The organism is Nitrosomonas sp. (assembly GCF_021731985.1).
Lineage (GTDB): Bacteria > Pseudomonadota > Gammaproteobacteria > Burkholderiales > Nitrosomonadaceae > Nitrosomonas.
Genome location: NZ_JAKFWH010000082.1, coordinates 1 through 57030, shown reverse-complemented (window position 1 = coordinate 57030; position 57030 = coordinate 1). Strand labels below are relative to the sequence as shown.

Annotated in this window: 64 protein-coding genes (1 of these 64 only partly in view); 37 read left to right on the top strand and 27 right to left on the bottom strand. The window is 44.1% G+C overall.

The window, feature by feature from the left end:
• The 5 genes from sufD to iscR all read right to left on the bottom strand — a co-directional run.
• Positions 1-344 carry the beginning of a Fe-S cluster assembly protein SufD gene (gene sufD / locus QZ942_RS12475; RefSeq protein ID WP_292996069.1) on the bottom strand. The gene continues 958 nt to the left of window position 1, outside the view, so only the first 344 of its 1302 coding nucleotides appear in the window; its start codon is at positions 342-344; the stop codon falls past the left edge of the window.
• Positions 341-1132: a Fe-S cluster assembly ATPase SufC gene (sufC, locus tag QZ942_RS12470; protein ID WP_292996067.1), complete on the bottom strand. Its 792-nt coding sequence runs from the start codon at positions 1130-1132 to the stop codon at positions 341-343. The genes sufD and sufC overlap by 4 nt, the downstream gene beginning before the upstream one ends.
• Complete coding sequence (sufB, locus tag QZ942_RS12465; RefSeq protein WP_292996065.1) at positions 1129-2565, bottom strand: Fe-S cluster assembly protein SufB; 1437 nt, start codon at positions 2563-2565, stop codon at positions 1129-1131. The genes sufC and sufB overlap by 4 nt, the downstream gene beginning before the upstream one ends.
• 115 nt (positions 2566-2680) lie before the next feature.
• A complete protein-coding gene (locus QZ942_RS12460) occupies positions 2681-3022 on the bottom strand; it encodes an iron-sulfur cluster assembly accessory protein (protein WP_292996063.1) in 342 nt (113 codons plus the stop codon).
• 208 nt (positions 3023-3230) lie between these two features.
• Complete coding sequence (gene iscR, locus QZ942_RS12455; protein ID WP_013966067.1) at positions 3231-3692, bottom strand: Fe-S cluster assembly transcriptional regulator IscR; 462 nt, start codon at positions 3690-3692, stop codon at positions 3231-3233.
• Positions 3693-4232: 540 nt separating this feature from the next.
• On the opposite strand from iscR, the gene QZ942_RS12450 reads away from it, so the two are divergent.
• The 12 genes from QZ942_RS12450 to QZ942_RS14150 all read left to right on the top strand — a co-directional run bounded on the left by QZ942_RS12450 (position 4233) and on the right by QZ942_RS14150 (position 15045).
• Positions 4233-6428, top strand: coding sequence for an LPS-assembly protein LptD (locus QZ942_RS12450; RefSeq protein ID WP_292996060.1), 2196 nt, complete (start codon positions 4233-4235; stop codon positions 6426-6428).
• Between the two features lie 46 nt (positions 6429-6474).
• A complete protein-coding gene (locus QZ942_RS12445; protein ID WP_292996058.1) occupies positions 6475-7797 on the top strand; it encodes a peptidylprolyl isomerase in 1323 nt (440 codons plus the stop codon).
• 2 nt (positions 7798-7799) lie between these two features.
• On the top strand, positions 7800-8807 hold the full coding sequence (gene pdxA, locus QZ942_RS12440; protein ID WP_292996056.1) for a 4-hydroxythreonine-4-phosphate dehydrogenase PdxA: 1008 nt from the start codon (positions 7800-7802) through the stop codon (positions 8805-8807).
• Positions 8797-9561, top strand: a complete 765-nt coding sequence (gene rsmA, locus QZ942_RS12435; protein WP_292996107.1) for a 16S rRNA (adenine(1518)-N(6)/adenine(1519)-N(6))-dimethyltransferase RsmA — start codon at positions 8797-8799, stop codon at positions 9559-9561. Before pdxA ends, rsmA begins: the two co-directional genes overlap by 11 nt.
• A gap of 134 nt (positions 9562-9695) precedes the next feature.
• A complete protein-coding gene (locus tag QZ942_RS12430; RefSeq protein WP_292996055.1) occupies positions 9696-10958 on the top strand; it encodes a hypothetical protein in 1263 nt (420 codons plus the stop codon).
• 135 nt (positions 10959-11093) lie between these two features.
• Positions 11094-11738, top strand: coding sequence for a YkgJ family cysteine cluster protein (locus QZ942_RS12425; RefSeq protein WP_292996053.1), 645 nt, complete (start codon positions 11094-11096; stop codon positions 11736-11738).
• A 65-nt stretch (positions 11739-11803) separates the two neighbouring features.
• Positions 11804-12733 carry a hypothetical protein gene (locus tag QZ942_RS12420; protein ID WP_292996051.1) on the top strand — a complete coding sequence of 310 codons (930 nt, stop codon included), beginning with the start codon at positions 11804-11806 and terminating at the stop codon, positions 12731-12733.
• A gap of 210 nt (positions 12734-12943) precedes the next feature.
• Positions 12944-13141, top strand: coding sequence for a type II toxin-antitoxin system HicA family toxin (locus QZ942_RS12415; protein ID WP_292996049.1), 198 nt, complete (start codon positions 12944-12946; stop codon positions 13139-13141).
• Complete coding sequence (locus QZ942_RS12410; protein ID WP_292996047.1) at positions 13138-13377, top strand: hypothetical protein; 240 nt, start codon at positions 13138-13140, stop codon at positions 13375-13377. Before QZ942_RS12415 ends, QZ942_RS12410 begins: the two co-directional genes overlap by 4 nt.
• Positions 13378-13801: 424 nt before the next feature.
• Positions 13802-14344, top strand: coding sequence for a hypothetical protein (locus QZ942_RS12405; protein ID WP_292996045.1), 543 nt, complete (start codon positions 13802-13804; stop codon positions 14342-14344).
• A 347-nt stretch (positions 14345-14691) separates the two neighbouring features.
• Positions 14692-14868: a hypothetical protein gene (locus QZ942_RS12400; RefSeq protein ID WP_292996043.1), complete on the top strand. Its 177-nt coding sequence runs from the start codon at positions 14692-14694 to the stop codon at positions 14866-14868.
• 3 nt (positions 14869-14871) lie between these two features.
• Positions 14872-15045, top strand: coding sequence for a PEP-CTERM sorting domain-containing protein (locus QZ942_RS14150; RefSeq protein WP_366836496.1), 174 nt, complete (start codon positions 14872-14874; stop codon positions 15043-15045).
• Between the two features lie 758 nt (positions 15046-15803).
• Here QZ942_RS14150 and lgt read toward each other — a convergent pair.
• On the bottom strand, positions 15804-16625 hold the full coding sequence (gene lgt, locus QZ942_RS12395) for a prolipoprotein diacylglyceryl transferase (RefSeq protein WP_292996041.1): 822 nt from the start codon (positions 16623-16625) through the stop codon (positions 15804-15806).
• Between the two features lie 106 nt (positions 16626-16731).
• Here lgt and ilvD point away from each other — a divergent pair, with 106 nt between their 5' ends.
• From ilvD to QZ942_RS12380, 4 genes are all read left to right on the top strand, one after another.
• On the top strand, positions 16732-18405 hold the full coding sequence (gene ilvD, locus QZ942_RS12390; protein ID WP_292996039.1) for a dihydroxy-acid dehydratase: 1674 nt from the start codon (positions 16732-16734) through the stop codon (positions 18403-18405).
• Between the two features lie 296 nt (positions 18406-18701).
• On the top strand, positions 18702-19013 hold the full coding sequence (locus QZ942_RS12385) for a c-type cytochrome (RefSeq protein ID WP_292996037.1): 312 nt from the start codon (positions 18702-18704) through the stop codon (positions 19011-19013).
• A gap of 66 nt (positions 19014-19079) precedes the next feature.
• The gene (locus QZ942_RS14145) at positions 19080-19163 is read left to right on the top strand and encodes a hypothetical protein (protein WP_366836494.1); all 84 of its coding nucleotides are present in this window, start codon (positions 19080-19082) and stop codon (positions 19161-19163) included.
• The gene (locus QZ942_RS12380; protein WP_366836492.1) at positions 19129-19533 is read left to right on the top strand and encodes an OsmC family protein; all 405 of its coding nucleotides are present in this window, start codon (positions 19129-19131) and stop codon (positions 19531-19533) included. The genes QZ942_RS14145 and QZ942_RS12380 overlap by 35 nt, the downstream gene beginning before the upstream one ends.
• A gap of 215 nt (positions 19534-19748) precedes the next feature.
• Here the strand turns inward: QZ942_RS12380 and QZ942_RS12375 are convergent, their stop codons facing one another.
• The 8 genes from QZ942_RS12375 to QZ942_RS12340 form a co-directional block, all read right to left on the bottom strand.
• Entirely contained in the window at positions 19749-20120 is a 372-nt protein-coding gene (locus tag QZ942_RS12375; RefSeq protein WP_292996033.1) for a hypothetical protein, read from the bottom strand.
• Between the two features lie 290 nt (positions 20121-20410).
• Positions 20411-21355 carry a lipoyl synthase gene (gene lipA, locus QZ942_RS12370; RefSeq protein ID WP_292996031.1) on the bottom strand — a complete coding sequence of 315 codons (945 nt, stop codon included), beginning with the start codon at positions 21353-21355 and terminating at the stop codon, positions 20411-20413.
• Entirely contained in the window at positions 21345-22025 is a 681-nt protein-coding gene (gene lipB / locus QZ942_RS12365; RefSeq protein ID WP_292996029.1) for a lipoyl(octanoyl) transferase LipB, read from the bottom strand. Before lipB ends, lipA begins: the two co-directional genes overlap by 11 nt.
• A complete protein-coding gene (locus QZ942_RS12360) occupies positions 22022-22288 on the bottom strand; it encodes a DUF493 domain-containing protein (RefSeq protein WP_292996027.1) in 267 nt (88 codons plus the stop codon). Before QZ942_RS12360 ends, lipB begins: the two co-directional genes overlap by 4 nt.
• Positions 22289-22336: 48 nt before the next feature.
• Entirely contained in the window at positions 22337-23197 is an 861-nt protein-coding gene (locus QZ942_RS12355; RefSeq protein ID WP_292996025.1) for a D-amino acid aminotransferase, read from the bottom strand.
• A gap of 30 nt (positions 23198-23227) precedes the next feature.
• Complete coding sequence (locus QZ942_RS12350; protein WP_292996023.1) at positions 23228-24349, bottom strand: D-alanyl-D-alanine carboxypeptidase family protein; 1122 nt, start codon at positions 24347-24349, stop codon at positions 23228-23230.
• Positions 24350-24434: 85 nt separating this feature from the next.
• Entirely contained in the window at positions 24435-24980 is a 546-nt protein-coding gene (locus tag QZ942_RS12345; protein ID WP_292996021.1) for an NUDIX hydrolase, read from the bottom strand.
• Positions 24981-25020: 40 nt separating this feature from the next.
• Positions 25021-25857, bottom strand: coding sequence for a DUF2914 domain-containing protein (locus QZ942_RS12340; RefSeq protein ID WP_292996019.1), 837 nt, complete (start codon positions 25855-25857; stop codon positions 25021-25023).
• Between the two features lie 122 nt (positions 25858-25979).
• Here QZ942_RS12340 and ligA point away from each other — a divergent pair, with 122 nt between their 5' ends.
• A complete protein-coding gene (gene ligA, locus QZ942_RS12335; protein ID WP_292996105.1) occupies positions 25980-28007 on the top strand; it encodes an NAD-dependent DNA ligase LigA in 2028 nt (675 codons plus the stop codon).
• A gap of 22 nt (positions 28008-28029) precedes the next feature.
• On the opposite strand, the gene QZ942_RS12330 is transcribed toward ligA, so the two are convergent.
• Positions 28030-28587, bottom strand: a complete 558-nt coding sequence (locus tag QZ942_RS12330; protein ID WP_292996017.1) for a hypothetical protein — start codon at positions 28585-28587, stop codon at positions 28030-28032.
• A gap of 115 nt (positions 28588-28702) precedes the next feature.
• Between QZ942_RS12330 and QZ942_RS12325 the strand changes: the two genes are divergently transcribed.
• The 6 genes from QZ942_RS12325 to QZ942_RS12300 all read left to right on the top strand — a co-directional run bounded on the left by QZ942_RS12325 (position 28703) and on the right by QZ942_RS12300 (position 31919).
• Complete coding sequence (locus QZ942_RS12325; protein ID WP_292996015.1) at positions 28703-29248, top strand: hypoxanthine-guanine phosphoribosyltransferase; 546 nt, start codon at positions 28703-28705, stop codon at positions 29246-29248.
• A gap of 12 nt (positions 29249-29260) precedes the next feature.
• Positions 29261-30007, top strand: coding sequence for an S-methyl-5'-thioinosine phosphorylase (locus QZ942_RS12320; RefSeq protein ID WP_292996013.1), 747 nt, complete (start codon positions 29261-29263; stop codon positions 30005-30007).
• A complete protein-coding gene (gene def / locus QZ942_RS12315) occupies positions 29997-30530 on the top strand; it encodes a peptide deformylase (RefSeq protein ID WP_292996011.1) in 534 nt (177 codons plus the stop codon). Before QZ942_RS12320 ends, def begins: the two co-directional genes overlap by 11 nt.
• A 132-nt stretch (positions 30531-30662) precedes the next feature.
• Entirely contained in the window at positions 30663-31157 is a 495-nt protein-coding gene (locus QZ942_RS12310) for a toll/interleukin-1 receptor domain-containing protein (RefSeq protein WP_292996009.1), read from the top strand.
• A gap of 127 nt (positions 31158-31284) precedes the next feature.
• A complete protein-coding gene (locus QZ942_RS12305; protein ID WP_292996007.1) occupies positions 31285-31638 on the top strand; it encodes a type II toxin-antitoxin system RelE/ParE family toxin in 354 nt (117 codons plus the stop codon).
• Entirely contained in the window at positions 31635-31919 is a 285-nt protein-coding gene (locus QZ942_RS12300) for a helix-turn-helix transcriptional regulator (protein WP_292996005.1), read from the top strand. The genes QZ942_RS12305 and QZ942_RS12300 overlap by 4 nt, the downstream gene beginning before the upstream one ends.
• A 69-nt stretch (positions 31920-31988) precedes the next feature.
• On the opposite strand, the gene hemJ is transcribed toward QZ942_RS12300, so the two are convergent.
• On the bottom strand, positions 31989-32426 hold the full coding sequence (gene hemJ, locus QZ942_RS12295) for a protoporphyrinogen oxidase HemJ (protein WP_292996003.1): 438 nt from the start codon (positions 32424-32426) through the stop codon (positions 31989-31991).
• 121 nt (positions 32427-32547) lie between these two features.
• Here hemJ and QZ942_RS12290 point away from each other — a divergent pair, with 121 nt between their 5' ends.
• Positions 32548-34053, top strand: a complete 1506-nt coding sequence (locus QZ942_RS12290; RefSeq protein WP_292996001.1) for a carboxypeptidase M32 — start codon at positions 32548-32550, stop codon at positions 34051-34053.
• A 12-nt stretch (positions 34054-34065) separates the two neighbouring features.
• On the opposite strand, the gene pbpG is transcribed toward QZ942_RS12290, so the two are convergent.
• The 5 genes from pbpG to flgA form a co-directional block, all read right to left on the bottom strand.
• Complete coding sequence (pbpG, locus tag QZ942_RS12285) at positions 34066-34893, bottom strand: D-alanyl-D-alanine endopeptidase (protein ID WP_292995999.1); 828 nt, start codon at positions 34891-34893, stop codon at positions 34066-34068.
• 715 nt (positions 34894-35608) lie between these two features.
• A complete protein-coding gene (locus QZ942_RS12280; protein WP_292995997.1) occupies positions 35609-35836 on the bottom strand; it encodes a hypothetical protein in 228 nt (75 codons plus the stop codon).
• 212 nt (positions 35837-36048) lie between these two features.
• The gene (locus QZ942_RS12275) at positions 36049-36417 is read right to left on the bottom strand and encodes an Mth938-like domain-containing protein (protein WP_292995995.1); all 369 of its coding nucleotides are present in this window, start codon (positions 36415-36417) and stop codon (positions 36049-36051) included.
• Positions 36418-36515: 98 nt separating this feature from the next.
• Positions 36516-36794: an acyl carrier protein gene (locus QZ942_RS12270; protein WP_292995993.1), complete on the bottom strand. Its 279-nt coding sequence runs from the start codon at positions 36792-36794 to the stop codon at positions 36516-36518.
• Positions 36795-36922: 128 nt separating this feature from the next.
• Positions 36923-37639, bottom strand: a complete 717-nt coding sequence (gene flgA, locus QZ942_RS12265; protein ID WP_292995991.1) for a flagellar basal body P-ring formation chaperone FlgA — start codon at positions 37637-37639, stop codon at positions 36923-36925.
• Between the two features lie 218 nt (positions 37640-37857).
• Here flgA and flgB point away from each other — a divergent pair, with 218 nt between their 5' ends.
• The 11 genes from flgB to flgL all read left to right on the top strand — a co-directional run bounded on the left by flgB (position 37858) and on the right by flgL (position 48388).
• Positions 37858-38268: a flagellar basal body rod protein FlgB gene (gene flgB, locus QZ942_RS12260; protein ID WP_292995989.1), complete on the top strand. Its 411-nt coding sequence runs from the start codon at positions 37858-37860 to the stop codon at positions 38266-38268.
• A 2-nt stretch (positions 38269-38270) separates the two neighbouring features.
• Positions 38271-38675, top strand: coding sequence for a flagellar basal body rod protein FlgC (gene flgC / locus QZ942_RS12255; RefSeq protein WP_292995987.1), 405 nt, complete (start codon positions 38271-38273; stop codon positions 38673-38675).
• Positions 38676-38686: 11 nt separating this feature from the next.
• On the top strand, positions 38687-39349 hold the full coding sequence (locus QZ942_RS12250; RefSeq protein WP_292995985.1) for a flagellar hook assembly protein FlgD: 663 nt from the start codon (positions 38687-38689) through the stop codon (positions 39347-39349).
• Between the two features lie 13 nt (positions 39350-39362).
• Positions 39363-40631: a flagellar hook protein FlgE gene (gene flgE, locus QZ942_RS12245; protein WP_292995983.1), complete on the top strand. Its 1269-nt coding sequence runs from the start codon at positions 39363-39365 to the stop codon at positions 40629-40631.
• A gap of 28 nt (positions 40632-40659) precedes the next feature.
• A complete protein-coding gene (gene flgF / locus QZ942_RS12240) occupies positions 40660-41403 on the top strand; it encodes a flagellar basal-body rod protein FlgF (RefSeq protein WP_292995981.1) in 744 nt (247 codons plus the stop codon).
• Positions 41404-41440: 37 nt separating this feature from the next.
• Positions 41441-42223, top strand: a complete 783-nt coding sequence (gene flgG / locus QZ942_RS12235) for a flagellar basal-body rod protein FlgG (protein ID WP_292995979.1) — start codon at positions 41441-41443, stop codon at positions 42221-42223.
• A gap of 26 nt (positions 42224-42249) precedes the next feature.
• Positions 42250-42966, top strand: a complete 717-nt coding sequence (locus tag QZ942_RS12230; RefSeq protein WP_292995977.1) for a flagellar basal body L-ring protein FlgH — start codon at positions 42250-42252, stop codon at positions 42964-42966.
• 50 nt (positions 42967-43016) lie between these two features.
• Positions 43017-44126, top strand: coding sequence for a flagellar basal body P-ring protein FlgI (locus tag QZ942_RS12225; RefSeq protein WP_292995975.1), 1110 nt, complete (start codon positions 43017-43019; stop codon positions 44124-44126).
• A 17-nt stretch (positions 44127-44143) separates the two neighbouring features.
• Complete coding sequence (flgJ, locus tag QZ942_RS12220) at positions 44144-45151, top strand: flagellar assembly peptidoglycan hydrolase FlgJ (protein WP_292995973.1); 1008 nt, start codon at positions 44144-44146, stop codon at positions 45149-45151.
• 84 nt (positions 45152-45235) lie between these two features.
• Positions 45236-47152, top strand: a complete 1917-nt coding sequence (flgK, locus tag QZ942_RS12215) for a flagellar hook-associated protein FlgK (RefSeq protein WP_292995971.1) — start codon at positions 45236-45238, stop codon at positions 47150-47152.
• A gap of 27 nt (positions 47153-47179) precedes the next feature.
• Positions 47180-48388, top strand: coding sequence for a flagellar hook-associated protein FlgL (flgL, locus tag QZ942_RS12210; protein ID WP_292995969.1), 1209 nt, complete (start codon positions 47180-47182; stop codon positions 48386-48388).
• Positions 48389-48410: 22 nt separating this feature from the next.
• On the opposite strand, the gene purD is transcribed toward flgL, so the two are convergent.
• The 5 genes from purD to QZ942_RS12185 form a co-directional block, all read right to left on the bottom strand.
• On the bottom strand, positions 48411-49718 hold the full coding sequence (gene purD / locus QZ942_RS12205; RefSeq protein WP_292995967.1) for a phosphoribosylamine--glycine ligase: 1308 nt from the start codon (positions 49716-49718) through the stop codon (positions 48411-48413).
• Between the two features lie 16 nt (positions 49719-49734).
• A complete protein-coding gene (gene purH, locus QZ942_RS12200) occupies positions 49735-51294 on the bottom strand; it encodes a bifunctional phosphoribosylaminoimidazolecarboxamide formyltransferase/IMP cyclohydrolase (protein WP_292995965.1) in 1560 nt (519 codons plus the stop codon).
• Positions 51291-51533, bottom strand: a complete 243-nt coding sequence (locus QZ942_RS12195; RefSeq protein ID WP_292995963.1) for a helix-turn-helix domain-containing protein — start codon at positions 51531-51533, stop codon at positions 51291-51293. The genes purH and QZ942_RS12195 overlap by 4 nt, the downstream gene beginning before the upstream one ends.
• A 3-nt stretch (positions 51534-51536) precedes the next feature.
• A complete protein-coding gene (gene dusB, locus QZ942_RS12190) occupies positions 51537-52544 on the bottom strand; it encodes a tRNA dihydrouridine synthase DusB (protein ID WP_292995961.1) in 1008 nt (335 codons plus the stop codon).
• Positions 52545-52721: 177 nt separating this feature from the next.
• Entirely contained in the window at positions 52722-53894 is a 1173-nt protein-coding gene (locus tag QZ942_RS12185; RefSeq protein ID WP_292995959.1) for an FAD-dependent monooxygenase, read from the bottom strand.
• Positions 53895-54218: 324 nt separating this feature from the next.
• Between QZ942_RS12185 and QZ942_RS12180 the strand changes: the two genes are divergently transcribed.
• Together QZ942_RS12180 and QZ942_RS12175 are read left to right on the top strand one after the other, a co-directional pair.
• Positions 54219-54968, top strand: coding sequence for an ankyrin repeat domain-containing protein (locus tag QZ942_RS12180; protein ID WP_292995957.1), 750 nt, complete (start codon positions 54219-54221; stop codon positions 54966-54968).
• Between the two features lie 85 nt (positions 54969-55053).
• On the top strand, positions 55054-55728 hold the full coding sequence (locus QZ942_RS12175) for a tetratricopeptide repeat protein (protein WP_292995955.1): 675 nt from the start codon (positions 55054-55056) through the stop codon (positions 55726-55728).
• 118 nt (positions 55729-55846) lie between these two features.
• Here the strand turns inward: QZ942_RS12175 and QZ942_RS12170 are convergent, their stop codons facing one another.
• Complete coding sequence (locus QZ942_RS12170; protein WP_292995953.1) at positions 55847-56896, bottom strand: class I fructose-bisphosphate aldolase; 1050 nt, start codon at positions 56894-56896, stop codon at positions 55847-55849.
• Between the last annotated feature and the right edge of the window lie 134 nt (positions 56897-57030).

Sequence of the window (57030 nt, the reverse complement as noted above, 5' to 3'; positions counted from 1 at the left end):
TTGCCAATTACAAGTGCCGCAGGGTCAATAATGGTCGATAAGTTTGGGGAATAATGACCATCTACAAACACCAAACGGTGTTTTGCTTCCTTCAAGGTCAAGTGTTCAATGTTATGCGCTTGTAGGTTACATTCCGGTTGTGACGGTTGATAGGGTAGGCGGGATAACGGTGAAATGTCTGTAAAGCGCCATTCTTCATCACGCCGGGTCGGCAATTTCTGTGTGCCGACACGATCAATTGCTTGGGTGCGTAATTGATTTAACCACGATAGCGATTCAGTTGGTTTTATCGGCCAAGATTTAAGCAGACATTCGAGATAATCGGTGTTGGCTAGATCATTCATGCGATTACTCCGGTAACCGATTTGTTTGCATTAACCCAATCATAACCACGTGTCTCCAGCTCCAACGCCAGTTCCTTCCCGCCTGTCATGACGATGCGGCCTGCTTGCATGACATGTACAAAATCAGGCACGATATAATCCAGCAAGCGTTGGTAATGCGTAACCAGAATCATTGCATTGTTTTTATTGGCGATTTGATTGACACCACTGGCCACTGTTTTAAGTGCGTCGATGTCAAGTCCGGAATCTGTTTCATCCAGAATGCTCAGTGTGGGTTCTAATAATGCCATTTGTAGAATTTCGTTGCGCTTCTTCTCGCCACCTGAGAAACCTTCATTTACGCTGCGATCTAAGAAATCAGGATTCATTTCTAGCAGCTTCATTTTTTCACGTACAAAATCATCAAATTCAAGAGGATCCAGCTCTTCTTTACCACGTTTTGTTTGTACAGTATTGTAAGCGAGGCGAAGAAATTGCGTGTTAGCAACACCCGGAATTTCGATCGGATATTGAAATGCCAAAAATAATCCGGAACGAGCGCGTTCTTCAGGTGGCAGCTCTAATAAGTTATTGCCTTCAAACTGAACTGACCCGCCGGTGATTTCATATGCTGAATGACCAGCTAACACTTTTGCAAAGGTACTTTTGCCTGATCCATTTAAACCCATAATGGCATGTATTTCCCCGCTTTTAACAGTAAGATCAATGCCTTTTAGAATCTCAGTGCCATTGATACTCGCGCGTAATCCTTGAACAGAAAGAATGGCTCTGCTGTTTTTATCAATCATCCGACACTTCCCTCCAGCTTGAAGCTCAGAAGTTTTGTGGCCTCAACGGCAAATTCCATCGGCAGTTGCTGAAACACATCCTTACAGAACCCGTTGATAATCATTGAAACCGCTTCTTCGGCATCAATGCCGCGTTGTGAGAAGTAAAAAAGCTGATCTTCGCCAATTTTAGAAGTAGAAGCCTCATGCTCAACGATTGCGCTGTTGTTGTGTACTTGTATGTAGGGAAAAGTATGTGCACCCGATTGATCGCCAATCAGCATGGAGTCACATTGCGAATAGTTGCGTGCGCCCTCTGCAGTTGGCGTAATGCGTACCAGGCCGCGATAGCTGCTGTTTGAATGACCCGCTGAGATACCTTTGCTGACAATTGTGCTACGTGTATTTTTTCCGAGATGAATCATCTTGGTGCCGGTATCAGCTTGTTGATAATTATTAGTGACTGCAACCGAATAAAATTCACCGACAGAATTATCCCCGCGCAAAATACAAGAGGGATATTTCCAGGTAATTGCAGAGCCGGTTTCTACCTGTGTCCAGGAAATTCTTGAATTGATGCCTTTTGCCAAGCCACGTTTGGTTACAAAATTGTATATCCCGCCCACGCCATTTTCATCACCGGCATACCAGTTTTGAACTGTTGAATACTTAATATCCGCATTATCTAGTGCGATTAATTCAACAACTGCTGCATGCAATTGGTTTGTATCAAACCGGGGTGCGGTGCAACCCTCAAGATAGCAAACAGACGCGCCTTCTTCAGCAATGATCAAGGTTCGTTCAAATTGTCCGGATCCTTCCGTATTAATGCGGAAATAGGTGGATAAATCCATTGGACATTTGACGCCTTTGGGTATGAAACAGAAAGATCCATCGGTAAATACTGCAGAATTTAAAGCCGCAAAGTAGTTATCACCTACTGGAACTACAGATCCTAGATATTTTTGGATGAGCTCCGGATGATTTTGTACTGCCTCCGAGATGGAACAGAAAATAATACCTACCTCAGCAAGTTTTTCCTTATAGGTAGTGGCCACTGAAACGCTATCAAAGATGACGTCGACAGCGACACCTGCAAGTGCTGCGCGTTCGTGCATGGGTACACCGAGCTTCTCAAATGTGCGCAGTAATTCAGGATCAACTTCATCCATACTGGCTAGTTTTTGTTTTAGTTTGGGTGCTGAATAGTAGCTGATTGATTGAAAATCAATTTTTGGATAATGAACATTTTGCCATTCTGGTTCAGTCATTGCTAGCCATTTCTGATAGGCTTTTAGGCGAAATGACAAGAGCCATTCGGGCTCATTCTTTTTAGTCGAAATTAATCGGATGATATCTTCGTTCAGTCCTTTGGGTGCGATATCGGATTCAATTTCAGTAACGAAGCCATGTTTATACGGTTGATTAACCAGATTTTGCAGTACTGCGCTCATTTGGTTTGTTCCTTTATTTTAGTATCTTTAGTTTTGAAACAGATATTTTAAATTGCTTAACAGTCAGGTCAGGTTATTTGTAAACAGAAAAAACTGCATTTGAAACTACAATGGGTCAAATCTTGGCAGATTCTTTCACGTTAAAACTATCACCACAGCCACATGTGTTATCGATATTAGGATTGATAAACTTGAAAGAGCTATTGAGGCCTTCCTTGGTAAAATCAATTCGAGATCCATCTACATAAGGTAAGCTACTTGTATCAACAACTACTTTTGTTTTATGGGATTCAAATAATTGATCATCTGATTTGATCTCATCCGCATAGTCGAATATGTAAGAAAATCCTGAACAGCCGGATTTTTTAATCCCAATTCGTAACGCAAGCCCTTTGCCTCGTTTTGCAAGTTGCTGTTGGATATGCTTTGCGGCATTTTCAGTTAAGGTAATTGACATAACATTAATTCAATACAGTATTCTCAATTTGATTAAAATTATCAATGTACTTATATATCGTCTGATCCATATGATCAGACGTACTCTTTACATCGACTATCACAAAACGATTGGACACAAGCCTGATTAAATTGTTCAGTATAAAAACTTGTAAAGTCATTATGATGATATCTCCAGAAATCGAGATTTTTAACCGGCGACACTTCATTTATGCAGCGTTTGTTTCGCGCATATCAAGAAGCGGGATAATGGCGTCGTTTTGTTGATTTATCTGATTGTCAACAAGTTCCTTGAGTGTTACAGCGCCAAGGTATTCAAAAATAAGGTCGTTTAATTTCGCCCATAAGTCGTGAGTCATGCACTTTCCATCGTTATGGCAATTCTCTTTACCGCCACACTGTGTTGCATCAATAGGTTCATCAACAGCAAGAATAATGTCAGCTACCGATACTTTATCTAAATCTTTTGCAAGGCAATAGCCACCTCCCGGTCCACGCACACTATCTACAAGTTCAGATTGACGCAATTTTGCGAACAATTGCTCCAAATAGGATAGTGATATTTTTTGCCGCTGACTAATATCTGCCAACGTCACGGGATGGTTGCTTTGTTGTAGAGCAAGATCTAATAATGCTGTTACCGCAAATCTGCCTTTTGTTGTTAATCTCATGATGGACTCCTTTTAAAAATCGGGTGGGTTGATTGTTAAAAATAAGTGCTTGCATGGATAATACCCGATTGATTTAGTCAACTATACAATACCCGATTGATTTAGTCAACTATGCATGTATGAGTAAATAAGCTGCTGGGATGCTAAGAAACAGTAGATAATCCTCTATTTTCATCTAAGGTATAGGGTGGATGCGGGTTACCTTATGTTTCATGCGAGAAAGCTGAATAATCTGGTCATCTTCGCAATCTAAATTCTGTTCTTCGATAGATAAGCTGCTGGAAGAAATAGTACAATGTCATCTTCGCTGATGTGAATAAATATATTCATCAATTATTGGTCTGATTTTAAAGTAGACAGAAAAAGGAAAAAGGGAGTATGGATGATTGAACCGGCTAGACAGACATTATTGTACTGTGCGAATTTATTCCATTCGAGATTCGATTAGCTTTGTACGATGAAGCGACTTGATCGATTTGAAATAGTGATAGCAGAGATAAGTTGTATCAGTTTGCTGTATCCCGCAAAAATAGTCTTGTGATGAATATGCGATTTTTTCAGAATATATTCATTTTGGCTCTGTCGTCCATGTTGCCGCTAACCAGCTTGGCGAATGAGTTATCCGTTAAACCCGAGAACGGACAAAAGCCAATAATCAAACCGCAAAAGAAGCCAGTGCAGATCGAAGCCGATCGTATCACAGGCTATTACAAGCAGGAAATTGAAGCAACCGGTGACGCTGTATTACATCATGGCGATAATGTACTCACCGCGGACCGCATGAAATACTATCAGCAGACTGAAGATACCGAGGTTGAAGGAAATGTACGTCTGGAAAGACCTAAAGATACCTTGAAAGGTGAGCATCTTCAACTTAATCTGAAAACTGAAGAAGGCTATCTAACAGAGCCGCGTTATTTAATGAAAGAAGGGAAAGGGCGTGGTGCTGGCGACATGCTGTTATTTGAAGGTAAAGATAATTACCGGTTAAAGGAAACCAATTACACGACATGTCCGGAAGGTGACAATGGTTGGCATATTCGTGCCAAAGAGCTGGAGATTGATAACAAAAATGAAGTAGGCACCGCACGTCATGTCAGTGTTGTATTTAAAGATACGCCCATACTGTATTCGCCTTGGATAGATTTCTCCTATAGTGGCAAACGCAAATCAGGAATGCTGGCACCTGTTGCGGGATATAATGTAAAAACCGGCTTTGATGTCGCGCTTCCGTTTTATTTAAATATTGCGCCCAACATTGATGCCACCATAGCGCCACGCATTATGACTGAGCGTGGTTTCTTGCTGAGTAACGAAGTGCGGTATATCGGCAATAAGAACATGAATGGCCACCTGCAGTTCGACATTCTTCCGCATGATATCCACACCAATCAGACCCGCTGGGGTGTTTTATTCACACATACACAAAATATTGGGAAAGGCTGGCAAGGATTTCTTAATTACAACCAAGTTTCGGACGATCGTTATTTTCGTGAACTTACGCCCAATCTTGCTCAAACCAGCTTGACCAACTTGTCGCAACAAGGCGGAGTCTCTTATAACAGTAGATTGGGAACAAACGGTGCAGTGAGTTTCACCGGATTTGCGCAGCGCTTTCAAACAATCCAGGATCCGCTGGCGCTGTTTGTTTCTCCTTATGAACGTTTGCCGCATTTTTCCATGAATGCCATTAAACGTGATGTAGGGAAAATGGATTTTGAGCTCAACAGTAGCTGGACAAACTTTTATCATCCTACCCTCGTCGATGGAAAACGCTTTGTATTTTATCCCAGTGTCAGTGTTCCATTACGCAATGAATATGGCTACATTACGCCTAAGGTCGGCTTGCATTATACTCAATATAGTTTGAGTACACCGGTAGAAAATAAAGGGGAAAGTATCGATCGTGCTATCCCAATTTTCAGCGTAGACAGCGGTATCGCATTTGACCGGAAGCTGCAATTAGGCGACAGGAATTTTGTCCAAACTCTGGAGCCGCGCATATTTTATACCTATGTGCCATACCGGAATCAAAATTATCTGCCGAATTTTGATTCGGCGGTTAATGATTTTAGTTTTGCGCAAATGCTCACTGAAAATCGATTCAGCGGCAGTGACCGCATTAATGATGCCAACCGTGTTACAGTCGCATTGACATCGCGTTTCGTTGAACAGGATACAGGAATTGAGCGTTTGCGGCTTGCGGTAGGGCAACAAGTCAATTTTACCGATCCCAGAGTATTGCTCCTTCCTCCCCAAGTTACCAGCGGAAAGTCTGATTTTATTGCGGCTATTTCAGGACGTTTGACACCCCACGTCAGTACCGATTCCAGCATTCAGATGGATGAATCCAAATTTTGGATTGAGAAGGTGCGTAGTGGTATCAGCTATCAACCGGAACCGGGTAAGGTACTTAATTTTGGCTACCGGTTTACACGTAATGTTCTGGAACAGGTGGATACTTCATTTCAATGGCCAATTTCCGGGAATTGGCACGGCGTTGCCCGGGCAAATTATTCGCTGAAAGATGACAAAATCATCGCAGGATTGGCGGGTTTTGAGTACAACGCATGTTGCTGGGCTTTACGGTTTGTCGTGCAGCGGCTGACAACGGCAACGCAAACTACAACCACGGCAGTTTTTGTGCAACTGGAATTAAAGGGTCTAATGGGAATCGGCAATAATCCATTGCAGGCGCTGCAACAAAGTATTCCGGGGTATACCAGCGTTCACTGATCATTGATTTGCCTCACCAATCGTATTCATCAAGTATCGCCAATCTATGCATAACAGAAACTATTCCTGCATCTTTCTATTGCTCGTTGCATTCCTATCTGCTCATGTTACCGCAGAAGAGTTGGAATCTATTCCAGCTGCAAAATCGATTAATCATATCGTGGCAGTTGTCAATGAAGATGTTATTACCCGGCAGGAGCTTGATGAAGCCATCAAAATAGCTATCGGCAGACTGCAGCAGCAAGGCGCTCAATTGCCTAATCAACAAGCATTGGAAAATCAGGTACTGGAATCTTTAATAAGCAAACGTATTCAGTTACAGCATGCAAAGGAAGTGGGATTGTCAGTTGGTGAAAGTGAGTTAGATGAGACCATTCTCCGTATTGCTGAGGAAAACAAATTGTCTTTGCCGGAATTCTATGTTGTGTTGGAAAAGGACGGAATCAGTTATAACAAGTTCCGCGATGAGATTCGCGAGGAAATGATCATGGCGCGGATGAAGGAGCGGGAAATTAAAAATCAGGTGAATGTTACGGAAGGAGAAGTTGATAATTTTCTGCATACCCAGGAAACATCCGCCGAGGGTAATGATGAATACCGTCTTGCGCATATCTTGATATTAGTATCAGAAAATATGAATTCCGTCCAAATCCAACAAAGAGCCGAACGCGCCGATATGGCGCTAAAAAAACTGAAAGAAGGTGTGGAATTTTCGCAGGTGGTTGCTGAATTTTCCGATGCCGCCGATGCTAATCAAGGCGGGATCATTGAATGGCGCCCGATAACCCAGATGGGACCCGCATTTGCTGAATTATTGACACCGTTGCAACCGGGGAATGTGACACAAGTAGTCCAAAGCCCGAATGGTTTCCACATTTTCAAGCTGCTTGGCAGACGCGTGCAGGAAGTGCCGACAGTGATCATTGATCAGACACATGCGCGGCATGTATTGATCAAAATTAACGAATTGACTTCCGAGAATGATGCCAGACTAAAAATTATTCAGATTAAAGAGCGGCTTGATAAAGGTGAGGATTTCTCAGAAGTAGCCAAACTGTATTCCGAGGATACCAGCGCGTCATCTGGCGGTGATCTGGGCTGGCTTTCGCCGGGCGATACCGTTCCGGATTTCGAACGGGCGATGAATGCTTTGCTACCGGGTCAAGTCAGTGATCCGGTCAGATCACAATTTGGCTGGCATTTGATCCAAGTACTGGAACGCCGCTCACAAGATATCAGTCTTAACCGGCGCCGGCAGTCAGCCCGTCAAGCAATACGAAATCGTAAAGCCGATGTGGTCGTTCAGGAATGGCTACGGCAATTACGGGATCAGGCCTATGTGGAGCATCGTTTAGATAGCGATCATTGAACATGAACAATAAATTTATTCCTAAATTAGTGCTGACTGCTGGCGAGCCTGCAGGAATCGGCCCTGATTTATGCGTGCAAATTGCACAGCAGCCGCTGTCATGTAATCTGGTGGTCATCGCAGATAGCGAATTGTTGCAGGCACGTGCGCAGCAACTCAAGCTTCCGCTGAAGCTGATTGATATCTCAGTCACTACACCCAGTCAACATAAAGCGGGCAGCTTGCAAGTTCTACATGTCCCCTTAGCGGAAACGGTCATACCGGGAACACTGAATCCAGCTAACGCACGCTATGTTCTGTCCACACTGGAACGTGCTGTTGAAGTCTGTCGATCCGGTGAATTTGACGGCATGGTCACAGCCCCGGTACATAAAGGCGTGATTAATGATGCGGGCATTCCTTTTACCGGACATACAGAGTTTTTAGCAGAACTGACGCATAATGCGGTAGTCATGATGCTGGTGGGTGGAAACATGCGCGTGACGCTGGCGACAACGCATTTGCCGCTCAAGGATGTGGCCGCGGCGATCACACCGGATAGAATCGAAAGCAAATTACGTATTATTCAGCGTGATCTAATCACTCGTTTTATGCTGGATAATCCGCGTATTGTTGTCGCGGGACTCAATCCGCATGCCGGTGAGTCCGGTCATCTGGGACGTGAAGAAATCGATGTCATTATTCCTGTCCTCAATAAATTGCGTGCTGAGGGGATGCAGTTGATCGGACCTGTTCCGGCGGATACTTTGTTTAGTCCCGCACAACTCAAACAATATGATTGTATTTTTACCATGTATCATGACCAGGGATTACCGGTTTTGAAGCATGCCAGTTTTGGCGGCGGTGTTAATGTTACCTTAGGATTGCCTATTATCCGTACCTCGGTTGATCATGGTACTGCACTGGAACTAGCCGCAACAGGGCGTGCGAATCCCGGCAGCTTGCTGACTGCAATTGACATGGCCGCGCAACTGGCCAAAAACCATGCGTTGTTTCTTCATGCACCATAACCCGCGTAAACGTTTTGGCCAGAATTTTTTAGTTGATCAGCAGATCATTGCGCAAATCATCCATGAAATTTACCCGCAAAAGGGTGAACGAATCATTGAAATCGGCCCTGGCCTCGGTGCGCTGACACGTCCCTTGCTGCAAGTGCTGGATCATCTGGATGTTGTGGAAATCGATCGCGATATTGTAGTCAAGCTGGAAAAGGAATTTCCGCAAGAAAAATTGACCATTCATGCAACCGATGCGCTGAAGTTTGATTTTTCTGCTTTGGGTGAGAAGCTGCGTATTATCGGTAATCTGCCTTACAACATATCCACCCCTTTACTGTTCCATCTGAGTCAATTCTCAGAACAGATCTTGGATATGCATTTCATGCTGCAGAAAGAAGTTGTGGAGCGTATGGTGGGAACGCCGTCAACGCCAGATTATGGACGCCTCTCTGTCACGTTGCAGTACCGCTTTGATATGGAATATGTTTTTAGCGTTCCGGCAGAATCTTTCCGACCGATACCCAAAGTCGAATCGGCTATCGTGCGGATGATTCCACGTTCTCAATCCTCTCGTACCGTTAAGGATGAAGCATTATTCGCACAAATTGTATTGGCAGCATTTTCGCAACGCCGTAAAACACTTCGCAACACACTGCATCCTTTTTTGAAGGCGGAGGATTTTAGCGCTCTGGGTATTGATCCTGGGCTGCGCGCTGAGAACTTATCGGTAGAAAAATTTATCGCGATTGCAGATTTTCTGGCCTGAATAGCTCACCATTATCTTTTGCATGGCTTGTGAGGGAAAATAATTTATAGCGCGGCATAATGAACGAACAACCGCCAAGATTATTTGCGCAAGTATTTGTTTCGTGACACAACACTCATCTTTGGAGGGTATGAATGATTCGCTATCTGTACATACTTCTTGGGCTATTCATACTATTCGCGTTTTCTGCCTGTGCAACCAAAACACAAGTAAAGAAAACGATTGATTCAACGGATAAAGCCAAGATCGCGACACCTTTTGAACAACTCTCCTTTAAATCGGAAGGGAAAACGGTTTTTGAGGATGAGGGAAAATTCATCCTGATTGAAGGAAGCAAATGCATGCAGCGGGATAATGGTGCAGAGGCGGCAACCGTGCTGCAATGGATCGAAATGCCCGGCTACGTGGATAGTGCGACCGTCGTGCTAAATGGCTGGGATCTACGCTATCTGCAAAAAGATCGCGAAGTGAATTCGATGAAAGCGGACATCATCCACAGCAAGCTGGTTAAGAGCGCCGGTTCTTCCTTCCTGGTGTTTGAAGTACAAGGCAAACTGGATGACCAGAATCGTGCCGATGCGTACGAGTTTTGTGTATTTTATAGTGGATTCGGCTATCGCTCAGTTTGGTTTGATGCTGCGATAGAATGGGATTACAACGGTATTGAAGCATCGGCGCAGCAGAATAAAACTCAAGGCGCAGTGGCTACTGTGGAAAACCTGGGAAGCAAAGGCACGCTGAAAGGCAATGATGTGATTGCGATCATTCCGCGCGGATTTGATTTTCAGTTTGATGACACCTTCGAATGCGAATTACGTTTTCCCCCCTGCAAATGGGCGGATCGCGCCGATTATCGTTTGCTGCAAGCTGCCTACAGCCTGTCTCAAACCGGCGCTTCACCTAACCGGGACGGCAGTCCACACTGGGTCACTCAAACCATTTTCAAAGATAACGATACGCGCACGCACCGCATTAAAACACGCGCCGCCCAGATTCGCGGCAGCAGCGTCAAATTGCGCGCAGACTTCCTGGCACTGAATCCCCGCGCCGGGAAAACCGCGACCTGCCGCAAAAATACCGACGGCATTGTTCGCACCCAGACATTCCGCATCAATGATTTACCCTACGACTATGCCGTGCCGATGCTGACCGGCTGGGATCTCTCCTACGAATGCGAGCATCAACAAGTGCAACGGGCAGGCATCTGGATCCATGATATCCACTTCAATCCGGACGCCAACAGCTTGGAATACAAAGTATCGTCCATTCTGCGCGACCAGGATGGCGCACCCAGCTTCAACGCCACGCACCGCATTACGGTACTAGGACTTAATCGCCTGCCTTCGTCCGAGCAACACCGGACACCTAAAATTGAAATTAAGCTCAGGGAGCATTGATCGTTCGTGCTTGCTTATAGTAGACCGATAATTAACAGTAGAATAATTTGAGTTTTTTATGACTATACGACAATTTGCGGTTTTTATAAGACATCGGGTGTCGTATATATTATGTTGGGTTTCGCAGAGAACATCATGACTACTCGCTATTCCTCGCCTCAAGCTGAAGCCCAATATTCTTGGCTCAGTGGGATTCTCGATACTTTCTACATCAGTGATACCCAAGTCGAAGCACATCTTCAGAAAACTGCGAAGAAAGGCATAGTGCCTTCGTGCCACCGAGGCTGTCATGCTTGCTGTTTGAAACCTACCGTACCAATTACTGAACCCGAGTTGATGGTCATTTCTTGGTACGTATCAGAAGTGCTACTGGGTGAAATTCGTGCTCAGGTAAAGATACGACTAATAGAACATCGCAGTCGGCTTGAGTGTCCATTTTTAGTTGAGCGCTCTTGCTCCATTTACCCTATCCGGCCGTTGATCTGTAGGCAATTTTTAGTCAAGTCGAAGCCATGCGAAGTAGGCGAAGATGTACTCGAAACACGTCCTCAAGACGTAATGTCGCTGCCAAGAGAAACAGTCATTCGTCCCGTTGCTATGCGCTTACTTGATTACTACCAACTCAAGAGTTCAACGGCGAAACGAAAGGCATTCGAGTCTGGGTTTATCGGGAAGAGCGCTCGAGAAATGCATTTGTACGATTGGACACAAATCGCCACGACAATGGATCACTTTGATAATATGGTCCAATTCATTATTCCATCGGGCACTGAGCGATAAAGCCGCGTAACGCCGGAAAATTCAGACATTAGCTTTTCTATAACTACGATATTGGGCGCTCGACAATGTACACCACTTCTACACTTGAATTACGCCGAACCCCGTTAGAAGTTTTTGAGTGCCGACATTGTGAAGTACAAGCCAGATCCTCTGACAAGAGAGAGATTGCTTCACAATTATGCAAATCGTGCTTTGCTATTAGAGAACAATACCGTAAGGACAATCCACGTAAAGCAGACGAAAAAGCGGAAATCTATTGGGGTGAGGAGCCGTTCGGGGAAAAACGGAGCGGTAGAAAATTGATTTGCGCTTGCTGCTCAAAGCAATACGCAATTGTTCCGTCAACTTATCATGATCTTACCGAGAAAGAGATAGTGGATGCTCGCGCATTTTTTGATAAAATGGTACCGTTTCGTGAGATGAGCGGAAAAGCGGATATGAAGTTCAAGATTGAGGTATTTGACTACACAAATGCCCCCAAAGGATGGGCTAACGACATATTATGCAAAGCGTGTTTTGATAACCTTTCTCAAGCGTTTGGCTTAGAAATTGAGCAGATAACACAAGAAATACAGATAGAGCAAGAACGGGTTAAAGCTCGCGAAAAGACTATCCTAGAAGAGAAAAAGGAGAAAGAATCGCTTGCGGGTATTACAAAAGAAAACCCAATTGGCGTAATTGGCCTCGTTCTTTTCCTTGCAGCCAGTGCGCTTGCATTATTCAAATTCATGAGTGCAGGTGTAACTGATGGTTGGAGTGCAGCAAGTAAAGATTCTCCAGTTGGGGAGATTATCTTTTTCATCATATTAGGCATCGTCTACCTTACGTCAATTCCTTGGCTTCGCGATAAAGGCGGTAGTTATCGAGAGCTATCAGTTGTTATGTCTTGGATTGCTGGAATTGCATTTGCGTTATTGGTAATTTCCATTATGCCATCTTGTGACACAGATCGTAACTTGAATAGCCAAAGCGAATTACCTTATTACAGGAGGTAGTCTAGCGCTGTTTTCACCAGCTCCTGGTATCGGAAAACTAAAGCGCGCGAATTAAGTAATTAAAGAGTCTACCATCGTATTTTGCAGGATGACAGGTATGTTGTTCATTGAATCACCGTACATGGCCCCGTATGCATGGTGGTGTTGGAGGAGAAATCGCGAGGTATTCTTCCATCCAGATTATGTGCCCATCAAAATAGAGTTAGACTGATGCCACCCAAAATAAAAGATTTGGTTGATGAATTGGAAAAGGCCGGGTTCGTGAATCGCGGTGGCAAAGGAAGTCATCGAAATTTTTCCCACTCAAGGACCCAGAAGCCCGTGACAATTTCCGGTAAACTAGGCGATGATGCAAAACATTACCAGATCCGGGCAGTACGCTTGGCCTTTGAGGAATCGAAGAAATGAAAGACAGTGCGAAATACGCAAAGATTGTCGAGTGGTCTGAAGAAGATCAATGCTACGTCGGGAGCGCGCCTGGATTGATTCTCGGCGGCTGTCACGGCGATGACGAGAGACAAGTATTCGAAGAGCTTTGCCAGATTGTCGAAGAAGCAATAATGCTGTACCGGGAGGACAAAAAACCCTTGCCGCCAGCGACATCGGGTCGTGATTTTGCTAATCGCATGCAAAACGTTGCATAACTCTGTATCAGGGTATTGATGTAATCGCCACACTGGCTGCGAATTCCACTGCTTGCTCCCTTAACAGGCTGTTGAAAACCCACCGAGTCGGGTAAAATTCACAAAACCCACAGACCTAGGAAATTATGTACAGTCTGCCGATTACACGGTTTTTTACCCGCGATCAATTACCTGTCATCTGTGCTGCCGGGTACACTCATCGTCAGCAATATTCAGTTTTGGAATCGGCCTCCGGCACCTTTGCTCGGGAGATAACGTAGCCTGATCGTTTCGCAGTTTTTATATATTGGCAATGCTTCAATTGATTAAATTTATGATATGGTTTGACAAATAGTTCGAGGTTCATCGCCGCTTCAGACGCTGATATCATTGATGATGGGCTATGCGTTTAAGATTTATTCCAATTTGCGCAATAGGAGTTGATATGACTGGATACACCACTTTAATCAAATTTGCACTCTGGGCAGCGTTGATTATTGCCTGCACCTGGTTTGTTTGGCATATGGCCGGGACCATCCACGACAATATTTATGAAGATGGGCGCCTGGCAGAACGAGCGGTATGGGAAAGCAAGGAAGCCACTCGCAGCAAAGAACTCGCTAAAGCGGTCGCCGATGCCGCGCAAGCGATGGCAGCGGAGCATGAAAAACAAGTTGATGGACTTACCGGAGCATTAAACAATGAAATCAAAGCAAAAGATAAGCTGTCTCGTGATCTTGCTGATATTAACCGCACTAATCGCGGGCTGTGGATCGATGCAAAAAACTGCAGAAATAGTGCCAATGAAACAACAAGAAAAACTGAGAGTGCCGGCATCAGTGGTGGCGAAACCGGTCGAATCAGACTTCCCAGCCAGATTGAACAAGATCTTTGGGAACTCGCCGCAGACGCGCAGCGAGTAGTTATTCAGTATGAGACATGCCGGCAAACACTAATCCCGCTGGTTGAAGTTGTTCCGGATAGTTGAAGAAATAGTAATTGCACGGAAGGAAGTGTTCGGGTCATGTTAGCGCATGATCCGAACACTTTAACCCACGAGATAATTGCTGTGAGCAAAAGCCAAGACTATCCGCCGCGTCGGCGCAGCCAGATAAACTTATCATATTCCTTAACCGGAAAAGTTCGCTGCATGATTAAAACTTACCCAATCATTCCATGGATTGGCGACAAACATCGCGTCGTTTAATAAAACAACGAATCAAACGGATTTATTCTACTGGCGCGAGTACATTACGCGTTAGGCCAAAAAGGTGAACTGATTGGAACGTATCCCACCAAGTCAGACGCTAATGCGAGTGTGTTAGTGGCTGGCGCTTGCCAACAACAGATGAAATGAGTCACCTGTTTTATAATGAATTGGGTGGTGTAGTAGGTTCTTCTATCCTGTCGAGTTCCGATCCAGATCTTGCTTTGTTTACAAATATCCAGCCTTCCGGATGCGTGTCCAGTACGTATTTTCCGCCTACTCCAGATTTTCCACAGGCACTGTGAGGGATCTTCTATTTCGGTAACGGTTTTCAGGATTTAGCAGGGGACGTTCTCTGGATTAATTACGCGTGGGCTGTTCACGATGGCGATGTCGCCGCGATCCCGGAGCCTGAAATGTATGCAATGATGGTGTTGGGATTAGCGGTTTTGCTTGGCTTTGGAAGATTAAGACAACATTAGCAGAATTATCAAGGGAACCAATGAAGGCTACATCACTCTATAGTAGTGAATCAACTCTCCCTTTTTTGATTCTACAACCGCATCAACCAGTGCACAGAACATCAGTGCATAGTCGGATGGTTGTCTTAACTCCTCTTATGCCAGTGCTCTTTGAGTGCTGGTTTTTTATGCTTGTATTTTTTGCAATATAACCCATTGCCAATGATAAAGCACGGTGACATATTGGTGACATCACGATAAATTTGTTCTCTCCTTGGAATCAATGCGACCGAGTACGAGTTGAGATAGAAGTTATACGAAGATAGCCGAAGACCAGAAGGGTATTACGATTCAACGGCTGCATGTTCTGAGAGATGCTGGATTTACCCTCGGAAATGAACTGAATGACACCGCATGCGAAACGGCACAGGCGAGTGATATTATCCGGTGCCGTGGCCCGTTCGGATGCGACTGGTTACCCCAAAAACGACTTCATCGGTGACTTTTCCGGTTCTTTTGTAAATGGTCTCCCGCTCGACCAGGAACACTTGCCCGGCATGTGGAAAATCGAGGTGCTCATTCAGTCACTGTACTGCACCAGATACGAGTTTACGCTGTGTCAGAAGTGCACCGCCGGGCATGATTCTTGATTCCAATAATCTCTGAGTAAAACTGAGAAATTGCATCCCGTGGAATGAGTAGTCCTAGAATTACTATAAGACGTTATGTTCAAGACTGGGCCGCCCAGCCAAAGATGCCAGAATTGTAATTCTCGCAATTTAACGTTTTTTACGTTTCCGTGGATTATTTTGTACGCTAACTGTTTGGCGCATTGACCAAATTAACGTAGTTATTCCAGCCAAAATCATGGGAATGGACAACCATTGTCCCATCGTGATTCCCAATGTGAGCACCCCCATAAAACCATCTTCCGGCTCACGATAGAATTCTGCAAACGAACGTAAAACACCATAGCCGATCATGAACATGCCGGTGACAGCGCCTGTCGCACGTGGTTTGGAAGAATAAATCCAAATAAATATAAAAAGTACCACACCTTCAAGTGCAAATTGATAGAGCTGAGAAGGATGGCGGGGGAGTTCGTCGACATATGGAAAAACCATGCCCCATGGAACATCGGTGGGTCGTCCCCATAGTTCAGCGTTGATAAAATTGCCGATACGGCCCGCTCCCAATCCTGGAGGAATCAATGGGACGACAAAGTCCGTTACTGCTAGCCACGGCAGATTGTGTTTACGAGCCAGCAGGATCATCGCGACGAACACGCCGAGAAACCCGCCATGAAAAGACATGCCGCCTTCCCAGATGGCGAAGACATGCAGCGGGTGTTCCAGGTAATAGCTAAATTGATAGAACAGCACATGTCCCAGGCGCCCGCCTAGGATCACGCCCAACATCCCGTAAAACAGGGCATCATCGAGCATTTCATTGGTAAATACGGAATGCGGATTGTGTTTAATGCGATAACGGCCTAACAGGATGAACAGCACAAAGCCGATCAAATACATCAATCCATACCAATGGACGGAAAGTGGTCCCAGTGAGATGGCGACGGGATCAATTTGAGGATGAACGAGCATAGTTTCGGCCTTATTTACGGTAAAATACGCGTTATTATACCAAGTGCGTTTGTGATAATCGTACGCCTTGTCATAAATTGTATTTTTATATCATTCAGGAGCAAGCATGCCAGATAATAAACGTAGCCAAGTCATCACCCAAGGCGCTCAACACGCACCCAGCCGCGCCATGTTGCGTGCTGTTGGTTTTAATGATGGGGATTTCAACAAACCAATCGTGGGGGTTGCCAATGGCTATTCCACCATTACACCGTGTAACAAAGGTTTGAATGAGCTGGCGTTAAAAGCGGAATCGGCATTGAGGCAAGCAGGTGCCATGCCGCAAATGTTCGGCACCATCACGGTGTCGGATGGGATCTCGATGGGTACGGAAGGCATGAAATACTCTCTGGTTTCGCGCGAAGTGATTGCCGATTCCATTGAAACCTGCGTACAGGCGGAAAGCATGGATGGTGTGATTGCCATTGGCGGCTGTGACAAGAATATGCCAGGTGCGATGATCGCCATTGCGCGCATGAACGTACCGGCAATTTTTGTTTATGGTGGAACGATTAAACCGGGTCATTATAAAGGTCAGGACCTGACCATTGTCAGCGCATTTGAAGCGGTGGGTCAACACAGTGCGCATAAAATAGATGACGCGGAATTGCTGCAGATTGAGCGTCATGCCTGTCCCGGGGCCGGTTCTTGTGGTGGCATGTTTACAGCCAATACCATGTCATCTGCTTTTGAAGCGATGGGAATGAGTTTGCCGTATTCATCAACGATGTCCGCCGAGGACGATGAAAAACTAGTCAGTGCCGGGCAATCTGCCGAGGTATTGGTCAATGCCATCAAACAACAGATTTTGCCACGCGACATTATTACCCGTAAATCGGTTGAGAATGCTATTGCCGTGATTATGGCGGTGGGCGGATCTACCAATGCGATTTTACATTTTCTAGCTATTACACATGCGGCTGAAGTTGAATGGAACATTGATGATTTCGAACGGATACGCGGCAAAGTGCCGGTACTGTGTGATTTAAAACCTTCCGGACGTTATGTCACGGCCGATTTGCACCGCGCAGGCGGTATTCCTCAGGTGATGAAAATGTTGCTGGTGCATGGTCTGCTGCATGGAGATTGCATCACCATCAGCGGACAAACCATCGCAGAAATATTGAGAGATATTCCCGATGCGCCGCGTGCCGATCAGAATGTAATTCGCCAATGGAGCAATCCGATGTATGCCCAGGGGCATCTGGCGATTCTGAAAGGCAATTTATCCACAGAGGGTTGTGTCGCAAAAATTTCTGGAATCAAAAATCCTAAAATTACCGGACCTGCACGCGTGTTTGAATCGGAAGAGACTTGCATGGCGGCGATTCTTGCCCGCAAAATCCAGCCCGGCGATGTTGTGGTAATTCGGTATGAAGGCCCTAAAGGCGGGCCCGGTATGCGGGAAATGTTGTCACCGACTTCGGCCTTGATAGGTGAGGGACTGGGAGATTCTGTTGGACTGATTACCGATGGGCGTTTCTCGGGAGGCACCTATGGCATGGTGGTCGGGCATGTGGCACCGGAGGCCTTTTCCGGGGGTACTATCGCCCTGGTACAGGAAGGCGATTCGATTACAATTGACGCCGAACAGCGGCTATTACAATTGAATGTGCCGGATGCTGTTTTGGTACAGCGGCGCGCGGCATGGCAGCCACCGCAACCACGTTATTCGCGTGGGGTACTGGCTAAATATGCGAAGCAAGTATCTAGTGCCAGTGCCGGAGCTATAACGGATTAGTATGTCGTTTAGTACACGATTTCTGGCTATGGCTAATCCTGTGTCTGAAAGAATAACAAAGCATCTTACAATGCCGGTTTCCATAGCTGATAATTTCAACGTTTCCGCTGGAACTAATTAATTTACCATTAAGTCTCAGCAAAGCAGTATCATTATAAATTGCGGCTGATTCGGTAAGTGCGTGGTTATACGGCAACAGGCTGTACGCTGAAATAACAAACTGACAGGATTTGCTGCAGATCCGTGAAGTTCAGGGTAGAATAAAAACCCTTTTATAATTTTAATAAGGAAAAAATATGAGAAAAGTGTTAATAGGAGCAGTTGCTGCATCAGCTTTATTGTTAGCCGGTGTTGCGCAAGCTAATGCAGATCTGGCAAAAAGCAGTGGCTGTTTGAATTGCCATAATGTTGATACCAAACTGGTTGGCCCAAGTTTGAAAGATATCGCTGGAAAATACGCAGCCCAAGCTGACGCTTCTGCATACTTGACAGACAAAATACTAAAAGGAAGTAATGGGGTTTGGGGTCCAATTCCAATGCCACCAAATGCTGCCGTTAAACCAGATGATGCTAAAACGCTAGCTGATTTTATTTTGACACTGAAGTAAGTCAATCCGGTTACAGAGAAGCCGACGCGTCATAACGTCGGCTTTTTATTTGCAGCATCAAAAAATATTTGCAGAAATTTCCATTATCCCAACCGGAGGAACAATGAAAACGCTTATCAAATGGCAAGGGAATGTCAGTTTTCTGGCTGAATCAGGCAGTGGTCATTCGGTTTTGATGGATGGCGCACCGGATGCTGGCGGTCAAAATCTCGGGCCGCGTCCAATGGAAATGCTGTTGATGGGGCTAGGAGGATGCACCACTTTTGACGTAGTGTTGATTCTAAAAAAAAGCCGTCAGGATATCACCGATTGTGTGGTGGAAATTGAAGCCGAGCGTGCTGCCGTTGATCCTAAAGTATTTACCCATATCCATCTGCATTTCATTATCACAGGAAATAACTTGAATCCGCAGCAGGTTGAGCGTGCTATTAATCTATCCTCAGAAAAGTATTGCTCGGCTTCCATCATGCTCAAAAACACCGTAAAAATAACGCATGATTTTGAGATTAAGAACGCATGAGAACGAAATAAATTCTATAAGCAAAGCGTTTTTTTTTTGTTCCTTATTGGTCATCATACTGATGAATAGTATGCACTGATCCGCTAACAGCGAACGAATCAGTGCAAAATAAGGAAGGTTTGCACGGAAGCTGTACCGGAATTGCTCAACAACCGAGCATTCTTATAAAAACAAGATCCGGGAAACTTATTCAGTTGATGAAAATAATATTTCTTCTATTTTGCTATTAAAGGATGTTCATCTTTCTTTTCTGCTTTCTCTGCTACTGCTTTCTCAGTTTCTCCATCATCGGCCAATTTGCTGCCGATATAACTTCCAACTGCACCACCGACCAACGCTGGCATAACTGATTGAAGGAGTGATGGATTCTGAGCTGGTGCACTAGCTGCCGGTGCAGCTGCCGCGTTAGAATTGGTGGCCGGCGCTTGCGCGGCGGGTGCCTGACTCGGTGCGTCAGTTTTCTTTTGTGGTGCAACTGCGGACTTGGAGCTAAGTGTGCCTTTTGATCCACTGCTCTTAGCTTTTTTTGCATAGAGATTATTAGAAAACATCATAGAAACCAGAACAACAAAAAGTAATTTTTTCATATATATAAAACCAATCCAATAAAAAGTTATAGAACCATTGTTAATAAATTAAATTTCTAAATCTTGTTACAAACTTTATCTTTTTAATCGAAAAGATCATCACTATAGTTTTTCCATCTGACCTCGACTCAATAACCACGATTAACACTACACGAGGATATTTCTAATGTACTGCTGCATCAGAAGGTAAGCCACAGAACGCGCCGCAATTTTAAAATATTTTCAGATTGTGTCAATCAGTGAGTAGGTTCAATTTTATTGAATCTAGCGTGCCGTACGACAGCTTATCGTTATAATAAGCCGGACTCATGCGCTTGCTGGTCAGCATGGTAGCTGGAACGCACCATCGGTCCGCAGGCCGCATGACTAAAACCCATTGCAAACGCCGCTTCCTCGAATACTTTGAAGTCTTCGGGGGTGACATAGCGCATCACCGGAAGATGACCGATACTGGGCTGTAAATATTGGCCAATGGTCAGCATTTCCACATTGTGTTCACGCAAATCCCGCAATACACCCATAATTTCTTCATCCGTTTCACCCAAACCCAGCATCAGCCCTGATTTAGTGGGAATGTGAGGGAAATCCGCTTTAAAGTCTTTCAAGAGTTTCAATGAGTTTGCGTAATCCGCGCCAGGCCGACATTGCTTATACAATCTGGGTACGGTTTCGAGATTATGATTGAGAACATCGGGCGGACAAGCGGCGAGTTTTTCCAGAGCAATTTCCAATCGGCCACGAAAGTCCGGTACCAGCGTTTCTATTTTTGTATTTGGCGAATGGGTGCGTATCTCACGGATGCAATCGGCAAAGTGTTGCGCGCCGCCATCCCGTAAATCATCACGATCCACGCTGGTAATCACGACATATTTTAACTTCATGGCGGCAATGGATTGCGCCAAATGAAGTGGTTCGTCGGCATCCGGTGGTTTGGGTCTGCCGTGTGCAACATCACAGAAAGGGCAGCGGCGCGTGCATAAATCACCCAGGATCATAAAAGTGGCGGTGCCTTTACCAAAGCATTCGCCGATGTTCGGACAAGAAGCTTCCTCACAGACTGTATGCAATTTATGTTCGCGTAGCAGTCGTTTGACTTCGTAGAAGTTTTCACTGTTGGACGAACGGACACGGATCCAGGAGGGTTTGCGCAGTAAATCACTGCGGGATTGCGGGGTAATTTTAATCGGATTGCGTGCCGTTTTGTCAGCACCCTTTTGGCGGGTATCAGTGGTCATGGTGGTAAATACTTATTCCTTTAAGAAGTTTTTCTTGTAATTGGTTTGCCAGCTTATTGCTTAAAATTTCTAAACCATCGGTAATGCCCAAATCTTTGGTTTGCGTCACTTGCAGGCCTTGATAGCCGCATGGATTGATGTAAGAGAAAGGTGTTAAGTTCATATCCACATTCAGTGCAATACCGTGGTAGCAATAATTTTTCTTTATTTTTAAACCCAGCGCAGCGATTTTTGCATTGTCAACATAGACACCTGGCGCATCAACCCGCGCAACCGCTTTTATACGATAGTCTTCCAGCACATCTATCACGGCGTTTTCCATGCTTCTGACCAATTCGCGCACACCGAGTTTTAACCGGCGGATGTCCAGCAGTAAATAAGCGACGATTTGCCCTGGCCCATGATAGGTGATTTGACCGCCGCGATCTGTTTTGATTAAGTCAATAGCAGTGTTATACAGTAGATGTTCGGATTTTCCCGCAATGCCTTGGGTAAAAACAGCCGGGTGCTGTAATAACCAGATTTCATCGCAGGTGTCTGCAGTCCGGACATTGGTGAAGTCTTTCATTGCCTGCCAGGTAGCTTGGTAATCGGACAGGCCCATTTTTTTGACGATAAAACGCTGTCGCTCAGAAACCGGTGAAAATGCTGTCGTAGCATGATTAATCACAGTGCCACGGCGACCATGGGGTGATCTGATAATGCCTGATACAGCGCATCCAGTTGCGGGCGGGAAGTGGCGCGAATGGTGCAGGTAATGCTTAAATACGTGCCGTTCTTGCTGGACCTGACTGTCATGGTTGTAGTATCAAAATCAGGCGCGTGAGATTTGACAATCGCCAATGCGACTTGCGTAAAATCCTGCTGTGCTTTACCCATGATCTTGATGGGAAAGTCACAGGGATATTCGATTAAAGAAGGTTGTTCTGTCATGTACGCAACGGCTATTGCTTGAATAGTTCAGGCGTGCTTTTTACAAAATTAAGTACCGGAGGCATTGCCGCGCATGTGCGTCGCTTTATATTGCTGATAAAGCACGTGTAATCGGGTAAACATCGCTCCAGGTTTTCCATTTCCCACGGAATTGTTGTCCAGTAATGTGATCGGCATAATTTCTTTTGTGGATGACGTGAGTAAGATCTCATCAGCCTTACGTATTTCTGTTTCTGAAATTTCGCGGACTTCATGTGCGATTTTATTCGCTGCCGCTAACTCAAGAATCACGTCATAAGTGATTCCAGGTAGCATCAAATGACTCTTTGGAGGCGCTAGCAGCACGTTGTCTTTAACAACGAAAATATTACTGGCGGCCCCTTCGGTCAGAAATCCGTCTCTGATCAGGATCGTTTCAATCGCATGCACATCCACAGCCAATTGACGCAGCAATACATTGGGCAGCAATGAAATCGCTTTGACATCGCAGCGTATCCAGCGATTATCAATGGCGGTGATGGCGGATGCGCCGCTGACCAGCAGTTCGGCGGGCGGTGGCAACAGCGGGTTGCTCATGATGAAAATGGTAGGTGGAACGTTCGCAGGAAAAGCATGATCCCGTTTAGCTACACCTCGTGTGATGTGCAGATAAAGATATTGATCTTCCCCTTCATTTTTTGCGATGACTTGTTCCAGCAGATTTTTCCAGTCCGTATCATGGAATGGATTTAGCAATCGAATGCCATCCAGGCTATGTTGTAGCCGGTTGAGATGCTCAGCGAGACGGAATGGTTTGCGGGAATAAACCGGGATTACTTCATAGATGCCGTCGCCAAATATAAAACCGCGATCCAAAACAGGAATGCAAGCTTCCTCAATGGGCATAAACTTACCGTTCAGATATATCATGTGAACCTTTTGCGATGTGTTGAGGCAGGATTAGTTAAAAAGCAATTTTACACTATCCCACGCACGACCGAAGATATTGGTTGTTTCAACTTTTTCCAAAGCAACCAATGGGTAAGTTTCTACAGTTTTGTCATCCAGCGTGAATTTTACCGTACCGACCTCTTGTCCCAGTTGAACCGGAGCTATCAGAGGTTGTTTATATTCCATGGTAGCTTTCAGTTTGTCAGCCTGGCCTTTGGGCAAAGTAAAATAAACATCCCGGTCAAATCCGGCTTTCAGTTCATTCTGAGTGCCTTTCCATAAATGGATGGTGGTGAGCGAGTCGTTCTTTTTGTATAAATGCAGGGTGTCATAGAATTGGAAGCCATAATTGAGTAACCGCTGACTTTCCATGCTGCGTGCATTGGCTGATTGGGCGCCGATTACCACCGATATGAGCCGGCGTTTATCCCGTATCGCCGAGGTAATCAGACAATAACCGGCAGTTTTGGTCCATCCGGTTTTCATGCCGTCTACATGGGGATCTAGCCACAGAAGACGATTTCTGTTTGGCTGGGTGATATTGTTATACGTGTATTCTTTTTGTGAGTAAAGCGGATAAAACTCGGGAAAATCACGGATGATAGCAGCTGCCAATAAAGTCAAATCGTGTGCTGTTGTATAGAGATTGGGATCAGGCAACCCTGTTGAGTTTGTAAAATGCGTATTTTTCATTTCCAAACGTTCGGCTTCTTTATTCATCAAGTTTGAGAAGTTGGCTTCCGAGCCTGCAACCGCCTCTGCCAGAGCAATACAGGCATCATTTCCCGATTGAACAATCATTCCCCGGAGTAGTTCATCGACCGTGACTTGTTTGGTGGGCTCAATAAACATGCGCGAACCAATCATTTTCCAGGCGCTTTCAGACACGGGTATGTTTTGATTCAACGAAATTTGATTCTGCTTTAAAGCGGAAAATACCACGTAAGCAGTCATCAGTTTTGTCAGAGATGCAGGTTCTATGCGCTCATGTGCATTTTTACCGGCCAATACTTGCCCAGTTTGAAAATCTGAGAGCATGTAAGATTTAGCTGCTATGGAGATGTCTTGTTGTTGGGCGGATACTGACGAGACAGCGAGGCACATTAGTAATAATACAAATAAATGCTTCATAGGAGTCTGCAAAAATTGAACATTATATCCTGCCATTAAAGAATCTAAAACCATCGATTTTTAGTATAAAGAACAATAACATTCCTCAGGAATTGCCATGAGGCCGGTCAATAACGCCGCGATGAATCCCCAGTTTTCCCAGCTTACGTTCTTTAAAGTATTGCTTTAAGGGATCATGGATAACACGAAAAGCCATTTCTTCCCAAGGAATTTCATTTTCGGCTAACAGCTTGACTTCCAGACTTTCAATCCCGGGTTTGAAATCAAGATCCAGCAGTCGTGCGCGAAATAACACATAAACCTGGCTAATGTGAGGGAGACTGTAAATCGCGTACAGATCGCCGATTTCTACTCTGGCATTGGCTTCTTCCAAAGTTTCACGCGCGGCCGCTTGTTCCAATGTTTCGTTATTTTCCATGAATCCAGCCGGTAAAGTCCACCAGCCCAGGCGCGGTTCGATGGCACGGCGGCACAATAAAATTTTATCTTCCCATTCCGGAATACAACCGACAACCATCTTGGGATTCTGATAATGAATGATGTTACAGGTAGTGCAGACATAACGCGGCAAAGAATCGCCTTCGGGTATCAACAATTCCACGGTGGCGCTACAATTACTGCAGTATTTCATAGTGAATCCTCAAATTCAGTATCGATAATGTGAATGAATTTCAATGTTGGGAAACGGTAAAACTGCGTGCCGCCAGAAGATTTCCGGATTCGTCGACTAATTCAACACGCCATGGGCCGAGCCGTCGATGATCCAATTGTTTGCTGGCATGTGTGCGCCAATTGTTATTATGTACTTGCAAAGCCAATTGGGAATCCAGTTTGTCGTCGTGATACCAATTGATGCGGATATTTTTTCCCTGCAGATTCTTTAAATGCAGATAGAAATGAATGGATTGGGACTCGCCGGGGTGTAATTGAATAGCATCAATAGAATCAACCGGTTCCCGTTCTTCTATCGCATGGCTTAATTGTGCTCTGGCAACCTCTGGGTGATCCGATGTCTTTTGAGGTTTCGATTGTCGTGCAGTCTTAGGTATTTTTATCCCGGTTATAGCCGGTTGATTAATGACTGTTGCTGATTCCGGTTTTTTGATAGGTGTGGCAATCGCTTTGCTTGCAACTGTAGTTTCTTTAGAATCATCCGGCGCATTTTGTTGCGTTTTTAATTCATCGGATTGAGTTTCTGATGCTTTATCGCTTGAACCGGTTAGCGGTTCGGTTTTATCCAGAGAAGCTTTATTCTCAGGTTCAGAAATAATTGAATCTACCGGGGGTGGCTCATTCCGGGATTTTTCATTATTTTTATCAGCAAATAAGAGATAGCCGATTAGAATCAAGATGGGTAACAGTATCAACGCCGCGATTGAAATTTTTCTCCAATCCAACACTTCCTCATAAGTGACTTCGGGTTCGGGCAGGTCAGGATAAATTTCGTCAATGGCTTGCGGCGGTTGTTGCTGGATTTGAATGCGTATTTTTAGTTTATTATTTTCCATATCGCGTTTTTCAAGACATCATGATGTCGAAAGTTTGGTTTTCTGATTGAATGCGCAGTATAAAGGATTTTTCAGAAATAACTGAAACCGCGTCTTACCGGTATTCGCTATACTTGTTAGCTATGAATGACAAAATTGAGAAAATAAACCAGCATGTTCAGGATTTACGTGCTGAAATCGAATTACATAACTACCGGTATTATGTGCTGGATAATCCGAGTATTCCCGATGCGGAATACGATAAATTATTACGCGAATTACAGCAAGTCGAACAAGATTATCCGCAACTGATCACCGCCAATTCCCCGACGCAACGCGTTGGTGCTGCGCCGCTCAAGGCCTTTTCGCAGATCACGCATCGTATCCCGATGCTGTCATTGAATAATGCGTTTGACGATACAGAAGTCGAAGCATTTAACCGGCGAGTCTGCGAAGGATTATCGGTTGATCATGTGGAATATACGGTAGAGCCAAAATTTGACGGATTAGCAGTCAGCTTATGCTATGAGAATGGTATTTTTAAAACCGGTGCGACGCGCGGCGATGGCAATACCGGTGAAGACATTACGCTGAATTTGAAGACGATCAAATCGATTCCATTATCACTGCCGGTCAAGAACCCTCCGCCGCTGCTGGAAGTACGGGGGGAAGTGCTGATGCTGAAAGCGGATTTTTTGGCACTGAATCAACGGCAGTTGGCCAAAGGTGAAAAGGAATTCGCCAATCCGCGTAATGCCGCAGCAGGATCGTTGCGTCAACTTGATCCCGCTATCACCGCGACCCGGCGCCTTACATTTTTTTCCTATGGGGTTGGGCAATATGAAGATGCGCACATGCCGCACGATACGCACAGCAACATACTGAGCTATCTCTCCGGTTTGCATTTTCCGGTAGCCAAAGAATGCCAGGTGGTCACGGGGTTGCGGGGATTGCTGGATTATTATCAAGCAATCGGTGCGCAGCGCGAGAATCTGCCGTATGCGATCGACGGTGTAGTGTATAAAGTCAACTCTCTATCGCAGCAGGAGAAACTCGGTTTTGTATCGCGCGCGCCACGGTTTGCGATTGCGCACAAGTTTCCGGCACAGGAAGCGATCACAGAATTGCTGGCTATCGATGTGCAGGTCGGCAGAACCGGTGCGTTGACGCCGGTTGCGCGCTTAAAACCGGTGTTTGTCGGCGGGGTGACGGTGACTAACGCGACCTTGCATAATGCGGATGAAATTGAACGCAAGGATGTGCGCATTGGCGATACCGTGATTGTGCGCCGCGCCGGTGACGTCATTCCGGAAATCGTATCGGTGATACCGGAAAAACGCCCGGTTAGTTCGCATGTATTTACCATGCCTTTGCATTGCCCGGTGTGCGGCGCCAAAGCCGTGCGGCTTCCGGATGAAGCAGCATCACGCTGCACCGGCGGTTTGTTTTGCCCGGCGCAGCGGAAACAGGCCATTTTGCATTTTGCGTCGCGCCGCGCGTTGGATATTGAAGGATTGGGAGATAAACTGGTCGATCAAATGGTGGACAATGCCATCGTACGCACACCGGCGGATCTGTACAAGCTGGGGATAACTGCGCTGGCGAATCTGGAGCGCATGGCGGATAAGTCGGCGAACAACATTTTGCAGGCGATTGAAAAAAGCAAACACACGACGCTGGCGAGATTTATTTATGCGCTGGGTATTCGCAATGTCGGGGAAGCGACGGCGAAAGACTTGGCTGCACATCTCGGCAGTCTGGACCGGTTAATAGAAGCGGATACTGAGCGCTTACAGCAAATTCCGGACATCGGTCCGGTGGTGGCGCAAAGTATCGTGGATTTTTTTGCTGAGGCGCATAACTGTGAAGTGATTGAACAGCTTCGTGCCAGCGGCGTGCACTGGGACGAGCACGAAGGAAAATCATCAGTGTCGGCTGCGGCAGCACCATTACAAGGAAAAACCTTTGTATTGACAGGAACGTTGCCGACATTGAGCCGCGAAGAAGCTAAAGAAAAAATCGAAGCGCTGGGTGGCAAAGTCACCGGCAGTGTTTCCAAAAAAACCGATTATGTGGTCGTGGGAGTTGACCCAGGCAGTAAATACGATAAGGCGATAGGATTGGGTGTCGCGATTCTGGATGAGGAGGGATTATCGGCATTGCTCCAATAATCCGGGTGGTCGGAGTGCAGATTTACAGAGTATTATCTTTCGTCAAAGTGAATGAGCCGGTATGTTCGCCATTGACGCTATATTCGTAAGTTCCAGTCGGCAGGCCATATACTTCTAGCGGGATGATTTTTTCATAAGGCGCCAGTGATGCAGTACAAGCTATATCCGGAGGAAATGGATTGGGACCAACATGGAGTGTAATCTCGAATTTGTTGTTCTTAAGTGTCTGGTTGATCTGCTGAAAAAATGCACACCCATTTGAAAATGCTCCGCTGATCTTAAGAAATACTTGTACTGGTGAAGAATTCGTAATGATTGCTTCAACTTTTTCTTCATAGGTTGCCGGTCCTGGAATAATTTTAGTTTCAACAAGATTGATTAATTTCCAGCTATTCGAAGAATTATCGAATTGAAATTCCACTTTCTGATAATTTCCCGTTTGAACATCGGTGTCTACACGAGGAATGGTAAGTTTTCCGTCTTTGTAGACTGGATAATCAGAAGGCGTAGAAGTCTGCGAGAAAACGGGATTGATTGATAATAGTGTGATGGTGGTTATTGCTGAAAGAATTTTTATCATCAAATACATTTTTTCTTTTCTCCAAGGGATGTTGCTGGGATATTGGAAAATCTTATGTAGGTTGGGTAATAGTTTAAAACAAAAAATGATCGGATTGCGAGAGTTTAAGATTCCTATGTTAGATATGCGACAAGCACAACAAATTCTGAAAGCGGCTGAGCTGATTCATTCAGAACGGATAGTTAAGAAAACGATACAACACTTAGCAGGGGATATCACAAGAGTTTTGTCGCAGCAACAGCCTTTGGTCTTATGCGTGATGGGTGGGGCGGTGGTATTCACCGGGCAATTGCTGCCGCAGCTTCGATTTCCGTTGGATTTCGATTATTTGCACCTGACGCGCTATGACAAAAAAATGACTGGCGGGGAAATTCACTGGTTGGCAGAACCTACGGAGACGATGAAAAATCGCGTGGTTTTGGTGCTGGATGACATTCTGGACGAAGGGATTACGCTGGCTGCAATCCGTGACAAAGTGTTGGAAAAGGGCGCCAAAGCATTTTATAGTGCGGTGCTGACAGAAAAACAAACGGGCAAGCCCAAACCATTTAAAGCCGATTTTGTCGGATTGACGGTGCCGGATCGTTATGTGTTTGGTTTTGGCATGGATATTCACGGTGCGTGGCGGAATTTGCCTGCGATTTATGCAGTAAAAGATTGATACGGGAGGATCATGTTTGCAATTATTGGCGGCAGCGGAATGACGCAATTATCCTGCCTTGAAATATCACACCGGCAAATCATACGCACACCGTATGGCGAACCCTCCGGGCCATTGACGTTTGGTAAGATGAAAAATGAGGACATCGTTTTTCTGGCACGGCATGGGCATGGCCACACGATACCGCCGCATGTAGTCAATTACCGCGCGAATTTGTGGGCGTTGCACTCATTGAAACCGTCGCATGTCATCGCGGTGGCCTCGGTGGGCGGTATCCGCGCCGACCTGACACCAGGCCGGCTGGTGGTTCCGGATCAGATTATTGACTATACCCATGGACGCAATTTCACCTATTTTGATAAAACGGATCAACGTGTGACCCATATTGACTTTACTCTGCCGTATTGCCAGAAAACCCGGGCATTACTACTACAAGCGGCGAGGAATGCCAATGAAGCCATTATTGATGGAGGGGTTTATGCGGCGACAGAAGGGCCTCGGCTTGAAACGGCGGCGGAAATCAACCGGCTGGAGCGTGACGGAGCGCATATGGTCGGTATGACCGGCATGCCGGAAACCGCACTGGCACGAGAATTGGGATTAAATTACGCTGCCATTGCCGTAGTCGCCAATTATGCCGCCGGACGCGGTACTAACGTCAATGCAATCCCGCTTACGGAGATTTATGCCGTGTTGGAACAAGCGATGGTGGGTGTCAGAAATATATTGGAACATGTGGTGAGTTGTCATGGCGATTAAACCGGTACTTAAAATGGGCGAGCCCATATTGCTCGAAATGGCCAAACCCGTCGATCAATTCGATACTCCAGAACTGCATGCGTTGATTCAGGATATGCAGGATACGATGGCATCGTTAAATGGCGCAGGCTTGGCTGCGCCGCAGATCGGCGTGAGCTTGCAAGTGGTGATTTTCGGGTTTGAAAAGAATCAACGCTATCCCGATGCCGACGAAGTTCCTTTTACGGTTCTGATTAACCCGCAGTTGACACCATTATCCGATGAGCAAGAAGACGGCTGGGAAGGCTGCCTCAGCGTACCCGGAATGCGCGGCATGGTGCCGCGCTATGCGAGTTTGCGCTATCAAGGCGTGGATCAATACGGCACAGCAATTGATCGCACCGTCAGCGGTTTTCATGCGCGTGTGGTGCAGCACGAATGTGATCACTTGCAGGGGATTCTGTATCCGATGCGGATCAAGGATTTTCGTTTGTTTGGGTTTACGGATGTGCTGTTTCCGGGGCAGGAGGTTGTAGATGATTAGGTTGAAGTTTAATCGAAGAAAGTGATTTTTTCTCTGGGTGTGTTAATCTCGAAGTACATAGAAAGTTGCTCGATAGTGCTGTCAGAATCCCCTTGACCTTAAATATCAATCTTAGTAACTAAAGCGATGATCATGAATAAAATAAAGGTATTTATTAGTCATTCCTCTAAAGACGAGTACTTTGTAAAATCTCTGGTTCAATTGTTAAAGGTGAGTTTGCTAGGCCTCAAAGCAGAAGAAATCAGATGTACTAGCGTCGATGGAACAAAGATGAAGCCAGGGGCACATTTTAATGAAATTCTGGTAAGTGAAATATCTGATTCAGATGTTTTTATTGCGATTCTGAGTGAGGATAGTATTAATTCATTTTATGTGGCCGTTGAAATTGGAGCTAGATGGGGCTCTAGAAAAGATATTATACCCATCATGATTAATGGCTTAAGCCCAGAAAGAATTAAGGCTCCATTATCAAGCATTCATGCAGTTGATTCCAAATCCCAAGCTGAACTGTCTGACCTCATTGAAAATATCGCGGCAAAAGTTGGTTATGCTAGCGAAAGTCACAGTAGTTACTTACAGTCGATAATTTCATTGATGAATCTAAAACCGCCAATCAAATGGATCTGAATTACTCAGATTTTCGTTGAATGAGGCTCGCTAAAACAAATTTCTTTACTATGTAATGGGCGACTGGGAATCAATTATTTATTTACTCGGAATTGTTGCAAGTTGACTTGCATGTTAACATTCAAAAATGAAAACGATTCATTTTTATCGATCGGAATCGGGCGTTTGTTCAGTTGAAGATTTCTTGGATTCCTTAACCGGAGAACAAGCACAGAAAGTTACCTGGGTGTTGCAATTGATTGAGGATCTGGAAAAGATTCCTACTCAGTATTTTAAGAAATTGATAAATACTGATGATTTATGGGAAGTTCGTGTTCAGATTGGGAATAATGCATTTCGGTTATTGGGCTTCTTGGAAGGTGATCGGGTGGTGATTCTTAATCATGCTTTTCAAAAGAAAACGCAAAAAACACCTAAAAAGGAAATTCAAATTGCAGAAACAAGAAAGAAGGATTATCTCAAAAGGAAAACCAGATCATGAGTGATTTAAAAAAATATGTCAGCAACCGGAAAGCTGTTGATGCTGCATTTAATGAAAATTATGAAGAGGGGTATCAAGCTTTTAAAATTGGCGTGTTGCTTCGGCAAGCCCGAGAAGCTTCTGGGCTGACACAGGAACAGATTGCGGAGAAACTCAATACCAAGAAATCAGCGATATCGAGAATCGAAAATCATGCCGAAGATATCAAACTATCGACTTTAGAGAGATTTGCTTCGGTGCTTGGTTGCAAGATTGAGGTTTCTATTACGCAAGACAGTTAACAATCAGTAGTAGATTTCTCCCACCGGTCGAAATGATAAAGCTGTCATTCCGAACGCATGTGAGGAATCTTAAAGCTCAGAAATCAGCGCAACCAAATCCGGTTTAACTACCACCAATATCACAACCGCAAACAAAACCAGCACCGGAAATTCATTAAACCAGCGGTAAAACACATGGCCATGCTGGTTGGCATCATTTTTAAATGCTTTCACATATTTTCCGCAGTAATAATGGTAGTAAATCAATATCAAAACCAAAGCCAGTTTGGCATGTAGCCAGCTTCCAGAAAAACCGTAACCCAGCCACAGCCACACGCCGAACACCACGGTCAGCACGGCGCCGGGGGTCATGATGCCGTAATAGAGTTTGCGCTCCATGATTTTGAAGCGGTCCTTGCCGGGTTGATCGTCGCATTGGGCATGATAGACAAACAGACGCGGCAGGTAGAATAGCCCCGCGAACCAGGTGACCATGAAAATGATGTGTAGCGATTTTATCCAGAGCATGGCAGTGTGAATGGTTGGTGTTAAAGTTGGTATGATACTGGGCTTGTGATTTTAGCGCTATCCCCTGGAATCAGGCGGAGTGTGAGCAGGGCTTATGTTTCGAATAAATAATGGGATGATTATGAATCAGCAGTATCAAAATTTAGTCCAGAAATTGGAAGAAATCACGCATTTAAGCGGCGTGATGAGTACGTTGGGGTGGGATCAGGAAGTGATGATGCCGCCGGGCGCCGGTGAGGCGCGTGCCAAGCAGATTGCGGCGCTGGCTGGCGTTATTCATGAACGCATGACCGATCCCGCGCTGGGAGAGTGCCTGAACGAGCTCAAGGAAAAGGATTTTGATGCTTTGGGTGAGCTGGAGCGCTGCAATATTCGTGAAGCGCTGCATAGTTATCAGTTAGAGACCAAAGTATCGAAGCGGCTGGTGCAGGAGCTGGCGGAGTTAAGCTCGCGCGGGCAGGGTATTTGGGTGATGGCGCGGCAGGAGAATAAATTTTCTGATTTTGCGCCGGTGTTGAAACGTTTTCTGGAACTTAAGCAAGAATGGGCGCAGTGTGTGTCGCCGGAATTGAAGCCCTACGATGCAAACATTGATCTGTTTGAGCGCGGCACGACGATGGATAGGATCACGCCGGTATTCGAGCGCCTGAAGCAGGAATTGATCCCGCTGATTCATGCCATTCAGGCGCATTCTTATCAACCGGATACTGCTTTTCTGCAAGGCAGGTTTGCGCTGGATAAGCAGGAAGCTTTGGCGCGTAAAATCAGCCAGGATATCGGTTTTAATTTCGAGCAGGGGCGTATGGATGTGTCGGTGCACCCTTTTTGCGGCGGCAGTCATCCGACCGATGTGCGCATCACGACGCGCTACAAAGACAGTAATTTTGTCGAATCGCTGTATGCGGTAATTCATGAAACCGGTCATGCACTCTACGAGCAAGGGCGCCCGCATGAATTGGGCGATTTGCCGGCTGCGGAATCACTGACGATGGGAATCCATGAATCCCAGTCGTTATTCTGGGAGCGCATGATTGCGCAGAGTAAACCATTTTGCCAGCACTATTTCGAGACGATCCGCGCGGCATTCCCGGATAACCTGAAATCTGCTACCGTCGATTCTTTTTATTGCGCGATTAATACGTGTAAGCCGGATTTTATCCGGGTAGAGGCGGATGAGGTAACTTATCCGTTGCATATTATTTTGCGCTATGAAATCGAGAAAGGGCTGTTTGATGGTTCGATGCAAGTTGATGATTTGCCACACATCTGGAATGAATTGATGCAGAAGTATCTGGGAATTCAGCCGCCTACCGATGCGCTCGGCGTATTGCAGGATTCACACTGGAGCGGGGGAGCGTTTGGGTATTTTCCTTCGTATACACTGGGTGCGATGTATGCGTGTCAGTTTTACCAAACGCTATTGCGCGAACAACCCGATACTGAGCGAAATATTGCTAAAGGTAATTTTGCGCCGATTAAGAACTGGCTCAATGAGAAGATCCACCGTCAGGGCAGATTGTACTCGCCACAAGAACTTGTTCAGCGTGTTACCGGTGAGGCTTTGAATCCGGATTATTTCGTTGATTATCTTAAGCGTAAGTACAGTGAAGTTTATAACCTGACGTAGAATCTGGCATTCTTATACTTGCCTGCGGCCCTGGTTGCTCTCTATCCATTTTTTTACGCGGTTGGCATCGCCAATACGGGTATTTTTGCCCCAGGAGTTCAGCAGAACAATCACAACGGGTTGCCCTGAAATTTTGGCTTGCATCACCAAACAGCGGCCCGCATCACTGAGATAGCCAGTTTTAGAAACACCGATATCCCATCCTTGGTTGCGTACCAAGCTATTGGAATTGACATACTGTAATTGAGCACGTTTATTGCCGGGTGATACGGAATGCTGTGATGTCGTTGAAAATTCACGGATAGCGGAATAGCTATTTGAGCTTGAGACTAACTTCGCCAAGTCACGTGCTGTCGCTACATTGTTACTATTCAAGCCGGTAGAGTCGACAAAACGACTGTTGGCCATTCCAATTTTCTTTGCCTTTTGATTCATGGCATCGACGAATGCTTTGGTGCCACCGGGATAGGTGCGGGCCAGCGCTGCTGCAGCGCGATTCTCGGAGGACATTAGTGCTAAGCGTAATAATTCATTGCGAGGATAACTACTGCCTACAGGCAATCGCGAAGATGAGTGTTTCAACTTGTCGACATCAGCATTCGTGATCGTGATTTTCTCATTCGGGGACAAGCGTGCATCAAGTGTGACCATGGCGGTCATTAATTTAGTGATAGAAGCAATAGGCATTACCTTATCTGCATTCTTATCATAGATGACATGCGCATTTTGAGCATTAAAAACCAGCGCAGCTTGCGACTTAATATCTAGGTTGTTTTTCTGTGCTAGGGTGTTACTGGTATAAAAAAATATGGCGCAAAATAAAAAAAATACTTGTTTCATTCTTTCTTCTCTCCAATTGACCGAAATTGTAAATCATTTTTAATCTACTTAAATATTTTCGTTATGAGCGAGGAAAGTGTCAGTTAAGAGAGTATTTAATCTATGAACGATTATTTTTAGTATTACGAATAAATAATCTTAACTTGCCGGTATTTAATTTTTTAAATTAAAAATAATTCAAAAGGAATAGATTTCATACCTGAATATTATTTGCTGGATAGTTTGCCACATTTTTGCGAGCATTGCTATCTAAACTTGGAATTAGTTCTTTATTTGCATAATGTTAAAGAGTCTTTCTAAGATAGAATATCAGGAAACAATAAACAATCTATTGATAATAATATAGAATTTGTCTTCTTGTTATTGGTTGCGGCGATGCTGCACAATTTATAGTCGTACGATTCAAAAAATGAATTGCTATGCTGGAGCGAGGAAGATAATACTGTGAAAGATTTTTAACATTCTGGAGGCTAAAGCGTCATTAAGTTGATTGTTCAAAAAAATAGGAGCAGGTGTTCCATTCTTTTGTATTTATAATCCACACTTTAAACCTATTTTTTAGATTGATATGGGCTCACTGCAGAATAATAGGCCAAGCCGATAGCCTCGAAATATTTACTTCTACTACTCAATTCATTGAAACCGACTTTGAGCGGAAGAAGGAAATAACCTTGACCTATCTCACTTGACCTATCAATCGACTTGCTTGTAATTATTATTTGCCAAAATTAGGTTGTTTAATCTTAGCTGGGCAAGTAACCATTTCACCGTCAACACGATCTTTGATTTTATCGCCGGCTTTTTTACCGTCACATGCCATTTGATTCAAAATATCCTGTGCGGCCATTGGAGGCAGTGCGGATTCTTTGTTTCCGCTGGCCATAGTGGCAGAAGAACCCAGTAAAAAGACTAAACCGATTGCAGCGATAAGAAATTTGTTCATTTTTAACTCCTATATTAATATTATGAAGGAAGCCAATTCTACTATACCTGACTTTCCAACCATGAATTTATCACAATCATAATTGTCATGGCCATTTCTTTTTTTAAAACTCGTGATTTAATGAAAAGATTTATTGCATTATTTGCGACTGATCCGGTTAGTTTAAACAATACGGCAATATAAATCCTGGGTTTCTTTTATATAGATAGAAACTAGATCAGCAACGCTGCAGCAACACGCCGTCCTTCTTCAACCAGAATATTATAGGTACGGCAGCAGGCTTTTGTATCCATCACTTCGATTCCAGTTCCCATTTTGGTTAACTGGCTTAGAACGGACTGACTAGGAAATTTATGCGTAATGCCTGTGCCAAGAATGATAATCTCTGGCTTATAGGGTATCAGCATTTCAAAATGCTGAACTTCCAGCTGTGAAACTGATATTACCGGCCAGTCTTCGATCAAGCGGTCGGACATAACGATCAGGTTCTTTTCGTAACGAATCTGATTAATCAATATATATCCGTCCCCATAGCCGGTGAAAATATATTGATGAGCAAAACTTGCAGGATGTAATTTCAATGCTTTGTTCCAGTTTATTCTGAATTAGATGCAGCAATTATGCAGTATTCAAATCAAAATACAATCTGTATCGTTCAAGTATTGATTGATGGGTGATCTTAATCGGATAGTTTATTTTTATCGGCTAATTTTTGTTCTACAAAATTAACTAAAGCACCGAGCGTATCAAACGTTTTCGCACTAATCTCGTCATCTTTAATCGAGATAGAAAAATTCTTTTCTAAAGCCAGGATAATCGTAACGACTGCGACGGAATCAAGCTCAGGAATACTTCCAAGTAATAGGGTGTCTAACCCCATCGTGTTGAACCGTTCCTCCAATCCTAGTACATCAGCCAAAATTCTTTTTATTTCAATGATAGGGTCTATTTTAGTCACAGTGTAAAAATTACTTGTTTTTTGAGTATTGAATTATAAGTCTGATCGAGGGTTAAGATCACTTGTTTACGTAAGTGAGAGCAAATAGCGCTCAACTAATATTAACGGAAACGTTTTGGGTTAATACGTTATGGCTGTATTTCAACAATTGAATTGATGCGCGCCAATCCGCTCATGATTCGTCCTGATTTATTGCGAACCTGAACAACTTGCCCCTCCGCCGCATCTGCTAGCGCCTGACCTTCCGATCGGATACTGAATCCACGCCCTTGAACGACCAGATTTACTGTTTGACCACGTATGACTACGTAGGGTGCTCGCAGCATTTGTGGACGTAATGGTTGCCCGGCAGTCAGGTTGGTGGTGGCCACTTTGCCGATTACTTGTGCGGCATCCGTGAATATGCCTTCCGGCATTTGTGCCAAATTAACATTTTGTGGTGCGATATCCTCATAGGCGAGTGTCTGGCCAGCAGTAATGGGGCGTGCGATATGTAACACATCAGTCATTACAATTATTTCAGTTTGTACATAGATGGTCCATTTTGCAACTTGGCTATCACAGCGAACCCCGATAGAAGTTTTTCCCCATAAACGCCCGCCGGTTGGAACAAAAGGTTCTAGATGCGGACACTGCGGTAAAGCAAGATGCCTGTCAATCTGACCCACATTCACAATAACTTGCCCGGATAGCGTGGTTGTATTGTTGTATAAAAAACTCTCGATTGCTCTTTTAATCAAAGCAATATCTTGATGCTGTGCAATAGTTTTGTGCTGTGATGCAAATGCCGGAATAGAAGAAGCAATCATTGGCAGACAAAGAATTAGCACTAAGCAACGTATCATAGATTTATTTTTAACCATTCATTTTTGCCGTTCTCGGCAATTATTGCCGCCTCACAGATATCTTAAACAACTGTAATAAAAGTCACGTTCGAAGATAGCGTCTATTTCAAGCCTTTTTTGTGAGTTGGTCTAGCCGCATGAACATTTATTATAGTTGGCATGCTAAGTGCTAATAAGTGAAGTGAATAGAAAACTATTTAAATTAAGGTATATAGAAAATGATTAACAAACTTGATAAAGAATTAAATTTTCATCATCAAGCTTTAAGTTTACGCGCTGCCAGACAAGAGTTACTTTCTGGTAATGTCGCTAATGCAGATACACCTAATTTTAAAGCGAAAGATATTGATTTCGCCAGTGTACTACATGAAAAGCTTTCATTGACTACAAACCTGAATAAAGTAAGTTTAAATACGACATCCCCGATGCATATTAATTCCGCTGCACAAGGAGCTTTTGGGGACAACATATTATATCGTGTTCCTTTACAACCCAGTGCAGATGGAAACACAGTAGATATGGATATGGAACGTACCCGGTTTGCGGACAATGCCATTAAGTACGATGCGAGCATAACATTCATTACGAATGAGTTTAGAAACTTAACAATGGCGATGCAGGAGAGATAATCATGTCATTATTTAACGTATTCGATATTTCAAGCTCAGCCATGTCAGCACAATCCCAACGCTTGAATGTGGTGGCTAGTAATCTTTCAAATGCTGACAGTGTAACTAGCTCAACCGGCGAACCCTATCGGGGACGCCAAGTGATTTTCAGTACATTACAGGCGGCTGCGAATGGCGCAAGCGGCGTTAAAGTTGCTGGGGTCGTTCACGATCAATCTCCAATGAAACAGTCGTTCCAGCCTCAACATCCGTTAGCAGATAAAAAAGGGTATGTGACGATGCCTAATGTCAATGTTGTCGATGAAATGGTCAATATGATGTCGGCATCGCGTTCGTATCAGAATAGTGTCGATATGATGAATACCACCAAATCACTATTACAAAAGACTCTAACCATTGGTCAATAAAGGAGAACAAGATGAATTCAGTCCAACAAACCAGCTCTCAAGCAATTCCATCGGTCACAACGACAGGAATTACTGCTAAAAAAGCCGAGGATCCACAGGATCGCTTTTTAAAACTTCTGGTTACACAAATGAAAAATCAAGATCCGCTTAAGCCGCTTGATAATGCGGAGGTTACCAGTCAATTAGCGCAAATTAGTACGGTAACTGGCATAGATAAACTGAATACAACACTGCAACTTTTGTCTTCCGATTATGAAGATAGCCAATCAATTGAAGCAACGGCAATGATAGGACATGATGCTTTTGTTCCAGGAAAATCTATACATCTTGAGAAAGATGCAGCCATTGCCGGTATTGAATTGGCTCAACCGGTCGATCAACTCAAAGTAACGATATTGGATAGCTCCGGAATTCCCATTCGCAATATCGATCTCGGTGCAAAACCAACAGGTATTAGCACAATTGGGTGGGATGGCATGACAGATAGTGGCGCCAAAGCTGCTATCGGAGATTACACCTTTGCTGTGAGTGCAAAACAAGGTGAAAATGATATTGAAGTCAAGACGCTTTCATTAGGTTCGGTAAATAGCATTTCCCACGGAGAACAGGGCACACTGCTTGATATGGGCAAATTGGGTTTGGTCAGTTTATCTGACATTAAACAGGTATTTTGATTAGGAGATCATTATGAGTTTTCAGCAAGGTTTAAGTGGTCTAAGTGCTGCATCGACAAATCTGGATGTCATTGGAAATAATATTTCCAATGCAAATACCCCTGGGTATAAACAATCCCAAGCCCAATTTACCGACATATTTGCAAGTTCATTGGATGGTGCTGGTTCTTCTAAGACTCAGGTAGGTATTGGCTCAAGAGTATCAGCTGTTGCGCAAATCTTTAACCAAGGAAATATTTCACCGACCAATAATCCATTAGACATAGCAATAAACGGGCAGGGGTTCTTTCGTATGAGTGAAGGAGGAGTGGTCAGTTATAGCCGAAATGGGCAGTTCCGTCTTGATGGCAACGGGTTTCTTACCGATTCCAATGCGGCGAATCTTACTGGATACTTAGCAGATGCCAATGGAGAAATCGTTGCCAGTCAACCGGCCAATTTGAAATTAAATACCACTGATATTCCGCCTCAAGTCACATCAACTTTCACAATGGGTATGAATCTGAATTCGGGTGAGACTGTACCTACAGTGACTCCTTTTGATGCGAATAATCCAAAAAGCTATACAAGTACAACATCCGGAACGATTATCGATAGCTTGGGTAATGCACATCTTTTCTCTATTTTTTTTGAGAAAACAGCTACAGCGGGTACATGGAATGCCTATGCAACCGTCGATGGCGAGGCATCAGCGACGGGTGTACCTATTGGTGTTACTCTGGACGGCGCTGCCTCAAAAGCATTGGTTTTTGATGATAATGGCGCATTGACTGCACCTATTGCACCTTTTAATGTGTCAGTCGATCTGGCAACCATTGATGCGAGCCTTAGCGCAGCTTCCCCCTTAGTTTTTTCTTTGGATTTGACGACAGCCACACAATTTGGATCTAAGTTTGGCGTGAATGCAATTTCCCAGGATGGATACACCTCTGGTCGGCTGGCTGGTTTTACAACATCCCCTGATGGCTTAATTCAAGGAAGTTATAGTAATGGGCAAACGAGATCGCTGGGACAAATTGTTTTGGCTAATTTTGTCAACCCACAAGGTTTAAATCCTGTTGGTAATGGACGTTGGATAGAAACACCCAGCTCAGGTCAACCCTTGGTGGGTCCCCCAAAAACGGGGACACTTGGCGCACTTCAAGCCTCTGCGGTCGAAGATGCTAATGTGGATTTGACGAGTGAATTGGTGAAAATGATTACTGCGCAGCGTATGTATCAAGCGAATGCCAAATCAATTGAAACTCAGGATGCTGTTTTGCAAACATTGGTTAATCTTTAATTTTCTCACTATAACTGAGTAAAAACTCATGGATCGACTGATCTATACATCGATGACTGGAGCAAACCATACGCTGAATCAACAAGCTACGGTTGCTCAAAACCTTGCTAATGCTGCAACAACAGGCTACCGGGCTGAGAACAACGCATTTCGCGCTGTGCCGATATTCGGCGACGGATTGCCGACACGTGCTTTTGTAGTTGATTCTACAATTCATGCAGATTTTACACCTGGCTCATTGCAAACAACTGGTCGTGATCTGGATGTTGCAATTAAAGGTTCTGGATGGATCGCAGTGCAATTGGATAGTGGTGAAGAAGCCTATACACGCAATGGCAACTTGCAAGTCAGCCCCAATGGTCTTTTGCTGACGCATAATGGACTTAAAGTCAAAGGCGACACAGGTACCATCACGATTCCCCCGGAAACTCGAATCACAGTCGGTGTTGACGGAACCGTATCATCTGTGCCGATTAATCCTCAACCTAATACTGTAGCTTTAGTGGGCCGAATTAAGCTGGTCAATCCACCGGAAGAAAATCTTGTCAGGGGGAGTGATGGCTTATTCCGCCTTAAAGATGGCGGGGTTGCACAAGTCGATGCCAAAGTCAGGCTTGTGGAAGGAACATTGGAAAGTAGTAATGTGAATGTTGTGCATGAGATGGTGAGCATGATAGCGCTCGCCCGTCAATTTGATATGCAAATGAAAATGCTTGAGAACGCGCAAAAAAATGCACAACAGGCCAGTCAAATAATGGTTGTTAGAGTTTAAAAATAAACATAAAAATAAATTTAAGAGGGTAATGATTATGGTTCGTTCCTTGTGGATTGCTAAAACTGGTCTTGATGCGCAACAAACCAAAATGGATGTCATTGCAAATAATTTGGCGAATGTGAGTACGAATGGATTTAAACGTGCTCGCGCAGTTTTTGAGGATTTGCTGTATCAAACAGTGCGCCAACCCGGGGCGCAATCTTCTCAGCAAACTCAATTGCCTTCAGGTTTACAGATAGGTACAGGCGTCAAACCGGTCGCGACAGAAAGTATTTTTACCCAAGGGGGGCTTCAACAGACGGGAAATCAGCGAGATGTTGCAATACGCGGGATAGGTTTTTTTCAGGTTTTATTACCTGACGGTACAACAGCCTATACGCGTGATGGGGCATTTCAATCCGATATCAATGGCCAACTGGTAACATCCAGTGGATATGCGGTTCAGCCAGCAATTACCGTGCCACCGAATGCGCTCGGTATCACAATAGCGCGTGACGGTACGGTATCAGCAACAGTACCTGGTTCTGTTGCGCCAATTCAAGTTGGCAACCTCCAGTTAGCCGGCTTTATTAATCCGGCAGGGCTGCAGAAGATGGGTGAGAACCTGTACATGGAATCTGCATCGAGCGGAACACCCAATCAGAATGCTCCTGGAACCAATGGGTTAGGGCTATTGGAACAGAATTTTGTTGAAACATCGAATGTGAATGTCGTGGAAGAATTGGTTAGCATGATTCAAACCCAGCGTGCGTATGAGATGAATTCCAAATCTATTGAAACTTCAGATCAAATGTTGCAGAAATTGGCGCAATTATAATTGAATGGGTTATCTGGAGTAATGTGATGGGTAATAACAATCTGAAAATAAAAAATCAATTCTTGTATCTGTATACACTGATTTTTGTTCTGCTTGTACCAGGTTGTGCGATGATACCATCAACAAGCACCCATCAGCCCAATACCTTTCGTTCGCCAAAACATGCAGCAGTAGCGACGCATCCCAATGGAGCTATCTTTCAGTCTATTCATAGCACAACAGGCGGTGTTCGTTATACCCCGTTATTTGAAGATCGAAGGGCGCGCAGTGTCGGCGATACCCTTATCGTTAATTTGAACGAAAGAACAAATGCCAGCAAGAGTTCAGGAAGTAATGTTGATCGGTCAGGTAGTATGGATTTTTCGGTGCCAAGCCTTTTAGGGATTCCTTTAAGCCTTTTATCGAAACACGCAACAGTCGAAGCAAAATCTAACAACAAGTTTGATGGCAGTGGTGAAAGTTCAAGTAAAAATGATTTTAAAGGCACGATTACGGTGACCGTCATAGAAGCATTACCGAACGGGAATCTTGTTGTCAGTGGCGAAAAACAAATCGGTATTAACCAGGGGCAAGAGTTTGTCAGATTGTCCGGAGTTGTTAATCCAATTCACATCATGGCGAATACGGTTTCTTCAACGCAAATTGCGGACGCGCGTGTTGAATATCGAGCCAATGGCTATTTGGATGAAGCACAAACAATGGGGTGGTTATCACGATTCTTTCTGTCGGTTACACCTTTCTAGATTATCCGATACTTAAAACATGCTTATCCTTGAAATAAATACATAAGATTATGAAAATAAGAAACATAATTATTCATCTTTTTCTTGCGATAGGTTTATTAGTGCCGGGAATTAGTGCAGCCGATCGCATCAAGGATCTAGCATCGATTCAAGGGGTGCGCAACAATCAATTGATTGGGTATGGTTTAGTTGTGGGTTTGGATGGTAGTGGTGATATGACAACTCAGACGCCATTTACCGTGCAAAGTATCATCAATATGCTCGGCCAATTGGGTGTTAACTTGCCGCCTGGTACCAATTTGCAATTACGGAATGTTGCCGCTGTGATGGTGACAGCGACGTTACCCGCGTTTGCGAAACCGGGTCAGCAAATTGATATCACCGTATCTTCTATGGGAAATGCGAAAAGTCTACGTGGCGGAACTCTCCTGATGACGCCCCTTAAGGGAGCTGACAATCAGGTTTATGCAATGGCACAGGGAAGCATTCTGGTCGGCGGTGTTGGGGCCGGGAATGCAGGCAGTAGTGTGCAGATTAATCATCTTAGTGCCGGACGTATTTCTGGCGGAGCTATTGTAGAGCGCGAGATATCGACAACAGTTGGGCAAGGTGATTTTATTAACCTGGAGCTGAATTCTACGGATTTTACGACGGTTAATCGTATTGTTGAGGCCATCAATGGGCTTCACCCTTCAACTGCATCTGCTATTGATGGCCGAATGGTGCAGATAAGAGCGCCCACTGATAATAGTCAGCGCATTATGTTTATTTCTCAGATTGAAAGTCTGGACATAACACCTGCAAAAGCGCCTGCAAAAGTTATTGTAAATTCACGTACCGGCTCGGTAGTGATGAATCAAGGAGTAACTCTTGAAACGAGTGCAATTGCACATGGTAATTTATCCATTATTATCAATACAGAGCCTGTAATCAGTCAACCAGGACCATTTGCACAACGTGGTGAAACAGTGGTAGCACAAAGATCCCAAGTTGAAATACGTACTGACGAGGGGAATTTAATGCTACTGCCGAGTGGCGCGGATCTTGGGGAAGTTGTTAAGGCTCTAACAGCGATTGGTGCGACAACACAAGATCTGGTGTCCATATTACAGGCGCTAAAAGCAGCGGGCGCTTTGCGTGCTGAGCTGGAAATTATTTAATTACTGGATTAAAACATATGGTTATCTCACCGGATATTTCTAGTAAGCTCGCAGTTGATGCCAAGAGCATTGATGATCTGCATTTAATGGCCAAGCAGAATCCAGATGAAGCATTGCAAAAAGCAGCGCAACAGTTTGAAGCATTGTTTATGAATATGTTGCTAAAAAGTATGCGTGAGGCAACGCCGAAAGATGGGCTGTTTGATAGTCAACAAACCCAGTTCTTTACGCAGATGTATGATCAGCAATTATCACAACACTTATCTACCAAAGGAATTGGTATTGCCGACATAATGGTGCAGCAATTGACTCGCGCTAATAATGCAATTGAATCAAAAACTTCAATAAGTAATACCGATGCTATTATGTCAGCGATTAATTCCAGTAATCAACGGGCTGTGGTTAAAGATGGTCATCCCAATGATAAATCGGAACAGTTATGGCCGAGTGCGCTGAATTCATCGAATGCAGCGATGCCAACTGGGAAAGTGAATTCATCTGCTGACGTATTTCACGTACCAATCCCGCTAGAGGCACAACTAAAAAAATCATCCAATCATTCAACGGATTTTATCGAAAAACTTTTGTCGCATGCAAAGATAGCTTCACAGTCAACTGGCATTCCACCGCATTTCATGCTAGCACAAGCTGCGCTGGAGAGCGGCTGGGGTAGACATGAGATTCGCCATGCAGATGATAGTCCAAGCTACAACCTGTTCGGGATCAAAGCCGGCACAAACTGGAAAGGGGATGTTGTGGAAAAAGTAACTACCGAATACGTCAACGGTTCACCTCAGAAAATGGTTGAGAAATTCCGTGCTTATAGCTCTTATGCAGAGGGATTTAGTGACTATGCCAATTTGCTATTAGATAACCCGCGCTATGCAAAAGTATTGAAGTCCACTGATGCTGCTTCATTTGCAAATGGTTTGCAACGTGCGGGATATGCAACTGATCCATTGTATGCCGAGAAGTTGATTCGAATACTTAATAGTGAAACATTGCAGAATCGCGAATTTATTTGATGAATAAAAGTTTTGTTAATTCTTTTATCATTTTACCGATACAACTCTTATATGTTTTTAGATATTTAGAATTGGATATTAATTATGGGAAATAGTATTCTTGACATTGGCATTACAGGCTTATTAACCGCGCAAAGCCAGTTGTTAACGACCAGCCATAATATCAGCAATGCGGATACACCTGGTTATAAGCGTCAGCAGGTTGTGCTGAGTACCAATATACCGCAATCTTCCGGGGCTGGATTTGTTGGACGTGGTGTTCACTCAACGACAGTTCAGCGCATATACAATCAATTCGTTGTGAGTCAATCATTACAGATTCAGACACAAAGCCAAGCGATGGATAGTTATTTCTCGCAGATAAAACAATTAGATAATATGCTTGGTGATTCTTCTTCTGGACTCTCTCCAGCAATCCAGAATTTTTTTAGTGCTGTACAAGATGTGGCAACAAATCCATCAGTAATCCCATCACGCCAGGCTATGATAAGTAATGGTGAAGCCCTTGTGGCGCGTTTCCAAAGTATGGATCAGCGTATGGCACAAATCAGAGAAGACGCGAATACTCAAATTACCAGCACAGTAGCTGATATAAATTCTTTAGCAAGTCAAATAGCAGATATCAATCATCAGATCTTATTGGCGGAAGGTGCGGCTGGCGGGCAGCCTGCCAATGATATGCAAGATCAGCGAGATGAATTGATTAGTCAATTAAATAAATTAGTAAATACCGATACGGTGCGACAAAGTGATGGCTCAGTAAATGTATATGTGGGTAGCGGACAAGCGCTGGTAGTTGGAACTCAAACCCTCTCATTTAAAGCAATCGTATCACCAGATAGTCCGGATAATTTAACAATTGGATTAGTTATTGGAAATAATACAGTTCAGCTTCCAGAAAATCAGATTACAGGGGGAATGTTAAACGGCGTTCTGTCATTTCGTAGTGTTACACTGGATAGTGCACAGAATGCATTAGGCAGAATTGCTATTACGTTAGCTCAAACTCTCAATGCGCAACATCAGTCAGGTATGGATCTTAATGGTGATATGGGGGATGATTTCTTTACGCTACCCTCACCCAAAGTAATTTCAGCATTGAGCAATAATCCTGCATCGAGCATTACTGCAGGTATAAGTGATTATAGTGCTTTAACAACAAGCGATTATCAGTTCTCTTATGACGGAACAAATTATATTCTGACTAGATCATCTGATAATACCTCGGTAAGTACCGCAGTTGCGCCAACAGGAGCTTCGCCGCTAACGCTGGATGGTATATCTGTCACCGGAGCAACTATTCTTACTAATGAGAGATTCCGGATTCAACCAACCATAAATGGCGCAAAGGATTTGGCGGTAAATATTTCCGACACAACAAAAATTGCTGCGGCTGGGCCAAATCGTACCGATGCAGCATTAACAAATACCGGGACAGGAAAAATCAGTGCTGGAACTGTCAATCCATTGCCACTAAACTCAAATCTTCAGCAACCGTTAACGATAACATTTCATACGCCGTATGATGGCCAATATGATGTGGCTGGCATTGGTACTGGATTGCCGGCAACTAACCAAGCATATGCCGCAGGATCTGATATTAGTTTTAATGGCTATACTTTCCAAATTAGTGGTAGTCCTGCCGCAGGCGATATCTTCACAATTGCGCCTAACCATAATGGGTCGGCTGATAATCGAAATGCATTGTTGATGGGTGTGCTGCAAACCAAAAATACTTTGGCAAATGGCACAGCGTCATACCAGTCTGCCTACGGACAGCTCGTTAGCCAAGTTGGTAATAAAACTCGAGAGTTGGAAGTAACCAGTAAAGCGCAAGCTACTTTACTGAAGCAAACCGAAAATACCATGCAATCGGTATCGGGTGTTAATCTGGATGAAGAAGCTGCTAATTTAATGCGCTTCCAGCAAGCTTATCAGGCTTCAAGCAAGGTCATTGAAATGAGTAATACACTATTTGACTCAATTCTTCGTATTGGTTAAATATATATTTAGGGTAGGGGCAATATTATGCGTGTTAGTACAAATACAATTTATGAAACCGGAACTAATTTAATGCTGCAACAGCAGGAAGCGTTAGTTAAAACGCAACAGCAACTTTCCACCGGTAGACGCATCCTAGCTCCTTCAGATGACCCTATTGCTGCAGCACAAGCATTAAATATTACACAATCAGAATCACTGAATAAGCAATATGCAGTAAATCGCGCCAGCGCAAATTCTTCGTTGGGATTGGAAGAAAATATATTAAAGCAAGTCACTTCGCTTCTTCAAGATGTTCATGGCACAACAGTCTATGGCGGAAATTCGACACTGACAGATGCTGATAGAAAGATTCTGGCAACGGAATTGCGCAGTAAATTGGATTCATTAGTTGGCCTGGCCAATACAACGGATGAGAATGGACAATTTTTATTTTCAGGTTATCAAGCAAGTACAAAACCTTTTGTTCAAACCGGATTAAATGTGCAATATTCGGGAGATCAAGGGCAAAGATTGAATCAAGTAGGGCCGGCACGCCAACTTGCTATCAGTGACTCGGGCACGGATATTTTTGAACGTATAAAGAATGGTAACGGTGTTTTCGCAACCGCAGCAAATTCCCTAAACTTAGGGACAGGTGTAATTGATGGTGGATCGGTGATTACTCCAGCGAGCCTAACCGGGGCTAATTACGATATAAATTTCAATGTTGCTGCTGGTGTGACGACTTATGATATTGTCAACACAACAACAGGATTACCAGTTTCTTCAGCTAATCCCTACGTAGGTAACAGTACAATCAGTTTTGATGGAATACAGGTGAGTATTAAAGGTAATCCGGCGAACGGGGATAAATTTACAGTTTCTCCCAGTAGCAATCAAAGTATTTTCAAAACCGTAAGCGATCTAATTACAGCACTTGAAACGCCATCCAGTGGGCAGCCTGGGGGTACTCGACTTGCGAATAGTTTAAGTACAGCACTACAAAGTATTAACAATAGCTTAGAGCATGTGCTTACAAAACAGTCCTCTATTGGGGCCCGGATGAATGAAATCGATACCTTGGAAAGTGTCGGTAGTGATCAAGATATTCAATTTAAGCAATTACTATCACAATTACAAGATGTTGATTTCGCAAAAGCAACATCAGATTTCCAAAGACAACAGCTGTATCTTCAAGCCGCACAGCAGTCCTATATTAAAATTTCCGGGTTATCCTTGTTTAATTATATTTAGACATACCAATTTCTTTCTTAAGTTATTTTTTTCGCTGATAGTTTATGCCTTGATATCCAATATCGTGACGAATCTGATAGTCATCAAAGTGAATTTTTTCAATGAGTTTATAGGCATTCTGCTGCGCGATTCTAACGTTTTCACCTAATGCGGTTACGCATACAACACGACCTCCTGCCGTCATAATTTCCTTTTCATCATTCCCTCCCATGCGCGTTCCGGCATGAAAAATATGAAAACTGTCGGTGTTTTCTTGGTCAATGATAAGATCCTGTAAACCTTGGATCACGTCATTCTTTCTCGGATCCTCCGGATAACCATGCGCCGCCATCACAACACCCAGCGCAGCACGCCGGTCCCATTCCGCATCAACTTTATCCAATGTTCCATTCACAGCATGCGTTATTAATGTCAGAAGTTCGCTTTTTAAGCGCAGCATGATGGGTTGAGTTTCTGGGTCTCCTAGCCGGCAATTAAATTCCAATACTTTTGCTTGATCTTCCGCAGTAATCATTAATCCGGCATACAGAAAACCGGTATAGTTAATGCCTTCCTCTTTTAATCCATTGATAACGGGATAGATGATATTACGCATGATTTGCGCATGCAGGCTGGGTGATATAAAAGGGGTTGGCGAATATGCGCCCATTCCGCCAGTATTGGGACCCAGGTCTCCATCAAATAGGCGTTTATGATCCTGGCTAGTAGCCAAAGGCAGAATATGACATCCATCTGTCATGACAATAAAACTTACTTCTGTGCCGCGCAGGAATTCCTCAATAATAATTTCATAACCTGCGCTGCCAAAATTCTTTTCGACCAGTATGGCATTGATAGCAGAATGTGCTTGTTCATTGGTTTGAGCAACCACAACACCTTTCCCTGCTGCGAGTCCATCGGCTTTAATTACCAGAGGTGTGGATTTTTGATCGATATACTCATGTGCCAGCACAGGATCTTGAAATCTTGCATAGTTGGCTGTCGGAATATGGTGCCGTTGCATGAATTCCTTGGCGAAGATCTTTGAAGTTTCGAGTTGAGCGGCTTGCTGGACAGGGCCAAATATTTTCAGACCAGCAGCTTGGAACGCATCAACGATACCTTCAGCCAGTGAGGTTTCTGGGCCTACTACCGTTATTGCAATTTGTTCTTGCTTTGCGAATTCAATTAATTCAGGAATAGATGTGATCGAAATATTTTCAAGCCCGCGCTCTAAAGCAGTACCCGCATTACCCGGCGCCACAAATACTTTATGGACTCGGGGCGATAAGCTCAGTTTCCATGCTAATGCATGCTCTCTGCCGCCGCCGCCAATAACCAGTAATTTCATGAAATTTTGAGATTCTCTAATGTCTGAAATGGCGAATTCCGGTGAATACCATTGAAACACCTTGTTCATCGGCAGCAGCAATCACTTCGTTATCACGGATACTGCCACCGGGCTGAATTATTGCTGTTGCACCAGCTTGCACCACAACATCTAAACCATCCCGGAAAGGGAAAAATGCATCCGATGCGACCACAGATCCAGTAAGTGTGAGGCCCGCTTGCTGTGCTTTTATAGAAGCGATGCGTGCACTATCAACACGGCTCATTTGACCAGCACCGATGCCTACGGTTTGGCCATTGCTGCAAAATACAATGGCGTTAGATTTGACAAATTTTGCAACGCGCCATGCGAAAAGTAAGTCGTCCAATTGTGCCGGTGCGGGTATTACTTTGGTGACTATTTTAAGATCTGCAACTGTAATATTCAGAATGTCGGGTGTTTGTACAAGAATACCACCGCCGATTCGTTTTAAATCATAGTGATGATGCCCATTTTGTAATGGCAGAATCAATACGCGGATGTTATTTTTTTGCAATAGAAGCCGTTGGGCTTCCTGCGTTATTTCCGGTGCAATAATGACTTCGACAAACTGTTTTAGAACAGCTTCAGCAGTGTCTGTATCGATGGTTCGGTTAAATGCAATGATGCCGCCAAAAGCAGAAGTTGGATCGGTTGCAAATGCAAGCTGGTAGGCGCGAAGCGTTGTTTCAGCAATGGCTACGCCACAAGGGTTAGCGTGTTTAACAATCACACAGGCCGGGCTGTCAAAAGTTTTGACACATTCCCACGCTGCATCGGTATCAGCGATGTTATTGTAGGATAATTCTTTGCCCTGCAACTGCTGATAATTCGCTAAGCTACCTGGGGTTATGGATTCATCACGATAGAAGGCAGCTCTCTGATGCGGATTTTCTCCATAACGTAAATGCTGTGCAAGTTTAAAATTCAGATTAAGGGAATCTGGAAAATCCTTATGAAGATAGCCGGTATCCAATGCAGTTAAATAGTTACTGATAGCGCTGTCATAAGAAGCTGTATGCGTGAAAGCTTTTTTTGCCAACATAAAACGGATAGTCAAACTAATCGATCCAGAACTCGCTGCTAATTCTTCACAGAGTAATGAATAGTCTTGAGGATCCGTGATAACAGTTACTTTTTGGTAATTCTTGGCTGCTGCGCGGACCATGGTTGGGCCACCAATATCAATGTTTTCAATAGCATCATCCAGGCTACAATTTTGTTTTGCGATTGTTTGTCTGAAAGGATACAGATTGACGATGACTAGTTCTATATTCGGAATAGATGCTTTATCAAGTGCATCTTGGTGATCTAATGAATCATCGCGCGCGAGTATGCCGGCATGAATTTTTGGGTGCAGTGTTTTGATCCGGCCATCGAGCATTTCTGGAAAACCAGTGTAGTCGCTGACCTCAATAACACTTATTCCAGCTTCAGATAATAATTTGGCAGTACCACCTGTTGATAGGATAGTTATATCGTACTGAATCAGTTTTTTTGCTAAATCGATGATCCCGGTTTTATCTGAGACACTGATGAGTGCATATTTAATAGTCATTTAATTTGGAATTGCTTCATTTTTTGACGTAGCGTATTTCGATTTATTCCAAGTAACTCGGCTGCTTGGGTTTGATTGCCTTTGGTATGTTGTATGGCAATTTCAATCAGGGGTTTCTCAACGCTCTGAATTACCATGCTATATAGATTCCCTGGCTTCTCCCCATCCAGGTCATTGAGATAGCCGCCGATCGCTTTGCGAATACAGGATGCAATTTCATTCTCCTTGATTGCATTCATAAACTAACTACTCCCTTCTTTGATATAACTCAATCTTTGACCTTCTTCAGCTAATTGTGAGAAAAATTTATTGGTTTCTATAATTTGCTGATCACTGGTTTGTAATTGATTCATTGACTGACGAAAGCCAGCAGAGCCAACAAGTCCCTTGGTGTACCAGGATATGTGTTTACGTGCAATGCGAACACCCGAGTATTCGCCGTAGAAATCATATAAATCATGCAGATGATTAATGAGTACTCGATGTATTTCCGCTACTTCGGGCGGTTGTAGGTATTGGTCAGTTGTAAGATAATGATTTATTTCACGAAATATCCATGGTCTGCCTTGTGCGGCACGACCTATCATAATTGCATCGGCTTTTGTATAGGCAAGAATATGTTTTGCTTTTTCGGGAGTAGTAATATCACCATTTGCAATGATGGGGATCTTGGCGGCGGCTTTAACAGCCGCAATCGTGTCATATTCGGCGGTGCCGGTATATGCGCAAGCTCTTGTGCGGCCATGAATAGCGAGTGCTTGAATGCCCGAGTTTTCAGCAATATGTGCTATGGCTAATGCATTCTTATGTTGTTTGTCCCAGCCGGTACGAATCTTAAGTGTGACCGGTATATCGACAGCCTTTACTACTGCATCAAGAATTCTTTCCACTAATTTCTCATCTTGTAGTAATGCAGATCCGGCCATTACATTGCATATTTTTTTTGCTGGACAACCCATGTTAATATCAATAATCTGGGCGCCATTTTCAACATTGTAACGTGCTGCAGCTGCAAGCATTTTGGGATCAGCGCCGGCAATCTGAACTGTGATGGGAGAAACCTCGCCTTCATGATTCGCTCGTCGTAGTGTTTTTTGAGAGCCCCAGAGTAATGAATTACTCGATACCATCTCAGAGACAGCCATACCGGCACCCATAATTTTGCATAACTGTCTAAACGGGCGATCGGTAACGCCTGCCATCGGAGCAACAATCAGTTTGTTTTTTAAAATGTGTGTGCCAATCTGCATGTAAGCGGTGTCTATAGGCTGGTAGTTATTGATAATCTAAATATTGTTGCTGAGTAACGATCATCTGAACACTCAGTGGCAATCCGGATAATTGGAGCGAGCGATCACATAATTTTCACATTCCGTTGGAACTAATTATAGCTTTTGTCAGACCCATAGTGGAGCTATGATTGAAAATTATCCTCTGGCTCCAAATATCATACGACGGGCAACAAATCTTTTGAGGGGCGGGATACAGTTCAATGTACTTAACCCGGCTCCACAAGCGTGTTTGAGTATTTTATTTTCATTAGAAAAAAGCTTGATCAATGAATCTGTAAATAGTCTGCCGGCATTACTATCAATGTGTCTACTTTGACGGTACCTTGATAACATAGTCGGTGTGCCAATCTCCAGAGCCGAGCATTGTGTATTGATAATTTCGCAAGCCAATTCATAGGCATCTCTTAGGCCCAGATTAAACCCTTGCCCTGCGACGGGATGTAATGTTTGGGCCGCATTGCCAATTAGTGCAACTCTTTGAGTTGTGGCCAGTGTTGCGTATTTGAGTGCCAATGGAAATGCAGATCTTTTTCCTGTTTTAATGAATTTTCCGAGCCTATTACCAAAATGCTGATGTAACCGAATCAGAAAATCTGCATCATTCAGCGCGGTAATTTCTTTCACTGCCTCGGGACTTACAGTCCACACTAAAGCGAAATCATCACCGTTTGGAAGCAATGCAACCGGCCCATCAATTGTAAAACGTTCGTAAGCTATACCTGTCTGCTTTTTTTCAGCTTGAACATTTGCAACAATGGCCCATTGCTGATAATCATATGTTTGATAAGTGATATCAGGTATTTGCTTGGCCAGCTGGCCGCCATCGGCGAGAACAAGTAGTTTAGCTGAAACCTTGTCTTGCTTGCCCTGGTAATCGAAATAGACATAGCCTGAATTTGCATTGGTATCGAGTTGAGTGACAATTGCACCAGCAATGTAGTCAGACTTCTTTCCGGTTAATTTCTTGTGCATGGAGCAAAAAAGGTCATGGTAATTCACTACATATCCTAATGCTGGAACACCTGCATCATCCGGTGTTAAAACAGTTTGGCCGAAATTGCCGCGGTTGGATATATGGATAGTAGTAATTGGAGTATTTTGTGCCAGTTCGCTCCATACCCCTAAGCGATGCAATATCAGACGACTTCCATGCGATAGTGCTAATGGACGAGGGTCTTCGTCTTTTTCGGGTAAACCACGTGCTTCGAGTAGTAAATTTGAAACACCGGTATCGCGCAGAGCAAGTGCCAGAGCCATTCCCACCGGGCCACCGCCAATGATAACGATGTCATAATGATCAGTGGTCATATTATTTATGCTTTGAATTGTTTCGGGATATAAACATGAACCAGATAAGATGTTAAATTCAATAATGTCGACTGATATAAATCACATTCTGCATTTGCATCAGATTTCATGAATGAATTAACTGAGCAAGAATAGCACACATGCTAATAGTTATGGAATGCAGAGCCAAGGCATCTGATATGATGCGCTGATCAAAAAATGGCATCATTGTATAATCCTGTTTCTAATCGATGGTTACTGATGCGGTAAGTTTAATTTAAAATGTTGTACAAATGATGATTTTAGAATTTTCTGTGTGGATATGTTGATGGGAAGGAACTTTGCATGACAGGATTATTAGAAAATAAAACCACAAGATGGATCGTATGTTTATTGATCTTTGTTTCTACCAATGTCTGGTCGATGAATCTTGATACTGAGCTGATTGGTGCCGCAGACAAAGGTAATTTTTCATCGGTTAAAAAGATACTGGATACGCAACAGATCGATCAAGAGGAATTAAATGCTGCTTTTCTGGTTGCGGTTAAAAAGGGAAATCCCGCGATTGTTGAACGCTTTTTACAAGCAGGAGTAAATGTAAATTTAAGAGCAGAGAATGGTTACACGCCCTTGATGCAGGCTGCTCGTGATGGACGAGAACAGGTTGTCGAAGTTCTGCTAACAGCTGGGGCTGATGTCAATGCTGTTTCGGAAGAAAATGATACCGCTTTGATATTAGCTGCTGAAAAAGACAGAAGAAAAGTGATCGCTTTATTGTTAGCTGCTCAAGCCAATGTCAATGCAAAAAGAACTAATGGAATGACAGCACTTTTACTGGCAGCGCAAGAAGGTCATCAGCAGACTATTCAGGTCTTGATCAAAGCGAATGCTGAAGTCAATTATCAGTTGGAGAATGGCGCGACAGCATTAATGTTGGCTGTACAGAATGGCCATCTGGGGGCAGTTCATTCGTTGATAGCGGCAAATGCCAATCTTAATGTTAAAGCAAGCAATGGAGTAACTCCGCTAATACTGGCTGAGCGTTATCGCTATCGGGAAATCATTGAATTGTTAAAGAAGTCCGGTGCTAAATAGCAAACATTAATACACAACTTCTAATCAAGTTGTTATAGTGCTCCGGCTTGTTATTGTTAAACTAAGGAAATAAAGGAAATTATAAATGAAATTTTTAGCTGTTCTATTACTAGCTGCTACAGCTTTATTACTTACTGGCTGCGGTGAAGAATCAAAAAGTGATAAATCAGAAATCAGCACATCACCAATACCTACGAATGAAGTAACCAAGCTGGGTGAAATTCCATCGTTCATAGGCGAAGGGTTGACCAATGAAGAAAAGGCAGAGCTAAAAGAACAAATTTTGCCTGCGGGGGTAGGCGATGTTAAAACGGCCGAAGAAAAATTTAAAGCTTTAATGGAAGATGCTAAAGCGGGAAATCCTGCTGCTCAGAATGGTCTAGGTGTTATGTATTATACCGGTGAAGCGGTTTCAAAGAGTCCGACTGGCCAATTATTGGATAATGATCCTGAAGTGGCAGCCGGGTGGTTCTTTCGTGCTGCAGAGCAAGGTTACGCAGATGCGCAATTTAATCTGGGACTTATGTATGCAAATGGTGAAGGTATCCCGCAAGACATGGCACAGGCTGCCGAGCTATTTAAGAAAGCTGCAGAACAAGGTCATGTGGATGCACAGAATAATTTAGGTGCCATGTACTTTACTGGGGAAGGGGTGGCAAGAGATGAGAAAAAAGCCGTTGAATGGTTTGAAAAAGCAGCAGCTCAAGGTAATGAAGACGCTCGTGCAAACCTGGAAGCTATAAAAGCATCAGGCAAATAATCTCGCGATTGTATACCTGATGTTGTTATTAAAGACGGGACTGTGCCATGTCTTCTACATTATGCATTTATAAGAACAACAAAAATTCAATTCGTGCAGTATGTCTAGATATGATAACTCAGGCAATGGTTACTTCTTTAGATAAGTACACATCCTGAATTGCATGGAGTAGTTTGACACCTTCGGTAAATGGTTTCTGGAATGCTTTTCGTCCGGAAATTAAACCCATACCGCCTGCACGCTTGTTGATGATTGCAGTTCGAATCGCCTGGTGCAGATCATCACTACCTGATTCACCGCCTGAATTAATCATACCAATCCTACCCATGTAACAATTTGCGACCTGATAACGTACCAGATCAATCGGATGATCTGTCGTCAGGTCGCTGTATACCTTGGAGTGGGTCTTGCCAAATTTAATTGCGTTATAACCACCGTTATTGGTCGCCATTTTCTGTTTGACGATATCAGCGCCGATAGTTACTGCCAGATGATTAGCCTGACCGGTCAGATCAGCGCTAACATGATAATCCTTGTCGGCAGTTTTAAAAGCGTTGTTACGTGTATAAGCCCATAATATGGTTACCATGCCCAAATTATGCGCATGTTCGAATGCTGCCGAAACTTCCTGGATTTGTCGGCGTGATTCATCCGAACCAAAAAAAACTGTAGCGCCTATTGCGCAAGCGCCTATATCGAAGGCCTGATTGACACTGGCAAAAAGAGTTTGGTCGAACTTATTCGGATAAGTCAGCAACTCGTTGTGATTGATTTTAAGAATCATGGGAATCTTGTGTGCATACTGGCGAGCTACGATACCCAATACACCCAATGTGGAAGCGACCCCATTGCAGCCGCCCTCAATGGCAAGTTCAATAATGTGCTTGGGATCAAAGAACAGTGGATTGGGTGCAAATGACGCGCCTGCTGAATGCTCAACGCCTTGATCGACGGGTAAAAGTGACAGATAGCCTGTACCTGCTAAACGTCCTTGATTATAAAGCGCCTGAAGATTGCGCAGCACACTCGGCTTTCGATTGCTTAAAGCCATTACGCGATCGACGAAATCAGCACCAGGCAGCTGTAGGTCATGCTTGGGTATAGTAGTACAGACATGCTTAAGAAGAAAGTCACTTTCATTGTTCAGAATGCTAATAATATCCGTCATTTTTTCTTATATGGACGCCTCCCGGTTTGGCAAGCAATATTTCGTGTTTTGGTAAAAATAAAATCGGCTGCAGTCTTATATCCGGCCTTGTTGCAGATTGGATTTCTATCTGCGGGCCCTGATGGAATTCGCCA

What these genes read in the sequence shown, in the direction of transcription:
- purH (WP_292995965.1), bottom strand. Translation starts at nt 51,294, where the DNA reads ATGACTATTAAATATGCACTCATCAGTGTCTCAGATAAAACCGGGATC.
- QZ942_RS12185 (WP_292995959.1), bottom strand. Translation starts at nt 53,894, where the DNA reads ATGACCACTGATCATTATGACATCGTTATCATTGGCGGTGGCCCGGTG.
- QZ942_RS12300 (WP_292996005.1), top strand. Translation starts at nt 31,635, where the DNA reads ATGAGTGATTTAAAAAAATATGTCAGCAACCGGAAAGCTGTTGATGCT.
- QZ942_RS12410 (WP_292996047.1), top strand. Translation starts at nt 13,138, where the DNA reads ATGAAAGACAGTGCGAAATACGCAAAGATTGTCGAGTGGTCTGAAGAA.
- purD (WP_292995967.1), bottom strand. Translation starts at nt 49,718, where the DNA reads ATGAAATTACTGGTTATTGGCGGCGGCGGCAGAGAGCATGCATTAGCA.
- QZ942_RS12330 (WP_292996017.1), bottom strand. Translation starts at nt 28,587, where the DNA reads ATGATAAAAATTCTTTCAGCAATAACCACCATCACACTATTATCAATC.
- flgF (WP_292995981.1), top strand. Translation starts at nt 40,660, where the DNA reads ATGGATCGACTGATCTATACATCGATGACTGGAGCAAACCATACGCTG.
- QZ942_RS12195 (WP_292995963.1), bottom strand. Translation starts at nt 51,533, where the DNA reads ATGAATGCAATCAAGGAGAATGAAATTGCATCCTGTATTCGCAAAGCG.
- QZ942_RS12360 (WP_292996027.1), bottom strand. Translation starts at nt 22,288, where the DNA reads ATGACAGAACAACCTTCTTTAATCGAATATCCCTGTGACTTTCCCATC.
- flgB (WP_292995989.1), top strand. Translation starts at nt 37,858, where the DNA reads ATGATTAACAAACTTGATAAAGAATTAAATTTTCATCATCAAGCTTTA.
- rsmA (WP_292996107.1), top strand. Translation starts at nt 8,797, where the DNA reads ATGCACCATAACCCGCGTAAACGTTTTGGCCAGAATTTTTTAGTTGAT.
- QZ942_RS12175 (WP_292995955.1), top strand. Translation starts at nt 55,054, where the DNA reads ATGAAATTTTTAGCTGTTCTATTACTAGCTGCTACAGCTTTATTACTT.
- QZ942_RS12445 (WP_292996058.1), top strand. Translation starts at nt 6,475, where the DNA reads ATGCATAACAGAAACTATTCCTGCATCTTTCTATTGCTCGTTGCATTC.
- QZ942_RS12230 (WP_292995977.1), top strand. Translation starts at nt 42,250, where the DNA reads ATGGGTAATAACAATCTGAAAATAAAAAATCAATTCTTGTATCTGTAT.
- sufC (WP_292996067.1), bottom strand. Translation starts at nt 1,132, where the DNA reads ATGATTGATAAAAACAGCAGAGCCATTCTTTCTGTTCAAGGATTACGC.
- QZ942_RS12280 (WP_292995997.1), bottom strand. Translation starts at nt 35,836, where the DNA reads ATGAACAAATTTCTTATCGCTGCAATCGGTTTAGTCTTTTTACTGGGT.
- QZ942_RS12420 (WP_292996051.1), top strand. Translation starts at nt 11,804, where the DNA reads ATGTACACCACTTCTACACTTGAATTACGCCGAACCCCGTTAGAAGTT.
- QZ942_RS12375 (WP_292996033.1), bottom strand. Translation starts at nt 20,120, where the DNA reads ATGAAAAAATTACTTTTTGTTGTTCTGGTTTCTATGATGTTTTCTAAT.
- QZ942_RS12405 (WP_292996045.1), top strand. Translation starts at nt 13,802, where the DNA reads ATGACTGGATACACCACTTTAATCAAATTTGCACTCTGGGCAGCGTTG.
- flgJ (WP_292995973.1), top strand. Translation starts at nt 44,144, where the DNA reads ATGGTTATCTCACCGGATATTTCTAGTAAGCTCGCAGTTGATGCCAAG.
- sufB (WP_292996065.1), bottom strand. Translation starts at nt 2,565, where the DNA reads ATGAGCGCAGTACTGCAAAATCTGGTTAATCAACCGTATAAACATGGC.
- QZ942_RS12350 (WP_292996023.1), bottom strand. Translation starts at nt 24,349, where the DNA reads ATGAAGCATTTATTTGTATTATTACTAATGTGCCTCGCTGTCTCGTCA.
- ligA (WP_292996105.1), top strand. Translation starts at nt 25,980, where the DNA reads ATGAATGACAAAATTGAGAAAATAAACCAGCATGTTCAGGATTTACGT.
- flgA (WP_292995991.1), bottom strand. Translation starts at nt 37,639, where the DNA reads ATGATACGTTGCTTAGTGCTAATTCTTTGTCTGCCAATGATTGCTTCT.
- ilvD (WP_292996039.1), top strand. Translation starts at nt 16,732, where the DNA reads ATGCCAGATAATAAACGTAGCCAAGTCATCACCCAAGGCGCTCAACAC.
- def (WP_292996011.1), top strand. Translation starts at nt 29,997, where the DNA reads ATGGCGATTAAACCGGTACTTAAAATGGGCGAGCCCATATTGCTCGAA.
- QZ942_RS12415 (WP_292996049.1), top strand. Translation starts at nt 12,944, where the DNA reads ATGCCACCCAAAATAAAAGATTTGGTTGATGAATTGGAAAAGGCCGGG.
- flgL (WP_292995969.1), top strand. Translation starts at nt 47,180, where the DNA reads ATGCGTGTTAGTACAAATACAATTTATGAAACCGGAACTAATTTAATG.
- QZ942_RS12180 (WP_292995957.1), top strand. Translation starts at nt 54,219, where the DNA reads ATGACAGGATTATTAGAAAATAAAACCACAAGATGGATCGTATGTTTA.
- QZ942_RS12450 (WP_292996060.1), top strand. Translation starts at nt 4,233, where the DNA reads ATGAATATGCGATTTTTTCAGAATATATTCATTTTGGCTCTGTCGTCC.
- lipA (WP_292996031.1), bottom strand. Translation starts at nt 21,355, where the DNA reads ATGACCACTGATACCCGCCAAAAGGGTGCTGACAAAACGGCACGCAAT.
- flgK (WP_292995971.1), top strand. Translation starts at nt 45,236, where the DNA reads ATGGGAAATAGTATTCTTGACATTGGCATTACAGGCTTATTAACCGCG.
- QZ942_RS12320 (WP_292996013.1), top strand. Translation starts at nt 29,261, where the DNA reads ATGTTTGCAATTATTGGCGGCAGCGGAATGACGCAATTATCCTGCCTT.
- QZ942_RS12310 (WP_292996009.1), top strand. Translation starts at nt 30,663, where the DNA reads ATGAATAAAATAAAGGTATTTATTAGTCATTCCTCTAAAGACGAGTAC.
- flgG (WP_292995979.1), top strand. Translation starts at nt 41,441, where the DNA reads ATGGTTCGTTCCTTGTGGATTGCTAAAACTGGTCTTGATGCGCAACAA.
- QZ942_RS12325 (WP_292996015.1), top strand. Translation starts at nt 28,703, where the DNA reads ATGTTAGATATGCGACAAGCACAACAAATTCTGAAAGCGGCTGAGCTG.
- iscR (WP_013966067.1), bottom strand. Translation starts at nt 3,692, where the DNA reads ATGAGATTAACAACAAAAGGCAGATTTGCGGTAACAGCATTATTAGAT.
- QZ942_RS12290 (WP_292996001.1), top strand. Translation starts at nt 32,548, where the DNA reads ATGAATCAGCAGTATCAAAATTTAGTCCAGAAATTGGAAGAAATCACG.
- QZ942_RS12460 (WP_292996063.1), bottom strand. Translation starts at nt 3,022, where the DNA reads ATGTCAATTACCTTAACTGAAAATGCCGCAAAGCATATCCAACAGCAA.
- lgt (WP_292996041.1), bottom strand. Translation starts at nt 16,625, where the DNA reads ATGCTCGTTCATCCTCAAATTGATCCCGTCGCCATCTCACTGGGACCA.
- dusB (WP_292995961.1), bottom strand. Translation starts at nt 52,544, where the DNA reads ATGCAGATTGGCACACACATTTTAAAAAACAAACTGATTGTTGCTCCG.
- QZ942_RS12345 (WP_292996021.1), bottom strand. Translation starts at nt 24,980, where the DNA reads ATGAAATACTGCAGTAATTGTAGCGCCACCGTGGAATTGTTGATACCC.
- pdxA (WP_292996056.1), top strand. Translation starts at nt 7,800, where the DNA reads ATGAACAATAAATTTATTCCTAAATTAGTGCTGACTGCTGGCGAGCCT.
- QZ942_RS12430 (WP_292996055.1), top strand. Translation starts at nt 9,696, where the DNA reads ATGATTCGCTATCTGTACATACTTCTTGGGCTATTCATACTATTCGCG.
- QZ942_RS12385 (WP_292996037.1), top strand. Translation starts at nt 18,702, where the DNA reads ATGAGAAAAGTGTTAATAGGAGCAGTTGCTGCATCAGCTTTATTGTTA.
- QZ942_RS12250 (WP_292995985.1), top strand. Translation starts at nt 38,687, where the DNA reads ATGAATTCAGTCCAACAAACCAGCTCTCAAGCAATTCCATCGGTCACA.
- QZ942_RS12170 (WP_292995953.1), bottom strand. Translation starts at nt 56,896, where the DNA reads ATGACGGATATTATTAGCATTCTGAACAATGAAAGTGACTTTCTTCTT.
- QZ942_RS12425 (WP_292996053.1), top strand. Translation starts at nt 11,094, where the DNA reads ATGACTACTCGCTATTCCTCGCCTCAAGCTGAAGCCCAATATTCTTGG.
- QZ942_RS12225 (WP_292995975.1), top strand. Translation starts at nt 43,017, where the DNA reads ATGAAAATAAGAAACATAATTATTCATCTTTTTCTTGCGATAGGTTTA.
- pbpG (WP_292995999.1), bottom strand. Translation starts at nt 34,893, where the DNA reads ATGAAACAAGTATTTTTTTTATTTTGCGCCATATTTTTTTATACCAGT.
- QZ942_RS12340 (WP_292996019.1), bottom strand. Translation starts at nt 25,857, where the DNA reads ATGGAAAATAATAAACTAAAAATACGCATTCAAATCCAGCAACAACCG.
- QZ942_RS12355 (WP_292996025.1), bottom strand. Translation starts at nt 23,197, where the DNA reads ATGATATATCTGAACGGTAAGTTTATGCCCATTGAGGAAGCTTGCATT.
- flgC (WP_292995987.1), top strand. Translation starts at nt 38,271, where the DNA reads ATGTCATTATTTAACGTATTCGATATTTCAAGCTCAGCCATGTCAGCA.
- QZ942_RS12305 (WP_292996007.1), top strand. Translation starts at nt 31,285, where the DNA reads ATGAAAACGATTCATTTTTATCGATCGGAATCGGGCGTTTGTTCAGTT.
- flgE (WP_292995983.1), top strand. Translation starts at nt 39,363, where the DNA reads ATGAGTTTTCAGCAAGGTTTAAGTGGTCTAAGTGCTGCATCGACAAAT.
- hemJ (WP_292996003.1), bottom strand. Translation starts at nt 32,426, where the DNA reads ATGCTCTGGATAAAATCGCTACACATCATTTTCATGGTCACCTGGTTC.